Raw genomic sequence first — 56742 nt, 5'->3', positions numbered from 1 at the left:
GCACCTGGTCGGCACCCAGCCCGGGGTGAACGACGACGGCCGCGCGGGGCAGCGTCGCCGCCGTGGCCCGGGAGTTCGCCACGAGCCGCGTCGGCAGCCGCGCCGCCAGCCGGACGAGCCGGACGAGGACGGCGGGCAGGTAGTCGGGGGCGATCCGGTCGTGCACGTGCCAGACGAGGGGTCGGCCGGCCAGGAGGGCCGGGCCGAGCGTCAGCAGGTCCGCCTTGAGCGACGTGGAGTGGACGACGTCGGGACGGCACCGCCGGAGGAGGCCCGTGAGCTCGACGAGGAACCGCAGGACCGCGCCCGACGACGGCACCGTCGCGCGCACCAGCGCCCCGACGCGCGAACGGGAGACCGTGGACAGCCGCGGGACGAGGGGCAGCACCCGGGTCGGCACCCCGGCACGCGTGAGCTCGGCGACCAGCGGCCCGTCGGCGAGCAGCAGGCATCGCACCGACACCTGGGCCGGGTCGAGCTCCCGGCACAGCCGGAGCAGCGCGAGCTCGGCGCCGCCGAGCTGGGCCGTGTGGTCGACGACCAGGACACGGACCGGTCGGACCGGTGCGCTCACCACATCGACGGATGGTCGGACGACATCCGGTCCCGCCCGGGGACCGACGCCGCCCGGGACCGGTCCGGGTCGTCCGCCGACGCGGCACCGCTGTCGGCCGGCTCGTCGCGTGCGGCACCGGAGTCGTCGCCGGACGTGGCCCACGCCCCGCCCTCGTCGCCCCCCGCCGTCTCGTCCGCGCTCTCCGCGGGGCCCTCGGACGGGGAGTCGGCGGCGACCGGGGCGTCGGTCCCGTAGCTGGAGGCGTACCGCATGCGGCGATCGCCCTTGACGCCGCTGAGCGCCAGCCCGACGAGCGGGACGTGGTTGATGCGGAGGCGTCCGGCCGCCTCCTGCAGGACCACGCGGTCCGTGCGCTCGAGGGAGGCGATCAGCACGACGCCGTCGGCGTAGCCGCCGAGGATCGTCGCGTCGGCGGCGGCGAGGACGGGAGGTGCGTCGACGACGATGATGGCCGCCTCCTCGCGCAGCTCCTCGAGCAGGCTGCGCACCTCGGCGGTCGCCAGGTAGTCGGCCGGGTCCATCGCCTCGTTGTGGATGCTGACCAGGCGCAGGTTCGGGATGTGGGTCGGGCGGATCCGCTCCGACGTGTCCGCCGGGTGCTCGCCCTCGCCGACGGTCTCCTCGACCTCGGGCCGTCGCAGGTCCCCGGACAGCAGCAGGGTGGACCGGCCGCTCAGGGCGAACGACGCCGCGAGGTTGGCGGTGATGAACGCCCGCGGCGCGTGCGGGTCGGCCGCCGTGACGACGACGATCGCCTGCCGTACGTCGCCCAGCGACACGCGGACGGCGGTGCGCAGCTCGCGGACCGACTCGGTGAACGGCGACGCGTGCCGGCTCGTGACCGGCAGGTGGCCGGTCCGTCGGAACTCCTTGGCCGTGGCACGGACGTCGTGGAGCCCGGCGAGCACCGGGACCTCGGCGAGGCGGGCGGCCTCCCCCGGGGTGCGGACCCGCAGGTCCAGCCCGCGGCGCGCGAACGCCAGGCCGACCCCTGCCACGAGTCCGACGAGCACCCCCAGGGCCGCGACGAGCGCCGGGGGCAGGCCCTGCGGCACGGCCGAGGTGGCCGGGGCGTCGAGCACGGCGGGCTCGGAGATCGACTGGAAGCTGCTGTGCAGTGCCGAGACGGCCCGGTACTGCTCCACGATGGTGTCCTGCTCGGCGGTGGCCAACGGGTCGTCGGCCGATCCCCTGAGCTCCCGGCGGACCGGCGCCAGCTGCTCGCGCAACGCCTGGCGACGGTCGTCGAGGGCCGCGAGCTGCTCCTCCAGCACGGTCGGCATGAAGGCGACGTAGGCCTCCGCGACCGCGTTCGCCCGGCCGACGGCCTGCTCGGCCGTGCTGCCCTGCGCCGTGACGGACAGGGTCTGGGTCTCGGCGTCGTAGGAGCCGCTCGTGGCGCCCACGAGGACGGTGGGGTCCTCGTCGAGCTGCTCGGCGGCCGCGTCGACCACGGCGGGTTCGTGCACCTGCTCGGGATCGGCGTCGACGCTCACCGAGGTGCCGGTCTCGGCGCCGGGCACCGCGTCCGTGCCGGCGACCGTCACGGTCGCGGTGGACTCGAAGACGGTGTCCTGCCGGTCGAGGTAGAGGAACGTCCCCCCCAGCACGAGCAAGACGGCCGCCACGACGTAGTACTTGCCCGCCCAGACCGTCTGCAGGAACTCTCTGAGCGTCATCGACGACCACCTCCGTGCGCGGCGGAGACAGGGCCGCCCGCGTCCCACACGTCCTCGACCACCTCGCGGAGCCGCCGGACGAACCGTTCCGCGCCGAACGCGGCCACGTGCTGCTTGATCGCGTCGTCGTCCCACGGGTGGGCGGCCGCGGCCTCGATCGCATCGGCCACGAGCGGTGCCGAGGGCGCGTCGAAGAAGATCCCGGTCCGCCCCTCGACCACCGTGTCCAGGTAGCCCCCGTCGCGGAGCACGACGGACGGACGCCCGAACGCACCGGCCTCCAGCGGCGACAACCCGTAGTCCTCGTACGAGGCCGCGACGAGCACGTCCGCGTGCGCGTAGAGCCACCGCAGCCGGGCGTCGTCGACCCGGCCGAGCAGGTGGACGCGCCCGGGGGTCCCGGGACCGCGAACTGTCGTCGCGGCGAGTCGGTCGCGCTCGGGCCCGTCACCGACCACGACCAGCTCACGTCCTGTCGCGAGCGCCGCGGCGACGACCACGTCGACGTTCTTGTACGGCAGCAGCCGCGCCACGCAGAGCAGGAAGCCTGGTTCCACGCCCGGCACGGCCGTCATCTCGCCGTCGGGCAGCATCGCCGGCGGAGGCGGGAGCACCTCGGCCTCGATGCCGTACGCCTCCTGGACCGCTCGCCGGGTCACCGTGGAGTTCGCCAGATACCTGTCGGCCCGGTGGGCGGCCGCGACGTCCCACCGGCGCAGCGCGGGACCGAACGTCGCGACGGCTCCGCGCGCCAGGCCGCGCCGGGCGCGGTGCGCCGCCCGGCCGCCTCCCGGACCCAGGTAGCGGTCGGTCTGGTAGAGCCACCGGGCCGGTGCGTGGCAGTAGACGACGGTGCGGCGTGCACCGCGGTACCCGTGCGCCCAGCCCGTCGACGAGGTCACGAGGACGTCGGCGTCGACCCGCTGCCGGCCGACGGCGGGAGCCAGCAGGGGCAGCGCGAGCCGGTGGTGCCGACGCAGTGCGCCGACCCGGTTCAGCGCCGAGGTGCGCAGGTCGAGGTCCGCGAACCCCGGGAACGTCCCCGCCGGGTCGTAGAGCGTGGTGTGCATCGGTGCGCCCGGGAACGCCTCCGCCAGCAGGAGGGCGACACGCTCCGCACCACCACGCTGCGTCGCGTAGTCGTGCGCGAGCGCCACGGTCGCGGCCACGGTGCTCTCCCCTCGGTCAGGTCACAGCAGCACTGCGTCCTGTCCAGAGTAGGCGCACCGGTTCCGCACGAACGGTCGAAACCGGGCACTCCAGCGGGTGAAAGCCGCCGCCTCAGAGCGGGCTGCGTTGGTGGAACTTCCCCTGCGCGGCCAGCAGACCCTCGGTCGCGACCATCTCGACGGCGTCGGCGGCGTCCTCGAGCACCATCGGCAGGCCCTTGCGCTCGCTGCCCGAGAAGTCCTTGAGCACGTAGTCCGCCGTGTCCATCCGCCCCGGCGGACGCCCGACCCCGACGCGCACCCGCGTGTAGTCGCGGGTCCCGAGTGCCTTGGAGATGTCCCGCAGCCCGTTGTGGCCGCCCTCGCCGCCGCCGGTCTTCAGCTTGAGGGAGTCGAACGGGACGTCCACCTCGTCGTGCACGACGAGCACGCGTTCGGGGTCGATCCCGTAGTACTGCGCCAGCGCCGACGTCGGCCCCCCGGAGGTGTTCATGTACGTCGTGGGCTTGGCGAGCACCACGCGCGGGCCGGGGGCTCCCCCGGGCAGCACGCCGAGACGGGTCTCGGCGACGGCCGCCTGGGCGCGTGCGTGCTTCGCGAAGCGGCTGCCGGTCCGCTCCGCGAGCAGGTCGAGCACCATGTGCCCGACGTTGTGGCGGTTGCCGGCGTAGCGCGGTCCGGGGTTGCCGAGACCCACCACCAGCCACGGGGTGTCAGACATGCGTTCCGTCCTTTCGCCAGGTGCAACCTACCGGGCACGCAGAACGCCCGACGACGGCACGTGGCCGCCGCCGGGCGCATCTGCGTGTGAGGCTTCCCGCGGGAGACAGCTCCCGCAGGAGCCGGGATCACTCGGCGGAGGACTCGCCCTCGGCCGCCTCGGCGGAACCGGCGGCCTCCTCGTCGGCCTCCTCGGCGGACTCCTCGCCGCGCGGCTCGGTGATCGTGACGACCGCGTGCTCCTCGTCGGTCAGCAGCGTGACGCCCGCGGGCATCTCGATGTCGCCGGCGTGGATGTTGTCGCCCGACTCACGGCCCTCGATGGACACGTGGATGTACTCGGGGATCTGGGTGGCGTCGGCCTCGACCGACAGCGTCTGGGACTCGACGAAGTGGATCGTGCCGGGAGCGGACTCGCCCTCGACCTGGACCCAGACGTCGACGGCGATCTTCTCGCCCTTCTTCACGAGCAGCAGGTCGATGTGCTCGATGTCCCAGCGCACCGGGTGGCGCTGGATGTCCTTGACCACGGCGAGCTCGGTGCCGTTGTCGAAGGTGAGCTCGATCAGGGCGTTGGTGTGGCGCACCGCCAGCATGGTGGCGTGGCCCGGCAGCGTGATGTGGACCGGGTCGGTGCCGTGGCCGTACAGGACGGCGGGGATGTTGTTCGCGCGGCGGATGCGGCGGGCGGCGCCCTTGCCGAACTCGGTACGGACCTCGGAGGCGAGCTTGATCTCGGCCATGGGGATCACTCCTGGGAAGGCTGTGCGTGCCGACGGACGGACAGAACCGTCGGCTGCCCGCGACCGAAGCCGGCACGGGCGGGCGGCTGCGTCGGCGTGGGGCACGTGACGGACACGACCGCGGACGCCGCACGGGCGGGCATCAGCACCGCTCCGGCAGCCGCCCAGTCGATCACGGAGGTCCGACGCAGTCCTGCGTCGTGCAGCACGACCCGATCGGATCCGCTGCCCGTCAGACGTCCCTCGCCGAGGCAACCGGTCTACTGTACCCGGTCCGGCCGCCCCGGCGAAACCCTCGGTGCCGTGCCCTGACTCACCGCCCGGCGTCGCGACGCACCGCGTCGATCAGGGGTTGCCGTCGAACAGCGACGTCACCGAGCCGTCGTCGAACACCTCGCGGATCGCCCGGGCGACCAGCGGCGCGATGGACAGCACGGTCAGCCCGTCGAAGCGCTTCTCGGCGGGGATCGGGAGCGTGTCGGTCACCACGACCTCGACGGCGCCGGACTCCGAGAGCCGCTGGGCGGCGGGGTCCGAGAGCACGCCGTGCGTCGCGGCCACGATCACGGACTTCGCGCCCGCCTGCATGCAGACCTTGGCCGCCTCGGAGATCGTGCCGCCGGTGTCGATCAGGTCGTCGACGAGCACGCAGTCGCGCCCCTCGACGTCGCCCACGACCCGGTTGGCCACGGCCTGGTTGGGCCGCGTGACGTCACGCGTCTTGTGCACGAACGCCAGCGGGCCGCCGCCGAGCTTGGCCGCCCACTGCTCGGCCACGCGGATGCGCCCGGCGTCCGGGGAGACCACGGTCACGTTGGAGGTGTCCACCCGCGTGCGCACGTAGTCGGTCAGCACCGGCATCGCCCACAGGTGGTCGACCGGCCCGTCGAAGAAGCCCTGGATCTGGGCGGTGTGCAGGTCCACGCTCATGATCCGGTCGGCACCGGCGGTGTGCAGCATGTCCGCGACGAGACGGGCCGAGATCGGCTCGCGGCCGCGGGACTTCTTGTCCTGGCGCGCGTAGGCGTAGAACGGCGCCACCACCGTGATCGTGCGGGCCGAGGCGCGCTTGGCGGCGTCGACCATGAGCAGGTGCTCCATGAGCCACTGGTTGACCGGCGCCGTGTGGCTCTGCAGCAGGAAGATGTCCGCCCCGCGGACCGACTCGCCGAAGCGGACGTACGTCTCGCTGTTGGCGAAGTCGTAGGCCGAGGTCGGCAGCAGGCTGATGCCCAGTTCCTCGGCGACGTCCTCGGCGAGGGCAGGGTGAGCACGACCGGCCGCGAGGACGAGGGTGCGCTCTCCGGTACCGGGGATGGAGGTGTTCATCAGTGGGAGGTTCCTTCGCTGGGTGCGGCTCGGTCTCAGGCGGACTCGGAGGACTCCGGGTCGGCGGCGTCGCCGGTGCGCGACACCTTCGGGATCGCTCCTGTGAGGGCATTGTGCTCGGCCAGCTCGCGCTTCGCCTGCGGGCCGAGGCCGCCGGCGCCCTCGTCGCCCTCGTCGCGGGAGCGGGCGGCGGCCTCCGCGGCGGGCGTGCCGGCGCGACGCCGCTCCACCCAGCCGTCGATGTTCTTCTGCTGCGGGCGGCTCACGCCGAGCGCGCCGGCGGGGACGTCCCGCGTGACGACGCTGCCGGCGGCCGTGTAGGCGCCGTCGCCGATCGTCACGGGGGCGACGAACATGTTGTCCGCACCGGTGCGCGCGTGGGAGCCGATCACCGTGCGGTGCTTGTGGACGCCGTCGTAGTTGACGGTCACCGAGGCCGCGCCGATGTTGCTCTCGGCGCCGATGGTGGCGTCGCCGACGTACGACAGGTGCGGGATCTTCGAGCCCTCGCCGATCTCGGTGTTCTTCGTCTCGACGAACGTGCCGATCTTCCCGCGAGCGCCGAGCACGGTGTTCGGCCGCAGGTAGGCGAAGGGGCCGACGGTCGCGTCCGCGCCGATCACCGCCAGGGAGCCGTGCGTGCGCACCACGCTCGCCCGCTCGCCCACCTCGACGTCGGTCAGCGTGGTGTCCGGGCCGACCGTCGCGCCCTCGGCGACGGTGGTCGCGCCGTGCAGCTGCGTGCCGGGCAGCAGGGTGACGTCGCGGGCGAGCTCGACGTCGACGTCCACCCAGGTGGTGGCGGGGTCGACGACGGTCACGCCCTCGCGCATCCAGCGCTCCAGGGTGCGACGGTTCAGCTCGGCGCCGAGCGTCGCCAGGGCCTGCCGGTCGTTGACGCCCTCGACGAGCATCGGGTCGTCGGAGAGCACGGCGCGCACCGCACCGCCGTCGGCCCGTGCCGAGGCGATCACGTCGGTGAGGTACACCTCGCCCTGCGCGTTGTCGCTGCCGAGCCCGCCGAGGCCGCGGCGCAGCACGGCGGCGTCGAACACGTAGACCGAGGAGTTGATCTCGCGGATCTCGCGCTGCTCGGCCGTGGCGTCCTTGTGCTCGACGATGGCGGTGACGTCGCCGGTGCCGGGTTCGCGCAGGATCCGGCCGTAGCCGGTGGCGTCGGCGAGCTCGGTGGTCAGCACGGTCACGGCGTTGCCGTCCGCGTGGTGGGCGGCGAGCAGCTCGGCCAGCGTGGCGCCGTCGAGCAGCGGGATGTCGCCGGCCAGCACCACGACGGCACCGTCGAGCCCGTCGCCCAGCGGGTGCGCGCCGTCGGTGTCGTGGACCTCGTCGGCGCTGTGCACCAGGTCGGCGGCACGGGTGGCGTGCGTGCGCACGTCCAGCGCGTCGAGCGCGCACTGCACGGCCCGCCCCGTCCCGGGGATCTCGTCCTGGTCGACGACGAGCGCGGCCTCGTCCAGCTCGCGCGCCGCGGCGGCGACCTGCTCGCGCTCGTGCCGCACCACGACGGCGACGTGCTCCGGCGCCAGCTCGCGGGCGGCGGTCATGGCGTGGCCCAGCATGGTGCGTCCGCCGATGCCGTGCAGGACCTTGGGGACCGCGGACTTCATCCGGGTGCCCTGGCCGGCAGCCAGGACCACGACCGCGGCCGGTCGCGGGTCGGCGTGCACTGCGGACGTCGAGCCGTCCGCCGCCTGCTGGTCGCCCTGGGGGGCCGTGGAAACCACCGCTGCTCCGTCTCTGTCGGGGGTCTGGCGCAAGCTCCGCCCCCAGGATTCGAACCTGGACCAAGGGCACCAAAAACCCTTGTGCTGCCGATTACACCAAGGCGGATCGTGCGCGACGCGTGCCGGACCACGCCCGGCTCCGCCGTCGGGCCGACGACGACCGGGGTCGGGCGTCGCACATCCAGACCTCAGTCTGCCAGGTCGCCACGGGTGGCTCGCACACATCCCGCGCCGCCGCATGCTCCGCGGACGTGGGGCGCACCACACCCGCCGCGGCCGGTCCGGAGCGACCGCCGCCCGTGGACGTCCGCGCCGTCGGCGACCGGTACCGGGCAGAATGGACGTCATGGCTGCTGAACCCCGGGAGACGAAGCGTGCTCCGCGTGCGCGGATGACCGCGAGCCAACGCCGGGAGCAGCTGGTGGCGGTCAGTCGCGGGCTGTTCGCCGCCAAGGGCTTCGAGGGCACGAGCGTCGAGGAGATCGCCAGCACGGCCGAGGTGTCCAAGCCGGTGGTCTACGAGCACTTCGGCGGCAAGGAGGGCATCTACGCCGTCATCGTCGACCGCGAGGTGCAGGCGCTGACCGGCGCCCTCACCGGGGCCCTCGCCGAGGGCGGCCACCCCAAGGTGATGGTCGAGCGCACGGCGCTGGCGCTGCTGGGGTACATCGAGTCCTCCGAGGACGGCTTCCGCATCCTGGTCCGCGACTCCCCCGTCGCGCAGGCCACGGGCACGTTCTCGTCCTTGATCGGCGACGTCGCCTCCCAGGTCGAGCACATCCTGGCCGAGGAGTTCCGCAGCAACGGGCTGGACCCCAAGGTGGCCCCGCTGTACGCGCAGATGCTGGTCGGGATGGTGGCGCTGACCGGGCAGTACTGGCTCGACGCCCGCCGCCCGAAGAAGTCCGACGTCGCCGCGCACCTGGTCAACCTGGCCTGGAACGGGCTGTCCGGCATGGAGCGCAAGCCCGGGCTCATCGGGCGCTGAGCAGCGGACTCAGTACACTCGCACCCGACCGACCGCGGCGCCGCCGCGACCGTCCGCACCGGAGCGGACCGTCGCGGGACCGACGGCGCGCAGCAGGACACGACCAGGACGCCGTCGCACCCCTCAGGGCCGAGCGGACGCGGACGACGCCCCCGGCGAAGGGACGACGCTGCATGATCCGACGACGCACGACGACCGGTCTCGGCGCGCTGCTCGCAGCCGCCACGATCCTCACGGCTTTGCCGGCGGCCTCCGGGGCGCCGACGGACGGCACGGACCACGAGGCCGCCGGTGTCGACGCCTGTCGGCCGGCAGCGGCCGTCGACGGGCTGGGGGCCGGGTTCCCCGTGGACGACCAGGCGATCCCGGCGACGGGCACCGTGCACGCCACGACGGTCTTCGTCGACTTCTCGGACGCACCCGCCGGTGCGGACACCCTGGGCGCGGCCGGGGACAACCTGCGCTCCGGCGTGGACTACCTCGAGGACATCTCCGGCGGCCGGCTCGCGCTGCAGGTGGCGGCGTCGGACTCGTGGGTGCGGATGCCGGAGCCCTCGACCGCGTACCCGTTCGAGCGGGGCCTGACCTACGCCGAGCACGTGCGGTACATCGAGGACGCGGTCGCGGCCGCCGACCCGTCCGTCGACTTCTCGGACACCGACGTCGTCTGGGTCGTGGCGACCGCGGAGGCCGAGGCCATCAGCTACTCGCCCACCACGAACTTCCTCGACGTCACGGTCGACGGCAACCGCCTCACGCACGCCGTCACCATCGGTGCCGACCAGTGGTCCTGGGGCGGTCTCGTCCTGGCGCACGAGTCCGGTCACACCTTCGGACTGCCGGACCTCTACCTGACCGAGGCCCCCGCGGACGACCCGGGGAACCACCACGCGGCCGTGGGCGGCTGGGACCTCATGGGTCTGATCTCCGGGCACGCACCGGAGCTGTTCACGTGGAGCCGCTGGCAGCTCGGCTGGATCGACGACGAACAGGTCGTCTGCGCCGACGGCACGACGCCGTCGTCGGCGGAGCTCGTCCCGGTCCCGGCCACCGCGTCGGCGGACGCGTCGCAGGACGCGATGCTCGTGCTGCCGGTCGGTGCGACGACGGCCGTCGTGGTGGAGAACCGGCAGCGGACCGGCTACGACGACGGCGCGCTCGCGACCGGGGCGCTCGTCTACACGGTCGACACCTCGGTGCGCAGCGGCGACGGGCCGCTCCGCGTCGTCGACGCGACGCCGGGGTCCGCGGCCGGGCTCGACGACGCGCCGTTCGGCCCGGGCGACCGCTGGACGGAACCCACGACGGGCGCGACGCTGACCTTCGCGACCGCGGAGGACCAGGGGTCCGCCGACGGGGCGCCGGTCCTGACCGTGACCGTCGAGCCGGACACCTCCGCGACGCCCCCGCTCGATCTGGACACCGTCGTCCAGCCACGGTGCCTGGGGGGCCGCGGGTTCCTGGCCGTGCGGGTGCAGAACGGCACGGACGTCCCCGTGTCCGTCACGGTGGACACGCCGTACGGGACCCGGACGGTCGAGGACGTCGCACCCGACCGGTACGTCCACCGGACGTTCGGTACGCGGTCCCCGGCGGTGCCCGCCGGTACGGTGTCGGTGACGGGGCACGCCGTGGTCGGCGGCGAGGACGTGACCTCGACCGAGGACGTCCCGTTCGAGGCGTTCACCTGCGACTGACCGCCCCGCCCGCGTCAAGATTCTTGACATCGAGAGACCAGCGTTAGTCTCGGGGCATGGAGAGCACGCACCCCGGTGACGAGGTCGACCGCATCGTCGCCGCCTGGCAGCGCGAGCGCCCCGACCTCGACGTCGAACCCCTGACCGTCTTCTCACGCATCAGTCGGCTGGCCCGTCACCTCGACCGGGCACGGCGCGGCGCGTTCGCCCGGCACGACCTCGAGACCTGGGAGTTCGACGTGCTGTCCGCGCTGCGGCGCGCCGGCGAGCCGTACCGGCTGTCGCCGGGCCGTCTGGTCGCCCAGACCCTGGTCACCAGCGGCACCATGACCAACCGGATCGACCGGCTCGCCGAGCGCGGCCTCGTCGAGCGGCACCGCTCCCCCGAGGACCGTCGGGGCGTGCTCGTGCGGCTGACCGGCGCCGGACGCTCGCGCGTGGACGCGGCCATGAGCGACCTGCTCGACGTCGAGACCCAGGTCCTCGACGCCCTGCCGGCGGAGGAACGCCCCCGGCTCGCCGCCCTGCTGCGCACCCTCGGCGCCCAGTTCGATGAGTAGCCCCGCCGGCGGCACGGGCGACGGCGGCACGGGCGACGGCGGCACGGGCGACGGCGGCACGGACCGGGCGACAGCGTTCGCCGCGGGCGCCGGCGGGCTCGTCCTGGCCGCGCTGCTGCTCGTGGCGCTCAACCTGCGCGCACCGTTGACCGCACTGGCCCCGGTGATCGACCAGGTCGCGGCCGGCCTGGGGATGTCCTCGGCCGGCGTCGCGCTCCTGACGTCGATCCCGGTGCTGACGTTCGCGGTGTGCACCCCGGCGTCCGCGGTGCTGGTGGGCCGCTGGGGCCCGGAACGTGCGCTCGTCGTCGGGCTGCTGGCGATCCTGGTCGGCACCCTGCTGCGCTCGAGCGGCTCCGTCGGGGCGGCCCTGGTCGGCACCGCCGTCCTGGGCATCGGCATCACGCTCGGCAACGTCTCCGTGCCGGTGATCATCACCCGGGACTTCCGGCGCCGTGCGGCCGGCGTGACCGGTGCGTACACCGCCACCATGAACGCCGGGTCCACCCTGACGACGGTGTTCACCGTCCCGCTGGCCGTCGCGTTCGGCTGGCAGTGGGCGCTGGCCGGATGGGGCGTGCTCGCGGCGGTCGCCCTGGTCGCCTGGGTCCCGGCCGGCCGGTCGCTGTCGCGCCGCCACGACGGGGTGCCGACGTCGGACACCCGTGCGCAGGAGCGTCAGCGGGCGACGGCGCAGCGCGGGCTCGCCGTGCTGCTCGCGATCGCCTTCGCCGGGCACACCGCCGGGTACTACGCGATGTCGACGTGGCTGCCGACGATCCTCGCCGACCGGCTCGGCTTCGACGCCGCCACCGCGGGCAGCGGAGCTGCCCCGTTCCAGCTCGCCGCCGTCGTCGGGGCGTTCCTGGTGCCGCTCGGCCTGGCCGGGCGCCTGTCCGAGCGGACCGTGGCGACCGTCCAGTGCGTCCTCTGGCTCACCCTGCCGGTGGCGCTGCTGCTCGTCCCGCAGCTGTGGTGGGTCGGGGTCTGCCTGGCCGGCGCGGCCCAGGGCGGCATCTTCGCGGTGATCTTCACGCTCGTGGCCCGGCGGTCGCCGTCGGTGGCCACGGCCCGCCGCACCTCCGCAGTCGTCCAGACCGGCGGCTACGCGTGCGGCGCGACCGCCCCCATCGCGCTCGGGGCCGTGTACGAGGCGACCGGAGGGTGGACGGCGCCGCTCGCCCTGCTCACCGCGCTGCTGGTGGCGATGACCGTGGCGCTGTGGATGGCTGCGGGACCGCCGCGCGTCGCCACCGCACCGAGCCGGTAGTCACGCCGCCCGCGCGACGGCGAGGTTCGCCTCACCGAGCAGCTCCAGCAGCCGGAGCGCGGCCGGCTCGGCCGTGGGCGCCGAGACCGCCGAGACCACCCATTCCGGGGCCCCGCCGTCCGGCAGGTCGAGGACGGCGAGACCTGCGGCCTGCGGCTTCGCGGCCACGTGCTGGGGCACGACGGCGACCCCGAGGCCGCGCTGGACGAAGTCGAGCAGGGTGTGGACGTCGTCGACGCTCATGCGGACGCGACGCTCGAGGTGCCGGTCGGCGAAGGCGGCGTCGACGAGCTGTCGGATGGCCCACGGCTCGCGGAAGTCGACGAAGTCCCGCACGGCGAGGTCCTCCCACGACACCTGCGCCGCGCGGGCCAGGTCGTCGGTGGGGTGCACGAGACCGACGACGGGACGGCGGCCGAGCTCGAGGCGGCGCAGGGGGCCGAGGTGCTGGGTCGTGGCGAGGAACGCCACGTCGAGGTCGCCGGCACGCACCTGGGTGGCGAGCTCGCGCGAACCCGCCTGCGTGAACTGCACGTCCACCAGCGGGTAGCGCAGCCGGAACCGCTCCAGGAGCGGCCCGACGTCGAGAACACCGAGGCACTGCTCGGACCCGATCCGCAGCCGGCCCGAGAGCTGGTGGCTGGCGCGCACGACGGCGTCGCGGCCGGCCGACGCCTGGGCGAGCATCTGCCGGGCGAACGGCAGCAGGGCCCGGCCGGCGTCGGTGAGGGCGACCTGGCGGGTCGTGCGGTCGAACAGGGACGCGCCGAGCTCCTTCTCGAGGTTCCGGATCGCGGCGGACAGCCCGGACTGGCTCACCCCGCACAGCGCGGCGGCGCGCGTGAAGTGGCCCTCCTCGGCCACCGCCACCAGGTACTCCATCTGCCGCAGCTCCATTGATCACTCCTGGTTCTGAACGGTATGAGTTCAAGTCGTTGGACTCATCATCGCTCACTTCCTATCGTCGTCATCACAGTCGAGACAAGGAGAACCGTGGAATCACGCACCATCGGACACCGCTCCGTCAGCGCGATCGGGCTCGGCGGCATGCCCCTGTCCATCGAGGGACGCCCCGACCGGGACCGGGCGATCGCCACCGTCCATGCGGCGCTCGACGCCGGCGTCACGCTCGTCGACACCGCCGACGCCTACCACCGCGACGCCCACGAGGTCGGGCACAACGAGGAGCTGATCGCCGAGGCGCTGCGCACCTGGGGCGGCGACACCTCCGACGTGCTCGTCGCGACCAAGGGCGGGCACCTGCGCCCGGGCGACGGCACCTGGACCCAGGACGGCCGGCCCGAGTACCTCAAGGCCGCGGCGAAGGCCTCCGCGCAGCGCCTCGGTGTCGAGGCGATCGGCCTGTACCAGTTCCATCGGCCCGACCCGTCGGTGCCCTACGCCGAGTCGATCGGCGCGCTGGTCGATCTCCTCGACGAGGGCGTGATCCAGCAGGCCGGCATCTCCAACGCGAACGTCGCCCAGATCGACGAGGCGAACGAGATCCTCGGCGGACGGCTCGCGTCCGTGCAGAACCAGTTCTCCCCCGCGTTCCGCTCCAGCCTGGGCGAGCTGCAGCACTGCGCCGAGCTCGGGGTCGCCTTCCTGCCCTGGTCGCCGCTCGGCGGCATCGCCCGGGCCGCCGACGTCGGCACGGCGCACGCGGCGTTCGGCCGCGTGGCCGAGCGCCACGGCGTCAGCCCGCAGCAGGTGACGCTCGCCTGGGAGCTGTCCCTCGCCCCGGTCGTGGTGCCGATCCCCGGCGCCTCGCGACCGACCAGCATCCAGGACTCGGCGCGCGCCGTCGACCTCGAGCTGACCGCCGACGAGCTCGCCGAGCTCTCCGACCACTGAACCACCCGGAGGATCCACCCATGAAGACCGTCCCCCTCGGCACCAGCGGCCGCCAGGTCCCCAACGTCGTCCTCGGCCTGATGCGCATCCAGCAGATGGACGACGACGCCGTCCGCGAGCTCGTGCGCACCGCCCGCGACGCCGGCATCGACTTCGTCGACCACGCCGACGTCTACGGCGACGCGCTGCACGGCTGCGAGCGCCGGTTCGCCGAGGCCATGCAGCTCACGCCCTCGCAGCGCGAGGAGCTGACCATCCAGTCCAAGGCCGGCATCGTCCGCGAGGGCCCGTACTTCGACTTCTCCTTCGACCACCTGGTGTCGTCCGTCGAGGAGTCGCTGAAGGCCCTCGACACCGACTACCTGGACGTGCTGCTGCTGCACCGCCCGGACGCCCTCGTGGAGCCCGACGAGGTCGCCCGCGCCTTCGACCACCTGGAGTCGACCGGCAAGGTGCGCTCCTTCGGCGTCTCCAACCACACGCCGGGCCAGATCGAGCTGCTCAAGAAGTCGGTTCGCCAGCCGCTCGTCGCGAACCAGCTCCAGCTCTCGATCACCCACGCACCGCTGGTCGCGCAGGGCGTGGCCGCCAACATGGCCGGACTGGACCAGTCCGCCGGGCGCGACGGCGGGCTCCTCGACTACTGCCGCCTGCACGACATCACCGTGCAGGCCTGGTCGCCGTTCCAGGCCGGGTTCTTCACCGGCGTGTTCCTCGGCTCGGAGAACTACCCCGAGCTGAACGCCGTCATCGACCGGTTGGCCGCGAAGTACGACGTACCGGCCATCGCGATCGCGACGGCCTGGATCACCCGCCACCCGGCCGGGATGCAGGTCGTGCTGGGCACCACGACGCCGGAGCGCGTCGCCGGTGCTGCCCAGGGGTCGGACATCCCGCTCACCCGCGCCGAGTGGTACGAGCTGTTCCGCGCCGCGGGCTACACCGTGCCGTGATCCGCGGCCGGACAGCGGTCTGACGCTCGCGCGTCCCGGTCGTGCGGGTTTCACCTGCCCGATTCCCGCACGACCGGGACAGGCGTCGTCGCGGGGAGGCTCACTCGACGAGCTCGGCGGCCTCCAGCCACTGCATCTCGAGGTCGTCCTTCTCGGCGGCGAGCTCGCGCAGCCGTGCGTCGAGCCGGGCCGTCGCCTCGAAGTCCGTGGGGTCCGCGGCCATCTGCTCGTGCAGGCGCGCCTCCTCCTGCGTCAGCCGGGCGAGCTGCTTCTCCAGGCGCTGCACGGCCTTCTTGGCCTGCCGCTGCTCCGCGGCCGACGGCGCTGCACCACCGTCCGACCCACCGGGCGTGCCGGCTGCGGAAGGAGCACCCGGCGACGAGACGTCGCCCGACGCCCCCGCACCGGCACGTCGCAGCTCCAGGTACTGCTCGACCCCGCCCGGCAGGTCCCGCAGCGCCCCGTCGCCGAGCAGGGCCCACTGCCGGTCGCAGACCCGCTCCAGCAGGTAGCGGTCGTGCGAGACGACGATCAGGGTGCCGGGCCAGCCGTCCAGCAGGTCCTCCACGGCGGCCAGGGTGTCGGTGTCCAGGTCGTTGGTGGGCTCATCGAGCAGCAGCACGTTCGGCTCGGAGACCAGCAGGCGCAGGAGCTGCAGCCGGCGACGTTCCCCGCCGGAGAGGTTGCGCACCACGGTGTGGGCGCGCTCGCGGGTGAACCCGAGCCGTTCGGTGAGCTGGCCGGCGGTGAGCTCCTTGCCGTCCACGACGACGGTGCGCTTCTCCCGGTCGACGACCTGCACCGCGGTCAGGTCACCGACCTGGTCGAGCTCGGTGACCTCCTGGGTCAGCTCGGCGACCTCGACCGTCTTGCCGCGCCGCACCCGGCCGCCCTCGGGGTCGCGGCGTCCGGCCAGCAGGGCGAGCAGCGTCGTCTTGCCGGCTCCGTTGACCCCGACGACGCCGTACCGGTCGCCGGGCCCGAGCCGCCACGTGACGTCGTCGAGCAGGGTGCGCTCCCCGCCGTCGGGCAGCGGGACGCGCACGGTGACGTCCTCGAGGTCGAGGACGTCCTTGCCGAGCCGCTTGGTGGCCATCTGCGTCAGCTCGAGCCGGTCGCGCGGCGGCGGCTCGTCGGCGATGAGGGTCTGGGCCGCCTCGACGCGGAACTTCGGCTTGGACGTGCGCGCCGGTGCACCCCGCTTGAGCCAGGCGAGCTCCTTGCGCAGCAGGTTGTTGCGCTTCTCGGCGGCCGCAGCGGCCTGCCGGGAGCGCTCGGCGCGGGCCAGGATGTAGGCGGCGTAGCCGCCCTCGTAGCCGTCGACGGCGCCGGAACCGTCGCCGCGGACCTCCCACATCCGCGAGCAGACGGCGTCGAGGAACCAGCGGTCGTGGGTGACCACCACGAGCGCGCCCGTCGCACCGGGGCGGCCGTACCGGTTCCTCAGGTGCTCGGCGAGCCAGGCCACGCCCTCGACGTCGAGGTGGTTGGTGGGCTCGTCGAGCAGCAGGACGTCGGGGTCCTCGACGAGCAGGTGCGCCAGGGCCACACGACGGCGCTGGCCGCCGGACAGCGTGGTGGCCGGCTTGTCCAGGTCGAGGTCGGCCAGCAGCCCGGCGTGCACGGCGCGGACACGCGGGTCGGAGGCCCACTCGTGCGTCTCGTCGTCGCCGTGCACGAGGTCGAGCACCGTCGCGCCCTCGGGGACGTCGTCGCGCTGGTCGAGCATGCCGAGCCGCGAGCCGCCCACCCGGGTGATGCGGCCGTCGTCGGGCAGGGCCGTCCCGGCGAGCATCCGCAGCAGGGTGGACTTGCCGGCGCCGTTGGGTCCGACGACGCCGATCCGGTCGCCGTCGTCGAGCCCGAGGGAGACGTCGTCGAGCAGGGTGCGGGTGCCGATGGTCAGCGAGATGCTGTCCGCGCCGAGGAGATGTGCCACCGGAACAGGGTAGTCGCCGCGCGTCGCCCCACCCTCACCGTCGAGCGTCTCTGAATCTCAGGAACGGCGCCGTGATTCCTGAGGAACAGAGACGCTCGACGGGGCCGGGTGGGGCAGGACGACACCGCGGGCCGCTACCCTCGGGGGCGACGCCGCCGTCCGCACCCAGGAGAACCCCCGCATGGCCCAGTTCGACCTGCCTCTGTCCGAGCTCGAGCAGTACCGTCCGACGCTCGACGAGCCCGGCGACTTCGACGCGTTCTGGTCCGGCACGATCGCCGAGGCGCGCGGGTTCGGCGACGACGTGCGCATCGAGCGGGTCGACTCCGGGCTGACCGAGCTCACGGTCGACGACGTCACGTTTCCCGGGTTCGGCGGACACCCGATCAAGGCGTGGCTCGTCCGGCCGGCCCGGGTCGACGGCCCGCTGCCCGCCGTCGTGGAGTTCGTCGGCTACGGCGGGGGCCGCGGGCTGCCGCACGAACAGCTCGGCTTCGCGGCCGCAGGGCTCGCGCATCTGGTCGTGGACACCCGCGGGCAGGGGTCCGGCTGGGGCTCCGGCGGCGACACCCCCGACCCCGTGGGACACGGCCCCGCCTCCCCCGGGTTCATGACCCGCGGCATCCTCGACCCGGCCGAGCACTACTACCGGCGCGTCTTCACCGACGGCGTGCGGGCCGTGGACGCCGTGCGGCAGATCGACGGGATCGACCCGGCGCGAGTGGCCGTGGCCGGGACCAGCCAGGGTGGCGGCATCGCGATCGCCGTGGCAGGCCTGCTGCCCGACGTCGTGGCCGCGGCGCCGAACGTGCCGTTCCTGTGCCACTTCCGGCGCGCCGTCCAGATCACCGACGCCGATCCCTACGCCGAGATCACGCGGTACCTCGCGGTGCACCGGGAGCACGAGGACGCCGCCTGGCGCACGCTGTCGTACCTCGACGGGGTCGCGTTCGCGCGGCGCGCCCGGGCCGCCGGCCTGTTCTCCGTCGCGCTGATGGACACGATCTGCCCGCCGTCGACGGTGTACGCGGCGTTCAACGCGTGGGGCGGCACCGACCGGGAGATCGACGTCTACCCGTACAACGGACACGAGGGCGGTCAGCACTACCGGTTCGCGCCGACCCTGGCGTGGCTGCGCAAGCATGTCTGAGCGGGGCACCCCCGCGTCCCGACCGCGCTTCCCTCTGCCCCACGTACTGATAGCGACCGCCCTGGCCGTGGTGGCCCTCGGCGCCGCGGGCGCCGCGTGGGCCGCGTGGGCCGCGCTCGACGATGACCCCGTGGACCGGCCGGTCACCCTGTCCGAGCTGGAGGGCTACCCGGCCCGCGGCAACCTGGTGGACTCCGGCGACTGGGCCGCCGAGGCCGAGGCCGCCGCCGACGTGTGGCGCGCGGAGCCCACCGGGGGCCGCGAGGAGCCGCCGTCGGACGCGCAGCCGATCTCTCTGCTCTGGGCCGGTGACCTCCCCGCCGGCATGCTGATGGGCCACCTCCGCTACGAGTTCGCGCTCGACGTCCCCGAACGGCCCGACCTCCTCGAGACGGCACGCGCCGTGGTGCTGCGTGCCGGGGACCGCACGGCCCTGCTCATCGCGAAGCTGGAGGACGACGGCGCCCGCGACGACGACTTCACCGTCGTCGGCGACGGGATCGCCCCGTCCCTGGACGGCGCGGCGCTGCACCCCGGCGAGGGCGTCTTCCTGCTCGCCGCGAACAGCGACGGCTCGTCAGGGGCCGGACCGGCAGAGATCGAGGTCGTCTCCGCGTCCACGGGATCGCCCGTGGGGGAACGACCGGTTCACGACGGACTGCTCGTCAGCGCTCCGTTCGACGCCCTGCGGGCCCCTGCCACCGGTGCGACCCCGGAACGGCTGGTGACCTCGACGGGCACGACGATCGAGACCGACGGGACCGGTCTGTGGGAGGCGCTGACGGGTCCGGACGCTCCCTCGACGTGGTCCGCGCTGGCCGACGCCGAGCAGGCGGCGCGCAAACGGGCCCCGGGAACGCCTGTCCGGGCCGAGGTGTGGGGCGCCGAGTCGCTCGACGACGGCCGGTCCGTCGCCGTCGTCGGCGCGCAGGTGCAGCCGGACGACACCGACGACGCCTGGTGGGCCGTGACCGCAGCGGTGCTGGCACCCGGGGACGGCGATCCGTGGGTGGGCGATCCCTGGGTCTACCCGCTGGGGCGCGGCCCCGCCGCGTCGACGGCGGACGGGACGGCCCTTCCGCCGCTGGCCGCGGACTGGGTGGTCCGCGACGCCGAGGAGCTCACCGTCGACCTGATCGTGGCGGCATCGCCGCAGGTCGCGCAGGTCGCCGTGGAGACGCGCGGACGCACGATCGAGCTGGACGCCGGTCTGAGCGTGCTGCCGTCGTGGGAGGACGACGGCGAGTGGCCGGCCCCGAGTCCGGTCGTCCTGGTCGGACGCGCCGCGGACGGGACGCCGCTGGCGCCGCTCCCGCACTGACGTCCGGTCCGGTTCTTCCGCGCCGAGCGCTACCTCGCGAGGAGGTTGCCTACCTCGGCGGAAGGTTGCCTACCTCGGCCTGAGGTTGCCTACCTCGGTGGGAGGTTGCCTACCTCGCGGGGCGGTGTCAGAGGACGCGGGCCCCCGCGGCCGGCGCCGTCGTGCACCACACCGCGTCGGCGGCGTCCTCGGCGGTCCAGGTCGCCGCGATCGCCAGCGCGTGCTGGCGCGACCTGGCCAGCGCGGCGACCGTCGGCCCGGAACCGGACACCATCGCCCCGAGCGCACCGCCGTTGCGGGCGATCTCCAGGGTGCGCTCCAGCTCGGGGCGCAGGTCGAGCGCAGCCGGCTCGAGGTCGTTGTGCAGCGCCGCCCCGAGCGCCGTCGGGTCCCCGGCGCGCAGGGCCTGCATGAGGCCGTTGTCGTCGGCGACGTCGACCGGCGGGGCGGTCGTCCCGTACATCTCGTCGAACCGGCCGTACACCGCCGGGGTCGACAGCCCCTCGTCCCGCGTGGCGAACGCCCAGTGGAACTCGCCGCGGGACATCGCCGGGGTCAGCAGGTGCCCGCGGCCCGTGCCGACGGCGGTGTGCCCCAGCAGCGCGAAGGGCACGTCGGAGCCGAGCCGGGCCGCCAGCCCGGACAGCTCGGCCCGGGACAGCCCGGCCCCCCACAGCGCGTCGCACGCGACGAGGGTGGCGGCGGCGTCGGCGGACCCGCCCGCCATGCCGCCCGCGACGGGGACCCCCTTGGACAGGTGCAGGGCGACGTCCGGCGACGTGCCGACGTGCTCGGCCAGCACCTCGGCCGCCCGCCAGGCGAGGTTCGACGCGTCCAGGGGGACCCGGTCGGCCTGCGGCCCGTCGACCGTCAGCGACAGACCCACGCCGTCGGCGACCTCGGTGGCCGTGACCTCCTCGTGCAGGGCCACCGCCTGGAACACCGTGACCAGCGGATGGTAGCCGTCCTCCTCGACCGGACCGACCCGCAGGGACAGGTTGATCTTCCCCGGCGCTCGGACGCGGACGGACGGCGACGGGGCGGCAGCGAGACTGGTCACCCGTCCACCGTGCCAGCAGCGGCCGGAAGGTGCTCGGCGATCCGGGCGAAATCGGCGATCGAGAGACGTTCCCCACGCAGCCGTGGGTCGACGTCGGCGGCGCGCAGCGCCTCCTCCGCGGTGGCACCGGACCCGAAGATCCCGGACAGGGCGGCACGCAGCGTCTTGCGGCGCTGGGCGAAGGCGGCGTCGACGACGGCGAAGACCTGCTCGCGCGTCGCCGTCGTGACCGGCGGGTCGTGGCGCTCGATCGCCACGAGGGCCGAGTCGACGTTCGGCTCGGGCCAGAAGACGTGCCGCGAGACGTTCAGCGAGCGCCGGGCGGCGCCGTACCAGGCGGCCTTGGCCGACGGCACCCCGTACGTGCGCGACCCGGGGGGTGCGGCGAGCCGGTCGGCGACCTCGGCCTGCACCATCACGAGCACCGACTGCAACGACGCGAAGCGCTGGAGGAAGGTCAGCAGCACCGGCACGGCCACGTTGTAGGGCAGGTTCGCCACGAGGGCCGACGGCGGCGCGCCCGGCAGGTCGGTGACGTCCAGCGCGTCGGCGGTGACCACCTCGAAGTCCGCGTCGGGAGCGTGGCGGTGCACCGTCTCGGCGATCTGGCCGGCGAGCACCGGGTCGATCTCGACGGCGACGACCGAGGCGCCCGCCTCGAGCAGCCCGAGCGTCAGCGACCCCAGCCCGGGCCCGATCTCGACGACCCGGTCGCCGGGCTGCACGCCGGCGGCACGGACGATCTTGCGTACCGTGCCGCCGTCGTGCACGAAGTTCTGCCCGAGCGTCTTCGTGGGGCGGACGCCGAGGCGCCCTGCCAGCTCGCGGATCTCCGCAGGGCCGAGCAGGGCGCCAGGGGTGTTGGTCATGGGCGGCAGTATCGCCCGACCAGGGGTGTGGGTACCAGTCGGCTCAGTACCAGTTGTTCGCCTGCGAGTGGCTCCAGGCACCGCACGGCGTGCCGTAGCGGCCGGCGATGTAGTCCAGGCCCCAGGCGATCTGGGTGGCCGGGTTCGTCTGCCAGTCCCCGCCGTGCGAGGCCATCTTCGACCCCGGCAGCGACTGCGGGATGCCGTAGGCGCCCGAGGACGGGTTGGCGGCGGTGTGCGACCAGTTGGACTCCTTGGTCCACAGCGACTCGAGGCAGGACCACTGCGAGCCGGTCCAGCCGCGGGCGGCGGCCATCTGCTGCCCGATCTGGCGGTTGGAGCCCGAGTAGGACGTGCTCGACCCGGACGACCCCGAGCTCGAGGAGCTGGAGGAGCTGGACGACGTCGCGGGCTCGGGCTCCGGCTCCGGCTCCGGCTCGGGGCGCGGCTTGGTGCCCTCGACCAGCACGCGGGTCCTCGGCTCCTTGGTGACCATCGACGTGATCTTCTCGTTCGAGACCTCCTCGCCGTCGATCGTGGTGATCTCGCGCACGACGGTGCGGGAGCCGTCACGGCCCTTCTTCTTGACCTTCGGGTCGAGGTCCTCGTAGCGGTCGTCGCTCTGCTTGACCTTGACCTCGCGCTCGATCGTCTTGGTCTTGGTGACCCGCTCGACGTCGACGCGCTGGACGACGGCGGCGACGGCCGGCATCTCGGCGTCCTCGGGGAGCTCCTTGGCCGTGACGTCGGCGGTCGCGGCGTCGGTGACGGTGACGATGTCGTCGGCGTCGATCTCGACGTCCGCGGCACCGAGCACGGCGTTCAGGTCCTCGGAGCCGTCGACGACCTCGATCTCGTCGTCGGCGACGACGGCGACGTCCTGGCCGTCGTGGACGTCCAGCGGCAGCGCCGCACGGTCCTCGGAGCGCGACGCGACGAGGTGGACCTCGCTGCCGCGCTGGCTGAGCAGGTTCAGCGCCTCGTTGGCGTCGGCGGCGTTGATCCAGGTGGACGACTCCTCGCCGTCGACCTGGATGGCCACCTGCTTGCCGGTGCGCACGACGACGTCGCTCCCGTCGTGCAGGGAGGTCGCGGCGGCCGGGGCGACGACGTCGCGGTCCCCGACCTCGACGCCCTGCTCGGCGAGCAGGCCCTCGATGTCGCCGGCGAAGGTGCCGACCGACCGGGTCTCGCCGTCGACGTCGAGCGTCACGGTCTTGTGGGCCTGGGAGACACCCACCGCGGACCCGACACCGAGGGCGAGGGCGCCGACGGTGAAGGAGGCGATGAGGGTCCGCCGACGACGGACCCGGTGCGTGCGGGTGACGGCTCGGGTCTCGGCCGTGGTCGGCTGCGGCTCGAGGTTCTCGGGCACGGAGGTCATACAGCTCCAAGTTCGTGCGTGGGGCCGGCCCCCTGCGGGCCGCGCTGTACAGCAGGACTCATCGTTCGTCATGCAACGACGCTCGACCGTAACCATTCCGTGATCCGTGGCAAGAGGGTCTACGTCACATCCGGGGCAGGGGTCACCGCTCTTTCACAGGCCCTGCACACCCCGGTTCCGTCACCGTCAGATCCACCGCCCCGCCCCTCTCGGGTGACGCGGCAGCCCGGGGACGAGGAACCGACAGGCTCGGTCGACGAGGGCCGGCCGGCGTCGTCATCCCCGAAGTGGAGCGCCCCCTGGGGCGCGTGAACGCGACGCCGACCGGCCCTCGTCGACCGAGCCTCGAGTCGGATCAGAGCAGCCCGAGCTTCGCGGCGCAGTGCGGCCACTGGCCCCACCCGGCCCGCGACTGCAGGATCTGCGCGCGCTTCGTCTGCTCGGCGGCCGAGGCGTCGGACGGCAGCCCGGTCCCGCCGACCGCCTGCCAGGTCGACAGCGAGAACTGGTACATGCCGTAGTACCCGTTGCCGGTGTTGGTCGTGGGGTCGCCGCCGGACTCGCACTGCGCCAGCGCGGCCCAGACCGAGCCGGACGGCGCGGAGCCGCCGGACGAGGAGCTCGAGCCGGACGACCCGGAGGAGGAGGACGACGAGCTGCCGGTGTCGGCGGGCTGCGGAGCCGGCTCGGGCTCCGGCTCGGGACGCTCCTTGGTGCCCTCGACCACGACTTTGTCGACCGGCTTCGTCGTGACCTTGCTGGAGAGCTTCTCGCGGTTCGTCACCTCGCCGTCGACCCGGGTGACCTCCCAGGTGATGGTCCGCTCGCCTTTCGAGCCCTTCGTCGCGACGTAGGACCCCTCGTCGACGTAGCGGTCCGGGTCGGTCTTCGTCACGGTGTCGAAGTCGACCTTCTTGGTCTTGTCGACCTTCTTCACGTCGACGACCTGGACGACGACCCGCACCGAGGGCTCGGACCCGTCGGCGGGCTCGACCTGCTCGACGTGGACGCGGTCGTCCGCGTCGAGCTCGACGCCCTCGGCGGCGAGCAGCTCCTCGAGGGTGACGGCGCCGTCGTCGACGACCGTCTCCTCGCCGCCCACGACGAGCGTGACCGGCTGGTCGGCGTCGAGGCGGATCGGCAGCGTGGCCCGCTCGGCGGACCGCGACGGCAGCAGCCGCACCTGGTCGGCGCGCTCGGCGAAGTCGGCGAGCGCCTCGTCGGCGTCGAGCGCCGCGACCCACACGTCCCGCTGCTCGCCGTCGGTCTCGACGGTGAGCTGGCGGCCGTAGCGCACCTGGACGACGGCCCCGTCGCGCAGCTCGCCGTCGACGGCGGGCGTGACCTCGTCGTTGTCGCCGACGCGGACGCCTTCCTCGGCGAGCACGTCGTCGACGGTGTCGGCGTACGTGGTCACCGTGGTCAGGCGGCCGTCGACGTCGAGGGTGACGTCCTTGCGCAGCTGCTCGACGACGGCGGCGGAGACGCCGCCCGCCACGACGAGGCTGAGCGCGGCCACGGCGGTCACGAGCGGCCAGCGGCGTCGGCGACGGCGCGTCGGGGTGGCGTCGCCCGTCGCGTCACCCGGCGTCCCGGCACCACCGGCGGCGGTGCCGGCCGAGGCGCCGACGGTGGGGTCGTCGCTCACGTGGGCGAAAACGGGAACCGGCTCGGTCGAGGGAGCCACGTTGTCGAAAGGCCAGTCCTTCATGGCGGTCCAGACGTCGTGCGGTCCGGGTTCGACGGCGGAGGCCCCGGCGCACGGTCGGGTCCGGGTCGGTCCGGCGATCCCGTCGACCGTAACCGCATCGTGATGTTCAACCAAGCGCGACTATGGTAAGAATGCGCGGTTGCGGGCGCCTATGCCCGAAAAGTTCCACCCGCGGATGTCGCCGACGTCACACCGGTCAGTACCAACCGACCGACATCGAGTGGTTCCAGGCCCCGCACGGCGAGCCGTACCGCCCGCTGATGTAGTCCAGCCCCCACCGGATCTGGGTGGTGGGGTTCGTCCGCCAGTCGGAGCCGGCCGTGGCCATCTTCGACCCCGGCAGCGCCTGCGGGATGCCGTAGGCCCCGCTGGACGGGTTCTCGGCGTTCCAGCGCCAGTTCGACTCCTTGGTCCACAGCTTGTCCAGGCAGACGAACTGATCGCTGCCCCAGCCGCGCTCGGCCGCCAGCGACCGCGCGACGGCCTTGGCCGACCCCGGGTCGACCTGGATGTCGGAGACGTCCAGCGTGCCGACCAGGACGACCTCCGTGACCGGCTCCGTCGTGACCGTGCGGTCGACCACGGTGCGCTCCACCTCGGCACCGTCGATGGTGCGCACCTCGTAGGTCGTCACCCGCTCGCCCGGCACGCCGCGGGTCTGCACCACCTCGTGCCCTCGCGGCAGGTCGTCGGACTCGACCGTCTCGGTCTCGAACGGCACCACCTCGGTGACCAGGTCGGAACCCGTCTGCCCGCGGTGGACCACGACGACCATGCCGTCGACCGCGGCCGCCCCCAGCGGGACCGAGGTGCCGTCCTGCGCCGCGAGGGTGATCCCGACCTCGGCGAGCACCTCGCGCACCGTGGCCTGCGTGGTGCGCAGCGGGAGGACGGACCCGTCCACCGAGACGTGGACGGTCTTGAGCGTCGAGACCCGGACCGGCGACCGCCCCAGCGGCTCGCTGCGCGACGCCGTGGTGACCGCTCCCTCGCCCCGCGGCCCGAGCGCCGCCAGCAGCTCGCCCACGGTGTGCGCCGTCGTCGGGAAGGTGACGGTCTCGCCGTCGATCTCCATCGTGACGTCCTTGCTGGTGCGGACCACGACCTCGCCGTCGTCCGGCGCCGACGCCGTCAGCGCGGGCTGGACCAGGTCGTCCGGTCCCGGCCTGACGCCGTGGAAGGCCAGCACGTCGGCGACCGTGTCGCCGTAGCCGTCGACGGTGCGCACCTCGCCGTCGACGTCCAGGGTGATCTCGGCGTGGGCGTCCACGACACCGGCGGCGCCGACGGCGACCGCCGCCACCACGGCGGTGCGGGCCACGAACCGGGTCGCGGCCGGGAGCGGTCCGCGCCGGCCCACGAACGGTGCCGGGGCACGCCGACGACGGGGTACGGCCCGTCGGTTCGCCCTGGTCGTCGTCACTGCCACCGCAGAGTAGTGGAGCGTCCCCGCACCGCGGAAGCCGTCACCACGTTCCGTAGACCGTCTCGGAGGTCGTCGACACCGCGGTGCACAGGTCCGTCAGCGGGAGCTCGAGCACCTCCGCCATCGCCCGGACGGTGTGCCCGGCGACGTAGGGCGCGTTGGGCCGGCCCCGGTACGGATGCGGGGGCAGGTAGGGGGCGTCGGTCTCGACCAGGACCAGCTCGAGCGGCACGGTGCGCAGCGCGCCGCGCAGGTGGTCGTTCTTCGGGTAGGTGACCGGCCCGGCGAACGACAGGTACCAGCCGTGCTCGGCCGCCAGCGCCGCCATCTGCTCGTCGCCGGAGTAGCAGTGGAAGACCGTGCGCTCCGGCGCGCCGTCGGCGAGCAGGACCTCGATCACCTGCTCGTGCGCGTCGCGGTCGTGGATCTGCAGCGCCAGCCCGAGCTCCTTGGCCAGCGCCATGTGCGCCCGGAACGACTCGCGCTGGGCGACCTCACCCTGCGGGCCGGTGCGGAACAGGTCCATCCCCGTCTCGCCGATCGCCCGGACGCGCGGGTTGTCCCGGGCGACGTCGGCCACCCGGGCGATCGCGTCGTCGAGCGAGGTCGCGTGGTGCGCCTGCGGCGACGGCTCCAGACCGTCGGGCCCCACCTCGCGGACGCCCGCGTGCAGCACCGCCTCGTTCGGGTGGATCGCCACGGCGCCCAGGAGGCGACCGTCGGACGCGGGCTCGCGCAGGAGCGCGTCCGTCCACTCGACGGACGGCAGCTCGCAGCCCACCTGGACCAACCGGTCCACCCCGACCGCGGCGGCCCGCTCGAGATGGTCGGCGACGGTCGGGACCGGAGCGCCCTGCAGCGCCCGCTCGTCGAGCACGTCGGCGATGGCGTCCAGGTGGGTGTGGTTGTCCACGACCGGGACCGGCAGGGCCTCCGGGTCCGGAGGGAATCCCCGCTCGCGCTTCGAGCGTCCCATCAGGCCTTCTCGCGCAGGCGTTCCAGCTCCTCCTCGACGATCGAGTCGTCGAGCTTGGTGAACACCGGCGTCGGCTTGGCGATCGGGGTACCAGGGGTCACGGGGCGCGACTCCCACGACGGGAACTCGTAGCCGCCGTCGTGCCCGCCGGTGATGACCGGGTAGTGGCGCGAGTCGTCGTCGAGGTCGGTGACCTCCTCGATCACCGGCTGCGGGGCGAACTCGCCGGTCCCGCCGAGCACCTCGTGCACTGACTGGGCCGAGTGGGGCAGGAACGGGGCGAGCAGCGTGTTGCAGTCGCTGACCGCCTGGGTCGTGGTGTGCAGCACGGTGGCGAGCCGGTCCGGGTCGGTCTTGAGCTTCCACGGCTGGGTCTCGGAGACGTAGCGGTTGACCTCGCCGACCACCCGCATCGCCTCGGCGACCGCGGCCCGCTGCCGGTTGGACTCGATGAGCGAGCCGATCTTGCCGAACGCCTCGCCGGTGGTCGCCAGCACCTCGCGGTCGACGTCGGCCTGCTCGCCCGCGGTGGGGATCTCGCCGAAGTTCTTGTGCACCATCGAGGCCGTGCGGTTGACCAGGTTGCCCCAGCCGGCGACGAGCTCGTCGTTGGTGCGCCGCAGGAAGCTCTCCCAGGTGAAGTCGACGTCCTGGTTCTCCGGCCCGGCCGCGGCCACGTAGTAGCGGAACGCGTCCGGCTGGTAGCGGGCCAGCATGTCGCGCACGTAGATGACCACGCCGCGCGAGGAGGAGAACTTCTGGCCCTCGACGTTGAGGAACTCGCTGGAGACGACCTCCGTCGGGAGCTGGAGCGACCCGTACGGGCCGGGCCGGCCGCCGTGCGAGCCGCCGCCGTCGTAGGCGAGCAGCTCGGCCGGCCAGATCTGGGAGTGGAAGGTGATGTTGTCCTTGCCCATGAAGTAGAACGAGCGGGCATCAGGGTTGGTCCACCAGTCGCGCCAGGCCTCGGGGGTGCCGCGGCGCCGCGCCCACTCGATGGAGCTGGACAGGTAGCCGATGACGGCGTCGAACCAGACGTACAGGCGCTTGTTCGGGTTCTCGGCCCAGCCGTCGAGGGGCACCGGGATGCCCCAGTCGATGTCGCGCGTCATGGCGCGCGGGCGGACGTCGTCCAGCAGGTTGCGGCTGAAGTTCAGCACGTTCTGGCGCCAGCCGGTGCGCGTCTCGAGCCAGGAGGCGAGCGCGTCGACGAAGGCCGGCAGATCGAGGAAGAAGTGGTTCGACTCGACGAACTTCGGCGTCTCGCCGTTGATGCGGCTGCGCGGGTTCTTCAGGTCGATCGGGTCGAGCTGGTTGCCGCAGTTGTCGCACTGGTCGCCCCGCGCGCCGTCGTAGCCGCAGATGGGGCAGGTGCCCTCGATGAAGCGGTCCGGCAGCGTGCGACCGGTCGACGGCGAGATGGCGCCCATAGTCGACTTCTCGACCATGTAGCCGTTCTGGTGGACCGTGCGGAACATCTCCTGCACGACGGCGTAGTGGTTGCGCGTCGTGGTGCGGGTGAACAGGTCGTAGCTGAGGCCCAGGGAGGTGAGGTCCTCGACGATCACGCGGTTGTAGCGGTCGGCGAGCTCCTGGGGCGTCACGCCCTCCTGCTCGGCCTGGACCAGGATGGGCGTGCCGTGCTCGTCGGTGCCCGAGACCATCAGCACGTCGTGACCCGCCATCCGCATGTGACGGCTGAAGACGTCGGAGGGAACGCCGAAGCCGGCGACGTGGCCGATGTGCCGCGGGCCGTTGGCATAAGGCCATGCCACGGCCGAGAGGATGTGGGTCATGGCCCGAATCCTACTGGTCCGGGCTACCGGGAGGCCGGGTCGTCTCACCCGCGCTCCCTCCCGCCGAGATCGACTCACCCGTACCGAGATCGACGCACGGTGCCTCGATCTCGGTACGGGTGAGTCGATCTCGACACGTGGGGGGCGGATGGTGGCACAGTGGAGACATGAGTACGCGAGCACTCCTCGTCGTCGACGTCCAACCGACGTTCTGCGAGGGTGGCGAGCTCCCCGTGGAGGGGGGCCACCGCGTCGCGCAGGACGTGGCCGACTACGTCGCCGCCCACCGCGAGCGCTACGGCCTGGTCGTCACGACCCAGGACTGGCACATCGACCCGGGCGAGCACTTCAGCGACGACCCGGACTTCGTCAACTCCTGGCCGGTGCACGGCGTGGCCGAGTCCCCGAACGCCCGGCTCCACCCGGCCCTGGCCGACCTGGACGCCGACGTGGCGGTCACCAAGGGCCAGTACGACCACGGGTACTCCGGGTTCGACGGGGCCGACGCCGTCGGGCGATCGCTCGACCAGGTCTTGCGCGAGGCCGACGTCCGCGCCGTGGACGTGGTCGGTCTCGCCGAGTCGCACTGCGTGAAGTTCACGGCGCTGGACGCCGAGCGGCACGGGTTCGAGACCCGGGTCCTGACGGACCTCACCGCCCCCGTCTCGGCGGAGCAGGGCGAGCAGGCCCACCGCGAGCTGACCGAGGCCGGCGTCGAGCTGGCGACCTCCGCGAGGTAGGCAACCCCTCGGCGAGATAGGCAACTCCCCCGCGAGGTAGGCAAGTTCTCGATGAGGTAGGCAACCCCTCGGCGAGGTAGGCAACTCCCCTCGCGGGGCGACCGCGGACGGTCCCCGTGCAGCGGCCCGCGCCCCGCGCTACGTTGCAGGCAGGTCGACCCGGAGGTCCCGATGCCGCTGCCCCCGCCCCCCGCCGGCTGGTCCCGGTACGTCCTCAAGAGCACGTTCGGCATGGGCCGCGACTTCGCCGTCCTCCACCCGGACACGGGCGACCAGTCGTGGTTCGTGGACGGCAAGGTCGGCATGCGCCCCAAGGCGGACGTCAAGGACCGGGACGGCGAGGTCGTCTACACGGTCACCGGCAAGATGTTCGGGATCCCGAAGCAGATGACGATCGCCGACGCCGACGGCACGGAGATCGCCGCGCTGCGCGCCAAGATGTTCTCCCCCGTCAAGGACCGCATGTCCATGGAGGTTCCCGGCGGTGAGCCGTGGAGTCTGGAGGGGTCGTTCATCGAGAAGGACTACGCGGTCACGGTCGGTGGACGGCACGTCGTCCAGATCACCCAGAAGTGGGTGACCATCCGAGACGCGTACACGCTCGACGTCGCCGACGGGGTGGACGTGGGTCTGGCGCTGGCGGTCGTGTGGGCGATCGACCGCTGGGTCGAGCGCGACTGACGCCGGCCTACCTCACGGCAGAGTCGCCTACCTCGCGGAAGAGTTGCCTACCTCGCGGAGAGGTTGCCTACCTCGCGGAAGGGGCCTGGCGCGCGGCCAGCACGGCCTCGTACAGCTCGCGCTTCGACACACCCGACGCCGCCGCGACCTCCCCCGCGACCACCTTGAGCCGCTCGCCCGCCTCGACGCGGGCGGCGACCTGCGGCACGAGCGCCTCCACGCTCGGCGCCTCCGGTGCCGGCGCCCCGCCGACGACGACGCAGATCTCGCCCCGCAGCGCCTGGCCGGTCTCTGCCCGCTCGCCCGCGAGCGCCGCCAGCTCCCCGAGCGACCCGCGCAGGACCTCCTCGTACACCTTCGTCAGCTCGCGGCAGACGGCGGCGGGCCGTTCGGGACCGAACGCCTCGGCCATGGCGGCCAGGGTGTCGACGATCCGGTGCGGCGCCTCGAAGAACACCATGGTGCGGGGCTCGTCGGCGAGGCCACCGAGCCACCGCGACCGGTCCCCGGCCTTGCGGGGCACGAACCCGTCGAAGGTGAAGCGGTCGGTCGGCAGACCGGACAGCGCCAGCGCGGTCAGGACGGCGGAGGCGCCGGGCGCCGAGGTCACGGGCAGCCCGCGCTCGACAGCACGGGCGACGAGCCGGAACCCGGGGTCGGACACCGCCGGCATCCCGGCGTCGGTGACGACGAGAACGGTGCCGCCGCCGTCGACGACGTCGAGCAGGTCGTCCGCCCGGTCGCGCTCGTTGTGCTCGTGGTACGACACGATCCGCCCGCCGACCTCCACGCCGAGCCGGGACGCGAGCGCGTGCAGCCGGCGGGTGTCCTCGGCCGCCACGACGTCGGCGTCGGCGAGCAGGCGCAGGAGTCGTGGAGAGGCGTCCTCGACGTTGCCGATCGGGGTGGCGGCCAGCACGACGGACCCGGCCTCGGGGACACGACTCATGGGGACAACTGTCCCACGCGGCCCCGTCGACCCCCTAGAGTGACCGAGGTGAGCGCCCACGATCCCGACGCCCCCGACACCGGAGAGCAGTCCGAGGTCGACACCGCACCGCCGAGTCGGCAGTACCCGTCCCGCCGCGAGATCCACGGTCACGAGCGCCGCACGAACACCCGCGGCATCCCCGTGGTGACCGGGGCGATCCGCGCGCTGACCGGGTCGACCCCGACGGTCGGCACGGGTCCCGCGAGCAACGACGCGGCCCCGGCGGAGGACGCCCCGACGGCGTCGCCGGCCGACGCCCCGGACCCACGACCGACCACCGGGACCACGCCGACCGCGCACCCCGGGACCGGCCCGACGCCGGGCGCCCTGGAGAGCGCGCCGGTCCCGGTCGCGGCGGGCGGCACCGCGACGGCGACCGCCGAGCGCCCATCCGCGCGGGACGACGACGGCTCGCACGACTCGCCGTCGGACACCGCGCCGGACGAGGGGGTCGGCACCGAGCGGTCGCTGCTGGTGCGCCTGCTGGGCGAACGGCGCCTGGCGCTGGGGGCGACGTGGCAGGCCCGCACGCTCGGGTGGGTCGGCGCCGCCGTCGTCACCCTGATCGCCGCCGTGGCCCGGCTGTGGGAGCTCGGCCGCCCCGGGTCGCTGGTCTTCGACGAGACGTACTACGTCAAGGACGCGTACACGCTCGGCAGCACCGGCGCCGAGCGTCAGTGGCCCGAGGACCCGAACCCCGCCTTCGAGGCCGGTGACGTCGACACCTACCTGGACCAGGCGGCGTACGTCGTCCATCCCCCGGTGGGCAAGTGGATGATGTGGCTCGGCATGGAGGCCGGGGGCGGCGCGACGAACCCGTTCGCGTGGCGGCTGGCCTCCGCCGTCGTCGGCATCCTCGCCGTCCTGCTGCTGGTCCGGATCGCGCGACGGCTGTTCGCCTCCACGACGATGGGGCTGGTCGCCGGCTTCCTGCTGGCGATCGACGGGCAGGCGATCGTGCACTCGCGCACCGCGCTGCTGGACCAGTTCCTCATGTTCTGGGTGCTGGTCGCGTTCGGCTGCCTGCTCCTGGACCGGGAGTGGGCGCGACGACGACTCGCCACCCGGGTCGCGGCCGTCCTGGACGCCGGTGGCACCGTGGACAAGTACGGGCCCCGGCTCGGGATGCGGTGGTGGCGTCTCGCCGCGGGCGTCTCCCTGGGCCTGGCGTGCGGCGTCAAGTGGTCGGCGCTCTGGTTCGTCGCCGCGTTCGGCCTGCTCACCGTGCTGTGGGACGTCACCGCGCGGCGCCGCGCCGGGATCGGCCGCTGGTTCGAGGACGCCGTGCTGGCCGACGGCGTGCCGGCGTTCCTGCAGATCGTCCCGGTCGCGCTGCTCACCTACGTCGCCTCCTGGTGGCGCTGGATCGCGGGGTCGGAGGGCTACTACCGGGACTGGGCGTCGCAGAACCCGGAGCAGGCGGTGTCCTGGCTGCCCGACTGGCTGGCCAGCCTGTGGCACTACCACCAGCAGGTGTACCAGTTCCACACCGGCCTCGAGGCGGAGCACGCCTACGCGGCGGGCCCGCTCGGCTGGATGGTGCAGTGGCGGCCGACGTCGTTCTTCTGGGAGCGCCTGGATGCCGGCGACGGCGCCTGCCCCGCGGACACCGACGGCGGCTGCGCCGTCGCCGTCACGGCCCTGGGCAACCCGCTGTTGTGGTACCTGGCGGCGATCGCCCTGGTCGTCACCGTGCTCCTCGGGATCTGGCTGCGGGACTGGCGGGCGCTGGCCGTCGTCTCCGGCACGGTCGCCGGCTGGCTGCCGTGGTTCCTGTACACGGACCGCACGATCTTCACCTTCTACACGATCGCGTTCACGCCGTTCGTCGTCATGACGCTGGTCTACCCGATGGTCGTGGCGCTGGAACGCACCCGATGGCGCCAGGGCAAGGGCGGTACCGCCGCGGTGATCGCCGTCGTCGTGGTGCTCATCGCGCTGGTGTCGGCGGCATTCTACCCGTTCTGGTCGGCGATGGCGGTGCCGTACGACTACTGGCGCGAGGTCATCCGCTTCCAGAACTGGATCTGAGACCCGGCCGAGGACGCGCGGCCCCGTGGACGACCGCGTTCACGGGCGCTGCGCGCCCTCCACGTCGGGGTGGACCGCCGTCCACGGGGCCGTGCGTCGTCGGCGTCCCTCGGCTCCTGTCAGCTCACTCCGGCCAGGCGACCTGCGGCGTGGGGTGGAACGCCCAGCCGCTGGCGCGCCAGGCCGGTGCCGACGCGGCGGTGCGGGCGGCGAAGGACTCCCAGTCCTTGCGCTCGGCCGCCGTCCAGGCCACCTCGGCGACGGCCCCGAGCCGCGGCAGCAGCATCGAGAACAGCTCGTCACGCGTCGTGAGGGTCTCGGTCCAGATCGCGGCGGAGACACCCTCGACCGAGGACGTCGGCAGGCCGTCGATCACGGTGGTCGGCTCCCAGTCGTAGGAGTCGCGCAGCTCGACGTGGCCGGCCCACTCCAGCCCCAGCGGGTGCTCGGGGGTGTACTTCATGTCGAGGTAGGCGTGGTTGCCGGGCGACATGATGAACCGCGCGCCGGCGTCGGCCGCGGCGACGAACCGGTCGAACTCCTCGCCCTTGGGCTCCCAGTACTGCAGCAGCGTGCCCGGCTCGACGGGCCCGCGCGAGCCTTCCTGCCAGAAGATCGGCGTCTTGCCGTGCTCGCGCACGATCCGCTGGGCCAGCTCGACGAACCGCGCGAACTCCTCGCGCTCCATCGTCAGCACCTCGTCACCCCCGACGTGCACCCACGGCCCGCGGGTCGTGCGGGCCAGGTCGCCGATGACGTCGCGCAGGAACGGCTCGGTGGCCGGGTTGTCGAACCACAGCCGCGAGAACCCGACCTCGATGCCGTCGTAGGCGTCGGTGGCGACGCCGTCGGACGTCAGCGCGCCGTAGACGTGGGTGGCGGCGTTGACGTGCCCGGGCATGTCGAACTCGGGCACGATCGTGACGTACCGCTGCGCGGCGTAGTCCTGCAGCGCCGTGTAGTCCTCGACGGTGAGGTAGCCGGCCGAGCCGCCGCCGACCTGGTTGTCGGACGCCTTCTCCAGCTCGGGACGGGAAGGGATCTCGATGCGCCAGCCCTGGTCGTCGGTCAGGTGCAGGTGCAGCACGCGCAGCTTGAACGACGCGGCCAGGTCGACCACGGCCCGCAGGTCCTCGGGACCGAACCAGTGCCGCACGACGTCGAGGCTCAGGCCGCGCCAGGCGTAGCGGGGCGCGTCGTGCACGACGACGGCCGGCACGGCGGCCGCGGCGCCATCGGTGCCGGGCACCACGAGCTGGCGCAGCGTACGGGCGGCGTGCAGCAGCCCGACGGGTGCCGCGGCGGTGGCGAGGATCTCGCCGTCGGCCACCCGCAAGGTGTACCGCTCGTCGGTCTCCGCGCCCGCGGACCCGGCGGCGGGGTCGAGGCGCAGCGTGACCGTCACGGCACGAGCGTCGGTGACGTCGTCGGACACCGGGACGCCGGCGGCCTCGACCTGCTCGGCGACGAGCCGGGCGAGGGCCGGGTCCGGCGCGTCGACACGGACCGCGGGCACGACGACGGCGGGGGCGTCGGTCGCGGTGACCTCGGTGGGCCACGGGATGAGGGGCAGCATGAGTCTCCTGTCAGGCCGGGCCGGTCAGGACCCGGTCACGAGCAACGGCGCGGGGTCCGTCGGCACGAGGTCGGTGGACCGGTAGTACTCCGGTTCCGGCCCCGCCCAGCCGGCGTGCACTCCGTCGGGCAGTTCGTCGGTCACTCGCCCCCACACCCACTCGGTCGTGGTCAGTCCGCCGGTCCGGTCGGCGACGAGCACGAGCTCGACGGCGTCGGTCCGGGCGGCCGTCCGGCCGAGCTGGTCACGGTCGACGACGGACTCCGGTCGCGTCTGGTGCAGGACCACCATCGTCGGGGGCAGACCGTGATTAGTTACCACCCCTTCAATATAGGTGATCACGTCCCGCACCTCGGCCGCCGACACCTGCCCCGGGGGCATCTCCCCGTCCGACCGCCGGTCCTCCGGGTGCAGCGCCACCCCCACCCCGGGCTGCGCGAGCAGGTCCTCCAGCGCCTCGACCTCCTCCCGCAGGGTCGACACCCCGGCCCCGACGTCCAGCAGCACGTACTGCCCGGCCTCGCGGGCCGCCCGCACCAGCGGCCCCAGCTCGGCCGGCGGCTCCTCGGCGACCCAGTCGCCGTCCTCGCCCGGGTGCCCGGCCGCGGCGCTGGCCTGCACGACGACGGTGGGCACCACCGGCCCGCCGGCGAGCCCGTCGTAGGAGTCGGCCGCGGCCCGTGCCCGCTCGACCACGACGGCGGGGTCGTCGCGCCGACCGCCGGTCACCGTGACGTACCGCGCCGGCACCAGCTGCTGGGTACCCGTGGGCAGCAGGTCGCCGCGCTCGGCGGCGGCCACGCGCCACGCGAGCTCCTCGGCGCTGCCGAAGCTCGGCCCGACGCCGATCACGGCCAGCGCCTGCGCGGTGTCCACGTGCTCGACGACCTCCGGAGCGCCCGCGATGTCCCCGCCCGGCACCTCGAGGTCGACCGCACCCGCGGCCCGCAGCGTCGCGATCGCCGCCTCCTGCCCGGGTCGCGGGTCGGTCAGCGCCAGGACCTCACGCAGGTGCGAGGGCGCCGACGACGGCGACGAGGCTCCCGCGCCCAGGGCGACGTCGACGCGGTCCTGCAGCCGCCGTGCGTCGTCCTCGGGCAACGGGTCGACGTCCGGGTCGCTGCCGGGCAGCGGGGTCGGAGCCTCGAGATCGACGACGGCGACGCCCGCCGCGGCCGCGGCCTCCACGGCACCCGCGGCGGGGTCCGAGGCCTGCTCGTCCGGCGAGCCGGCGGCTCGGACGACGACGGCGACGCGCGCGCCCAGGCGCTCGAGCTCGTCCCCGATCCCCCCGGGCGACACCCCGCCGCCGACGAGCAGCGCCGGCGCCCCCAGACTCTCGGCCGCCGCTGCGTGCAGGGCTCGCACGACCCCGTCCGGCAGCTCGACGGTGGTCCCCGCCAGCACGGCGACGGGCGTGCGCTCGAAGACCTGCTGGCTCGCCGTCAGCGCCAGCTCGGCCGGGTCCGGCGACCCGAGCAGCACGGTGGACGCCGGTGCACGGACGACCGGGTGCACCGCCGGGCCACGGGTCGGCTGCGGACCTCCCTGGTCTCCGCAGCCTCCGACGAGGAGGACGACGAGCAGGGTCGACAGGACGAATGGGACGTTCCGTGCAGGCACCCCGACATCTTGGCCCATCCAGGGCGGTCGGGTCGACAGCGCCCGACCGACCGTCTCAGCCGAGCCGGCGGGCCGGCAGGTTCGCCACCCCACCCCGGCCGCCGCGTCGCGGCAGCGCGGGGGACGCCGCCGAGGCTGCCGACGTCGGCGGCACCCCGGGCACCGGGGCGGCAGGCGACGACTCGGCGGGGGCCGGGCCCGTCGCCGACGTCGTCGTGGCCACCTCGAGGGGCGCCCCGGCGTCCCGGGCGAGCCGCGCCTCGGCCTCGGCGACGAGCTCGTCGGGCGACGCCGCTCCGGCGACGGACCACACCACCGACGAGCGCAGGTCGGGCCAGACCAGCTCGTCCAGGCCGCCCGAGGGCTCGGCCAACCGCCCCAGGACGTGCCGCCGGAGCTGGTCCGCGGAGGCCGCGGCATGGATGTCGTCCATGGCCGGCAGGGTGGCCAGCACGGCGAACCGGTCCCCGCCGACCCGGCCGGGCTCGCACCCGCGCGGCAGCCCGGTGCGCAGCCGGTGGGCGATCTCGACGAGCACGACGTCCCCGGTCTCCAGTCCGTGCCGGGCGTTGAGAGCGGACATCCCGCGCACGTCGAGGAGCACCAGGACGACCCGCGTCGCCGATCCGCGCACGAGCCCGCAGCGCCGCGACAACGAGTGGTAGGTCGTCGCGCGGGTGGGCAGACGCGTGTGCGGGTCCTGCGTCGACCGCTCCGCCAGCGCGGCCACGAGGGCCCGCATGAGGTCCGCCGTCGCGGCCGTGCCCCAGTGTCTCCCGGCCACCAGGACGTCGTCGTAGCGGTGCGCCTCGGTACGCTCCATGGCTCGGGTGGCGACGGTGGAGACGGCGTCGTCCGGCGAGACCGTCATGGGCGCCCAGTCCGTGACGGACGAGACCGGCTTGCGCTCCAGCACGGCGCGGCCGTAGCCCAGGCGCCCCGTCAGCGCGGCGGTCAGCCCGGCGCGCATCACCATGCCGGTGCGGGCCCCGCCCTCGTCGTCCTGCACGGCGACGCACGTCACCTCGGGACTGCGGAACATGACCTCGAGCTGCCCGACGGGCATCGAGGACCCGACCACGGTGATGGGGCGGGCGAGGTCGGCGACGGTGCCGGCCAGCCGGGCACCGCCCCGGACCTGTCGGTGTCGGGCAACCTCGGAGATCTCGTCATGCACGGTGGTGAGTATCGCGGTGGACCGACCCGACATGTCGGACCATTCGGACGCCGTCGCCGAGTGTTCCGGCAACGTTCACCTCGTTCACCGGACGGACGCCGAGCGATGTCGGGACGGACCGGAGCACCGATCGCACCGGCCCGTCCCGGCTGTCAGGCCAGCGTGAGGAAGAGCTTCTCGAGCTCCTCGGCGGTGAGCCCGTCCTCCGCCTCCGCGGTGCCGTCCGGGTCCGTCAGGCACTCCCGCATCGCCGTGGAGACGATGACGTACCCGGCCCGGTCGAGCGCCGTGGACACGGCCGAGAGCTGGGTGACCACGTCGCGGCAGCTGCCGCCGGACTCGACGGCGGAGATGACGCCGTCGAGCTGCCCGCGGGCACGCTTGAGCCGGTTGAGGATGCGGCGCTGGGTCTCGGGGTCGGCATTTCTCATCGGGGGTTCGCTCCTGGTCGACGGGGAGCCGCGGGACGACGCACGCCCCGGGGCGGACGTCAGGATACGTCCGCCCCGGGGCGTGCCGGGGTGCGCCGTCCCGGGCGGGTCCGGGACGGCGCCGTCGTCAGCGGGCGGCGAGGCGCCCCCGCAGGGGGCAGGCCGCGCCGACCAGACGGCAGGTGACGGCGGCGACCGCCACCAGGGAGGCGACGACGGCGACCACGAGGCCGCCGACGCCCGGCAGCTCCTGCACCAGGACGACCACGCCCATGACCAGGACGAACCAGCCGAACCCGCGGCGCAGCGCCGCCTCGGGGACCCGGGTCGTCAGCCGGGCCCCGATGAGGGACCCGACGACGGCCGCCGCCGTGACCGCGGCGACGAGGCCCCAGTCCAGGGACACCGAGGTGAGATAGCCCGCCAGGCCGGCGAACGACTTCATCCCGATGACCAGCAGGGACGTACCCACCGCCACCGACATCGGCAGACCGCCGAGCAGGACCAGCGCGGGGACGACCAGGAAGCCTCCGCCGGCACCCACGAGTCCCGTCACGAGGCCCACGACCAGGCCGTCCAGGATGGTCCGACCCACCCGGAGGCCGCCGTCGTGCGTGGGCGTCCGGCCGCCGCGGCGACCGCGGATCATGGCTGCCGCCGTCGCGATCATCATGACCGCGAAGGCGATCATGAGGATCGTGCCCGGGATGTGCCCGCCGACGAGACCGCCTGCGAAGGCGCCGGCCATGCCGGCCGCCCCGAAGACCAGCCCCGTCCGCCACTGCACGTTGCCGCGGCGGGCGTGGGCCAGCATGCTCGTCACCGACGTCACGCCGACCACCAGCAGCGAGGCAGCGATCGCCTCCTTGGGGGCGAAGCCGGCCACGTAGGTGAGCAGCGGCACTGTGAGGATGGACCCTCCCCCGCCGAGCAGGCCGAGGGAGATGCCCACCACCACCGCGAGCAGCAGCACCGCGATCGTCGTGATGTCCACGGTCGTCCCCCGCCGCTCAGGCGGCCCGCGCCGTGACGGCCTGCGGCGCTACCGGGATGGACCGGATGGTGTTCTCGTAGGTCGGGCTGACCTCCGTGCGGTTCCACGGCATCTTGGACAGCGCCGCCGCCATGGCGCACGAGTTCGACAGGGCCGAGTAGGTCAGCCCGGCGCCGATCGCCCCGGCGAGGAGCCCCACGCGCGGGTGGATCACCTTGCTGCCGACGAACCCGGCGAGCACGAGCGAGCCGGCGACCATCCGGACCTGCCGGTCCATGGCCCAGCGCTGCGCGCCGCGCACGACGGTCCCGCCCGCGGACTCGAAGGCGGAGATCCCGCCGGCGAGCACCTCGGCGCTGGAGACGCCGACGGACGACAGCCGGTCCTGCGCCTGCCCCGCACGGACGCCGGACTGGCACACCAGCACGACGCGGCCTCCGAGCCGGTCGGCGAGGTCGTGGGTGTGCTCGGACAGCAGCGGCAGGGGCACGTTGTACGAGCCACGGATGTGGACGGACTCGAACTCGGCGGGAGTACGGACGTCGATGATCGTCAGCTCGTCGTCGGCCAGGCGCTGCTTCAGCTCGCCGGGCTCGATGGTCGTGACGGTGGCGGTGTGGGCCATGGGTGAGGGGGTGCCTTTCGTCGGGCGGGTGGGGCGGGCGGTCACGCGGGGACGGCGACGGGCCGGGACTGGGTCCAGGCGGTCCAGCCGGCGTAGCTGCCGTCGAGCTCGACGACGTCGTAGCCGGCACGGCGCAGGGCGCTGGCGGCCACCGCGTTGCGCACGCCGGACTGGCAGTACGTGACGATGGTGCCGTCGTCGGGCAGCTGGTCGAGGTGCCACAGCACGCGGCCGCCGCTGAGCTGCGTCGAGCCCGGGATGTGGCCGTCGGCGTGCTCGGTCTTGTTGCGGACGTCGAGCACCAGGGTGGCGTCGAAGGACTCCAGCTCCGCCGGGGAGATCATCGGCGGCGTGGTCATCGGCAGGCCGTCGAGCTCGGGGGTGAACCCGGCCACGGTGTCGATGCCGACACGGACCAGGTGGTCACGCATCTCCTCGGCGTACGCCTGGTCCTCGGCCAGCAGGATCAGCGGCCGGTTCTCCGTCTCCGGGTCGTAGACCCAGGCGCCGTAGCTGGCCGCCTTGGCGATCCCGGGGACGTTCAGGCTGCGGGCCACGGTCCCGGCGTGCACGGCGTGCTGGTCGCGGGTGTCGACGAAGATCACCTCGTCCGCCTCGAGGCGGCGGGCCAGGTCGTCGTTCGCCATCCGGCCGAGCGGGGACAGGGGGCCGAGCAGCGCCGGGCCGTCCTTGTTCTCGCGCTTCATCCGCGCGAAGTAGGCGTGGGCGTCCGGCTGCCCGTCCAGCAGCTCGTCGATGAAGCCCTGCTCGTCGCCGTCGCGCAGGTACGGGGCCCACCAGGCGTTCAGGCGCTCGTAGCCGACCGTGGTGGAGGGCAGCGCACCGAGCGCCTTGCCGCAGGCGCTGCCGGCACCGTGGGCCGGGAAGACCTGGACGTGGTCGCCCAGGGTGAGGAACTCGTCGCGCAGGGAGGCGAAGAGCTGGCGGGCACCTTCGAAACGGGTGTCCACGCCGCCGGCGGCCTCGTCGAGCAGGTCGGGGCGGCCGAGGTCGCCCGCGAAGACGAAGTCGCCGGTGAGCGCGTAGCCGGGCGCGTCGCTGAACGCGCCGTCCGTCACGAGCATCGCGAGGTGCTCAGGGGTGTGCCCCGGGGTGTGGCGGGCCTCGATGGTGATGTTGCCGATCGAGATGGTGTCGCCGTGGTACAGGCGGTGGGCCTCGAAGCCGTACTGCCAGTCCTGGCCGCCCTCGCCGGAGACGTAGACGTCGGCGCCGGTGGTCGCGGCGAGCTCGCGCGTCCCGGAGAGGTAGTCGGCGTGGATGTGGGTCTCGGTGACGGCCACGATGCGCATGCCGTGGCGCTGGGCGAGGTCGAGGTACTCGGCGACGTCGCGCCGGGCGTCGACGACGACGGCCTCACCCTTGGCCTGGCAGCCGATGAAGTAGCTCGCCTGGGCGAGGTCTTCGTCGTAGATCCGTTCGAGCAGCATGGGGGGTCTCTCCTTGAGGTCGGTTCCGCGATGCGGTGACCCCAGTCTGACGCATACCCCCTAGGGTATTCAAGTCACACCCCCCAGGGTATGCGCGGAACGCCCCCGAGCGTCCGGTGACAGGCAGGTCAGGGCGCTGCTGCCGGGATCGCCCCCGAACGCACGCAGGGGCCCCTCCGAGAGCTCGGAGGGGCCCCTGCGGGACCGTGCTGCCGGCCGGCTCGCGCTGCCGCGCGGGCCGGCCGGTCGGCCGGATCAGTTGCCGGCGTAGACCGGGAAGACGCTGTTCTCGCCGTAGTCGCGGAAGTGCACACCGCGCAGCGCGTCCATGTCCTCGTCCGAGATCTCGAAGTCGACCTCGGCGTTGCTGCGCATGTGCGCGGGGTTGGCCGTCTTCGGCACGGGGACCGTACCGAGCTGCAGCGTGTAGCGGATGCACAGCTGCGGGACCGTCACGCCGTACTTCTCCGCCATCGCCGCGACGTTCGAGTCCTTGAGGATCTCGCCGTGCGCGATGGGCGAGTAGGCCTCGACGAGGATGCCGTGGCTCTCGCAGAAGTCGAGCAGCTCGAACGGGGTGTTGCCCACGTGCACGAGCAGCTGGTTCACGTGCGGCGTGACCGTGCTGCCCTCCAGCAGGTTCTCCAGGTCCTTCTGCTCGAAGTTCGACACGCCGATCGAGCGCAGCTTGCCGGCCTTGTAGGCGTCCTCGAGGGCCCGCCAGGCCTCCCGGTTGCCGTCGGCGTAGTCGCCGCCGCGGAAGTCGTCCCAGGGCTGCGGGCTGTGGATCAGCATCAGGTCGATGTAGTCCAGACCCATGGTCGCCAGCGACTCGTCGATCGACGCGGTCGCCTCGTCGTAGGACTTGACCTCAGCGGCCAGCTTGGTCGACACGAAGAGGTCCTCACGGGCGACGCCGGAGGTGCGGATGCCCTCGCCGACGCCACGCTCGTTGCCGTAGGCCTGCGCGGTGTCGATGTTGCGGTAGCCGATCTCGACGGCGGCGCGGACGGCCTCGGCCACCGAGTCGTCGTCGATGAACCAGGTGCCCAGGCCCATGCGGGGGACGGCCACGTCGTTCGACAGGGTGTAGTTCTCGTTCAGCATCATGGTGGATCGCTCCTTCAGTTCGTGCGACGCAGTCCACGCTAGATCGGGCCGGGAGAAGCTGCGAGGCACCACTGGTACACCCCTCGGGCGCACACCCCACGGCGGCGGGCGGACCCGCGCACGCCGACGCACGGCCCGCGAGCGTCCGCGCACGTCGATGTGCGGGAACGGGGCCGGAGCACGACGAAGGCCCGGAACCGTGAACGGTTCCGGGCCTTCGCACCGGGTGGAGCTAGGGGGATTCGAACCCCCGACCTTCTCATTGCGAACGAGACGCGCTACCAACTGCGCCATAGCCCCGTGAAGCGGTAGTCAGATTAGCACCCGGCCACCGCTTCCGGCCAAATCGGATCGGCTCCGACGACGTGACGTGCGTCGCACCCGCTCCCGCAGCACGCGCGGGGCGGGCTCAGCCCGCCGCGCGACGCCGGGCCAGGATCTGCTCCAGCGGGAGCCCCAGCGTCTCGGACCGGGGCCGCGGCTCGTCTCCGACCGCGGGCTCCGGCGCGTCGCTCGGCGCCGCGTGCACGGCGTCCTGCGGCTCGGCCCGGTCCTCGACCGTCCACCGACCGCCTTCCTGGGGTGCCGCCGTGCCACCCGTGCGGGGCGTCGTCGAGGCGTCGTCGGCCCCGGCGCGCGGGGCTTCCGGCTTGGTCACGTAGGTCGGCAGGGGCACCGGGACCGGGTCCCACGGCTCCCCGCCGACGTGCCGGGAGTAGCCCGGCGCGGACTCGGCCGCCTGCTCGGGCGACCCGCCGTCAGCACGCTGACCGGACCGGCCGTGACCGTCCGACGGCGCGGAGGAGCTCTCGGACGGCGGTGCCGGCGCCCTGCGTTCGGGCTCGCCGTCGTCGGCCCGGTCCTCGGCACGCCCGGTGGCCCGGTCGGACGGCGCGGTCGTCGGCTCACGCCGCTCCCCCGTCGCCGCGGCGGTCCCCTGCTGCACGCGCGGGATCATCTGCGTGTGCGTGTCGGAGGGGTGCACGGCGTAGCCGGTGACGCGCGCCCGGTTGCGCGGGGCGTACGGACCACCGTGCGCGAGCGTGCGGCGCTGCGTGGCCCGCTGCTGCTCGGCGCGACGCTCCGACCGCCACCGGGCGTCGGACCGGCGCGCCGTCAGCACGGCCAGCCGGCCGAGCACCAGCACCACGAGCAGCAGCCCGGACGGCACGGCCGCCACGGGCCACGGCACGTACCCCAGGCCGACGACCGTCCACGCAGCGGCCGTCAGCAGCGTCAGCAGGACCGTCAGCGTGAGTCGGCGACGTGCACGGGCGGCGCGGCGCTCGAGCACCGCCAGCCGCGAGGCGCGCACCTGCGGCGTCATGCCCGACGCCGGCCCGGCGGCCGGCGCGGTCACCCGCGGCGTGCTGCCGGTCGGCGGCGAGTGACCCGCCGCACGGTTCGTGGGCATCGGTCGCCCCTTCCCTGCTCCGTCCGCCACCGTCAGCATGCGCAGGCCGCCGGAGAACCGGTCGTCCACCCGGGCCGCCGCGAGCTCCGTGCGTCGCCGCAGCTGCAGCGGGACCCAGTAGCCGAGCCACAGCACGAACAGCGCGAGGGCTGCGAGTCCTGCCGGCGACGTGTCCATTCCCCGACGGTAGGCGAGCCGGGGCGGGGCGGGCCGCACCACCGGGCGGCGTGTCCGCTACCTGGACAGGTTCGGGACCGTCACGCCCCGTCGCGAGCCCGCTGCCAACGGGCGAGCAACCCGCCCGGGACGTCCTCGGTCGTCAGCGCGAACGTGCGGTGGTCACGCCAGTCGCCCTGGATGTGCAGGTACCGTTCGCGGACCCCCTCGTCACGGAACCCGAGCTTCTCCACGACCCGCAGGCTCGCGGTGTTCTCAGGCCGGATGTTGATCTCCACGCGGTGCAGCCCGACCACCTGGAAGCAGTAGTCGGTCGCCATCGCCACCGCCGTGGGGATGACGCCCTGCCCGGCGTGCTCGCGCGCGATCCAGTAGCCGACGCTCCCCGAGCACAGCGAGCCGTACTGGATCGAGGAGACCGTGAGCTGGCCGGCCAGGGCGCCGTCCAGGTCGACGACGAACGGCAACGACGTGCCCGCCCGCGCCTGCGCGCTCAGTGCCCGGACGTACTCGCCGAACGAGGACGCGCTCGGCCGCTCGCCCGGCGTCGTCGCCTCCCAGCGGTCCAGCCAGTCCGCGTTCGAGCGGCGCAGCTCCATCCAGGCGGTCCCGTCGCGCCGACGCAACGGGCGCAGCACGACAGCGCCCGACGACGTGTCCTCACGCAGCGTCACCGGCCACGGCTTGGTCACCGCCCACCTCTTCGTGTCGCTCATCCGACCCCCCGTCCACGCCCGGCATACCGGGTCCCTCGACTCCCGGACCCTGCCACAATGAGGGCATGCACGGCGACCGCAGGCCCCCGACCGCCCCACAGCCGTACCCGGTCGTCGCCGGGATGGAGACGGGGGACGCCAAGGACGAGCTGCGCCGGGCGATCCGCCACCAGCGCCAGGACCGGTCCGCGCGCCTGCGCGAGCAGGCCGCCGCCGCGTTCGCCGAGGTGCTGGCCACGGTGCCGGCCGTGTCCTCCGCGGCCACCGTGGCGACCTACGCCGCCCGGCCGACCGAACCCGGCACCGGCGCCCTGCTGGACCAGCTCGCCGCACGGGGCGCCCGTGTCCTGCTGCCGGTGCTCGGCGCCGGGCTGGCCCGGGACTGGGCCGAGTACACCGGCCCGGACGACCTGCTCGAACGCGCCCCCGGCCGGCCGCCGGAACCGGGCGGCCGCACGTTGGGCGGGCGGGCCATCGCCGAGGCCGACGTCGTCATCGCCCCGGCGCTCGCCGTCGACAGCCTCGGCGTCCGCCTCGGGCAGGGCGGCGGCTGGTACGACCGCTCGCTGAAGCAGGCCCGCCCCGGCGTGCAGGTGGTCGCCATGGTGTTCCCGGAGGAGTTCTACGACGCCTCCGAGCGGCCGCTGCCCGTGGAGGACCACGACGTGCCGGTGCACGCGGTGGCGACCCCGGACGGCTGGCAGCCGCTGCCGGTGTCCTGAGCGGCCGGGCCCGCCGCCGGGGCTGACCGGACCCGACCGCGCGGGCTCACGGCACGAGCGTGGCGGTGTCCTCCGCGTCCTCCTCGACGGCGTCGCGCGTGAACGGCCACGTGAACGTGTCCCCCGCCGCCCAGGAGGACAGCTGGTCGTCGTAGTGGGGCGAGGCCGGGTGCCCGGACGTGCCGGTGACCGTCACCCAGGTCGAGGCGTCCAGGTCGCCGAGGTCGACGACCATCCGCATCGACGGTCCCGTCGTCACCGCGAAGCTGCCCGTGGAGGCGTCCCAGCCGGTGGCGTTGACGATCGAGCTGCCGCCGGGCATCTGCACGGGGTGCGGGTTGACGTAGTCGCGCACGAGGCCCGGCACGTCGGGACCACCCAGCACGGGGTGCTGCAGCGACAGCTCGTGCAGGGCGCCCCAGCTCCAGTCGCCCGGGTCCTTGGACAGCTCGACCGTCAGGTCGTGGCGGGCCGTGACCAGGGCACGCGTGAGGATCTCGTCCCGCGTCTCGACGACGTTCAGCGTGGAGCGGTCGTCCCAGAACGGGTCGTCGGGACGCTCCAGCATGTCGCGGACGACGACCAGCCAGCGCGAGCCGCCCGAGGGCAGGGCGTCGGCGGGCAGGTCGTCCCAGAAGGTCGCCGAGAGCAGGTTGCGCCACACCGCGTTGAAGTAGGCGGCGGCCGCGGAGTCCGCGCCGGTCCGGTAGTCCCACCCAGCCAGGAGCTCCTGGCCGGCGGCGTCGTAGGAGTCCTCGATCTCCATCTCGAGCAGCACCGGGACCAGGACGGCCGCGAACGGCGACCAGTCGTCGACCTGCAGGTCGTTCATGTCGGCGACGGTGAACGGCCGGCCCGCGCTGACCTGCTCGGTCAGCAGCGTGCGGATCCGTTCGGAACGGAACCCCTGGTCCCAGTCCTGGGACAGCTCGGGCCCGACACCGTCGGGCAGCACGGCCTGGTTCGCCGCGACGACGAACCCCTCCTCGGGGTCGAGGGCGCGCGGCATCTCGGCGGGGTCGACGTACCCCTGCCAGTCGAACCGCGGGTCCCAGCCGGGTCGCGGCCAGGTGCCGTCCGAGGGCACGGGGCCCTCGACGTCACGGCGCTGGGGGACCTTGCCCGGTGCCTGGTAGCCGATGTGCCCGTCCGTCGTGGCGAACACGATGTTCTGCGCCGGGACGTCGAACAGCTCGGCCGCCGCGGCGATCTCGTCGGCGTCGCTCGCGGACGCCATCGCGAACACGGCGTCGGCGGTGCGGCCCGGCTCGAGAGCGGTCCAGGCCAGCGAGACCGCGTACTCGCCGAACACGGTGCCGGTCTCCGTGGGGGCCCCGACGACGGCACCGACGTCGAGCACGTCGGAGACCACCGGCCCGTGGTCGGTGGACCGCACCCGCAGCTCGACCGGGGTGCCGCCGTTGACGCGGATCGTCTCGGTGCGGGTCTCCATGTCGACCCACTCCTCGGCGTCGGCGTCGCGCAGCCACGTGTCGTTGCGGACACGCTCGACGAAGAAGTCGGTGACGTCGGCGTTCATGTTCGTCAGCCCCCACGCCAGGTCGGCGTTGTGACCGATGATCACGCCGGGGAAGCCCGCGAACGAGAACCCGCTGACGTCGAACGGGCAGGAGTCGTCGACCTGGTCGCAGTGCAGGGAGACCTGGGACCACAGCCCGGGGGCCGCCAGGGAGAGGTGCGGGTCGTTGGCGAGGATCGGCGCCCCGGTGGCCGTCAGGTCGCCGGAGACGGCCCAGGAGTTCGACCCGGCGCCGTCGCCGCGCCCGACGAGGACCGGCACCGACTCCAGGGCCGTGGTGGCCGACTCGATCGCCGCGTCCAGCGCCGAGGTGCCCCACGGCAGCTCGGTCGACGTGCGGGCGACGGTGCGGGCGTCGACCGGCTCGAGGTCCTCCTCGGTGAGGATCGGTGTGTTCCCGCCGTCGGCGAAGGTGGGGAAGATCTCGTCGACCAGGTCGACGTCCTCCAGCGTGCTGTAGGCCTTGGCACGGTCGAGCTCGGTGTCGTAGTTGCCGCGCAGGTCCCAGGCCATCGCCTTGAGCCAGGCCAGCGAGTCGACCGGGTCCCACGGGTCGGGGTCGGCGACGTCGACGGTCGCCCCCAGCACGGTGTACTCGACGGCGAGGTCCTCCGGGGCACGGTCGGCCAGGTAGGCGTTGACGCCCTGGGCGTAGGCCTGCAGGTAGGAGCGCGACTCCGGGGACACGAGGTTCCACTCCTCCTCGGCGACCTCGCGCCAGCCGAAGGTGCGGATCACCTTGTCGGCGTCGATCGCGGCAGGGACGTCCCCGACGAGCTCGGCGAGCCGGCCGGCGGTGACGTGGCGGCGGTAGTCCATCTCGAAGAACCGGTCCTGGGCGTGCAGGTACCCCTGGGCGGCGAAGAGGTCCTCGGCCGTGCCGGCGTAGACGTGGGGCACGCCCTGGGCGTCGCGCTGGACCGTGACCTCGCCGCTCAGGCCGGGCACCTGCTCGGTCGAGGAGTGGTCGGGCAGCGGCCGGCGCGCGGTGACCACGGTGAACGTGATCGTCGCGACGAGCGCCAGCACGACGAGCACGGCGATCCCGACGGCGGTCCGGCGCAGGCGGGACCGCGCCGGCGGAGCGGCGTCCTCCTCGGGGGGTTCGTCGCCCTCGCGGGGCTGGTCGGGCTCGTGCGTGACGGGGTCGGTGCTCGCTGACACGCAGGCGAGACTACCGCCCGAGTATGATTGGCACTCGCATGATTCGAGTGCCAGCCATCTGAGGAGACACCGTGCCCACGTACGCCTACCGGTGCGCCGACTGCGGCCACGCCTTCGACATCCGTCAGGCGTTCACCGACGACGCGCTCACCGTCTGCCCCGAGTGCGCCGGACGGCTGCGCAAGCAGTACGGCTCCGTCGGTGTGTCGTTCAAGGGGTCCGGCTTCTACCGGAACGACTCGCGGGCGGGTTCCGGCTCGTCCAGCGGCTCCTCGTCGAGCGGCTCGTCGTCCAGCGGCTCGTCGTCGAGCGGTTCGTCGTCGGGCGGCTCGAGCTCGTCGACGGGGTCTTCCCAGGCCGCCTCGGCCTGAGCACCGGGGTAGGTCCCCACCCACCGCGGGCGCCGTCCACAGCCCCCGCGATCCCGGGGCCGGACCGTCCGGAGTGCCCGCCCGGCCCGGCCTAGCGTGCCGGCCATGGACCTCTCCGTGCACGGCCGGATCCGCGACCGGCTCCGCCTCGCCGCCTGGCGGTCCCGGTTCGTCGTGGCCGCCGTCTGCTGCGGCCTCGCCGCCTGGACCACGGTCGACGCCGTCCGCCCCGCCCCACCGGTGATCCGCGAGGTCCTGGTCACCGCACGTGCTCTGGACGGCGGCCAGCCCCTCGGGGCCGACGACGTCACCACGGTGCGCGTCGACGCCGGCCTGGCACCGGGTGCCCTGCTGGACGGTGCCGCCGACGTCGCCGGCAGCACCGCGGCCGTGGACCTGCCGGCCGGCACGCCGCTCTCCCCCGCGCTGCTCCGCCGCGGCGGTCCGGCCGCCGCCGCCCCGCCGGGGAGCGTCGTGGTGGCCGTGCGCCTGACCGAGTCCGACTGGCTGCGCCCCGGCGACCGGGTCGACCTCGTCGCCACCGACGACGACGGCACGCGGCTGGCACGTCGCGCCGAGGTCCTGCCGCCGCCCGACGAGGGGGCGGGAGCCGACGACGAGGCCGGCGGCGGGCTGCTCGGCTCGGCCACGGGCGGCGCCGCGGACCCGGTCACGCTGCTCGCCGTCTCTCCCCAGGAGGCCGCGGCCGTGTCGGCCGCCTCCGGATGGGGAGCGGTCGCCCCGGTCCTGGTGCCGTGACCGGTGTTGCGGTCCCGGGAGACGCTGCCGAGAATCGTCGCGGCCACCACACCCCACCACGAAGGGACGCCGTCACATCATGCTCACGGGTTTCAAGCAGTTCATCATGCGAGGCAACGTCATCGACCTCGCGGTCGGCATCGTCATCGGCGGCGCGTTCGCCACGGTGATCGCCGGGCTGAACGACGGCATCCTCCTGCCGCTCATCGCCGCGGTCTTCGGGGAGCCGGACCTGACCCAGGTCGGCACCTTCATGATCAACGGCGCGCAGTTCAGCATCGGCCTCTTCCTCGACGCCGTGCTGAACTTCCTCGTGGTGGCGGCCGGTCTGTACTTCTTCGTCGTGATGCCGATGAACAAGCTCGCCGAGCGCCGGGCCCGCGGGCAGGAGCCGGAGCCCGCGCCGGTGCCGGACCCGGACATCGTGCTGCTCACCGAGATCCGCGACCTGCTCTCCGCACGCCGGCACTGAGGCCAGCGGCGGCGCAGGCACCGAGGCCGGCGTCGGCGCCGCCGGTCACCAGTGCGGAGGGACGTCCCCGCGCAGGCGCTCGTCGTTGGAGCCGTGCCCGCCGGACTCGTCGGCGCTGACCCCCCAGTGGGTCTCGCGCTCGGTCCCGCGGCGCACGGCCCGACGGGGACCCCGGCGCCGCGGGGCGTCGGCGTCGGACGCGGGACGCTGCGGGTCCGGGTCGTCCGGGTCGGGGGCCGGGGTGGCGGCGTGCGGGCTCACCCCACCATTCTGCCCGGCGGTCAGTCCGCCGACGACGCGTCCTGGTCCGCGGTGTCCGGGCCCGGCGCGGACGCCGCGGTGTCCGGGTCGCCGTCCTCGTCCAGCACCGGGACCACGACCCGCGGCGGCACGGGCACGCCACCCGGGGTGCCGACGCGGTCGTCGCGCACCCGCTGCACGAGTCGCCGCACCCGGTCGGCCTCGCCGTCGGGGTCGAGGAACACCGCCGCGGACCAGACCTGCGTGACGGTCCAGCCGAGACGCTCGAGGCGCTGCGCGAGCTGGCGGTCGCGCACGCGCACCGACGGCTCGGCGACGTAGTCCTCGTCGTCGGTGAGCACCGCGACCAGCATCTCCCCGGGCAGGTCGGGGTGCCCCACGACCAGCGGGACGTGCTCGCCGTCGACGGTGCCGTAGTCGGTCTCGACCAGGTAGCCGAGCCGCCACAGCCGCTCGCCGAGGTCGGTCACCAGCCGGTCCGGGACGCGCCCCACGTCGACGCCGTTCCCGAGCTCGACCTGGTCGGCCACCCCCGAGCGCCGCTCGGCCATCTCCAGCACCTCGCGCAGCAGCCGCGGTCCGGCACCCCGCAGGCGGTCGGGATCGAGCGCCGTGGCGTCGAAGCAGCTCACCACGTGCAGCCGACGGCGGGTCGCGCCGAGCGCGCCCAGCAGCATCGCCTCGCCGCCGTCGTCGCCCAGCACGCCGAACCGGTGCAGCACCCGGCCGTGCGGCGTCCGGCCGAAACCGACGGACAGCAGGATGGTGTCCCGGGAGAGCCCGGCGACGCCGGTGATGTCGGCGACCACCACCGGTTCGGGCCGACGACCGGAGAAGAACGGCGCCAGCGCCGGGTTGGCACGGACCTCGGCCAGCAGCGCCTCGCGGATCCGGTCGGCGTGCGCGGCGGTGACGGTGACGATGCCGAGCGTCTCCTCGGGCCTCGTCATCGCGTGGTCGATGGAGGCCTCGATCACCCGGTCGACCTCGGCGCGGGTGCTCTGCACGGCGCCGGTGGACTGGTCGGGCATCCCGCTGCCGTCGACGAGGTCGAAGCGGACCAGCTCCTCCGCGCGCGGCACGGGGGCGGGGCGCAGCAGGCCGTCGTAGCCGTGGGTCGCGAGCAGCCGGGTCAGCGCGGGGTCGCGGCGGTTCTCCCGCGGCTGCAGGGTGAGGGTGGGCAGCAGCTCCGACAGCTCGGCCACGCTGGTGCCCGAGGCCGAGCGCGGGTCGCCGACCACGACGACCTGCCGGCCGCGGGCGAGCGCCGGCAGGACCACCTCGGTGGGCACGTGCTGGACGGCGTCCACCACGACGAGGTCCGCCGTGCGGTGGGCCGGCAGCAGGTGCGGCACCAGCGTGGGGGTGGCCAGGACGACCGGGCGCAGCCGCCGTGCCAGGTCGCCGTACCGGTCGACCAGGTCCCGCAGCGAGCTCATCCGCCCGCCGATGAGCTCGGCGAACAGGTCCTCGGCACCCTGGCGGTCCTCGCGCATCGCCGTGCCGAGGTGCGCCCGGGCAGCGACCCGCGCCGGCTGGGAGAGCGCGGCCAGGTGCCGGACGTCCAGGTCGCGGAAGCGGCGGGCCAGGGCGTCGAGACCGGCCCCGTCCTGCCCGGCCAGCACCGGGTCCTCGACGAGGATCTGCTCGAACACCGTCGACCACCAGGACAGGTCCAGCTCGGCCGCGACCCGCTCCCCCGCCACGCGCCGGGTGGTCAGGTCGTCGACGAGCTCGCCGACGCCGGCCTCCCGGGCCCGCCGCAGCAGCGCCGTGCGCTCCGGCAGGGTCTCCAGGGCCTCCGGGTCACCGACGAGCTGGTGCAGGCGCTCGGCGAGGGCGTCCAGGTCGAGGTCGAGCAGGCGTCCGCCCTGCGTGGTCGGCGCGAGCACCGGCTCGAGCTCGGTGAGGTCGATGCGCACCGCCTCGTAGGTGTCCTCGATCGTCGCCAGCCCCTCGGGCAGGGTCGGCCAGCCGCCGCGGGCGGAGTGCTCGGCCCACAGCTCGCGCTGCGCGGCGACCTCCTCGAGCGCGGCGTGCAGGTCGGTGACGCGCACCCCCGGGCGGACCATGTCGCGGGCGCGCTTGCGCAGCCGGCGCCGGGTGAACCAGCCCATCTCGATGCCGTGCTCGCGTCGCCACGCCCGCGGCGCCGTGGCCTGCACCAGGTCCGTGGCGGTGCGCTCGAACACCATCGGGTGGAAGACGTCCAGCGTGCTGCGCATCCCGGCGAGCATGCGCAGCTGGTCGCCCCACGCGCGGATCGTGCGCGGCACCTCCAGCCCGGTGACCTCGCCGGTGTAGGCGATCTGCCGGCGCAGCTGCGGCAGGGTCGCGTCCTTCAGCCGCCGGGCCCGCGCCAGGGCGTCGCGCGCGGCATCCATGGTCAGCAGGTCCGCGCCGAACCAGGGCGTCCCGGACGGCCGCAGCGTGAAGGCGCCCAGCGCCGCCGCGCGCTCCAGGTCGGCCGCGAGCCGCCGTCGTCGGGCCTCGTCCAGGCTCAGCGCCGTGCGCGCGTCGAGACGTACCCGGGTCGACGGCGAGGGCCGCTCCGAGGTCAGGCGAGCCAGCTCCTGCAGCGCGTCGTAGGCGGACACGCCCCAGGGCGCGCGCCGGGCGTGCAGCGCGTCGATGTAGCCGGTGAGCTGCGCCCGCGCACCGATCAGCGCGTCCCGGACCCCGGCGGGGCCGGCGGTGTCGACGTCCTCGGGCTCGCTGGCCATCGCGCTGAGCAGCCGCTGGGCCATGTCGTCGCGCCAGGTGGGCCGCGGGGTGACGTCCAGCGAGAGGTTGCCCAGCCCGAGGTCCTCGAGCCGCTGGGCGAGGCTGTCGGCGGCGCGCCGGTGTCCGGTGACGTACAGCACCGACCGCCCGGCGGCGGCCGCCTCGGCGACGACCGCGGCCAGGGTCCCGGCGACGTCGGAGCCCACCGGGGCGTCGACGAACAGGTGGTGGCCCGTCGCGGCGGCCTCGACCACGTGGCGCTGGTCGGGGTCGAGGTCGCCGACGCCGCGCTCGCGCACCGGGTCGGCGTCCGTGCGCCGCGGCGCGGGCAGCTCGACGCCCGCCACCCGGCGGCGGGCCGGGTCGGCGCCGGCCAGGGCGGCCACCAGCTCGTGGCGGCCCAGGCCCGGGGCGAGCTCGTCGAGGTCGTCCACGAGCGCCTGCGCCGGGTGGACGAACGTGCCCGCGAGCACGCGGTGCTCCCAGGAGAAGTCGTCGAGGTGCTCCGCGGCGACCGTCGCGATCCGGTCCAGGACGTCGTCGGGGTCGAACCCCGCCGCCGTGAACGTCGCGTCCGCCAGCGCGGCCGCGTCCAGCCGGGCCCCGCGTGCCCGCAGGGTGCGCACGAGCTGCGGGTTCACCTCGACCGTCGGTTCCAGGGTCAGCTCGTAGTCGGTCTCGCCCTCGCCGCGCGGGGCGAGCATGACCGGGCGCAGCAGCACCGGGGCGTGCACGGTGCGGCTGCCCCCGCCCGCCTCGTCCGGGGCCGGGGCGCGCCGGGCGTCGGCCTCGCGCGCCGCGACGCTGACCACGGGGATGGAGGTCGTCACGGCCTCCGGGGGCGAGGAGACGCTCGCCGCGGACGCCGCGCTGGCGCCCGACGCCGCGACGTCCGCGAGCGCCGTCAGCTTCCCGCGGCGCTCGGCGGTGGGCTCGCCGTCGGCGTCGACCGCCTCGGTCCAGGTGGCCACGCCGATCGCCAGGTAGGTGGGCGCCATGCCGTACCGGGCGGCGTGCTCGGCCGACCGGACCATCACGGCCCGGGCCCGACGGCGGGCGGTGGGGAACGCGGCGCCCTCGCGCACGAGGTTGGACAGGCGTGTGGCCCGGCCGGCGAAGAGCTGGGCGACGCCGGAGGGGTGGGCGGCGGAGAGGTCGACGACGGCCTCGCCGAGCAGCCCGACGTCGGCGACCCCGGCACCACCGGCGGTCTCCACGAGGCCGGCGCGCCAGCGGCGCACGGCGTCGACGAGCGGCGTCGTGGTGGTGGGACCGGCCGATGGCGCGCTGCGGGAGCTCGCGCCGTCGGTCTGCTCGTGGTCGACCGGCCGGTCCTCGGCCTGCTCGTCGGCGACGGGCTCCCGGGGGGAGCCGGCGTCCGCCGATCGGTCCGTCGGTCCGGTGGCGTCCTGCGGCGCGGCCGCGGACGAGGCCACGGTCGCGGCGGTGGATCGGCGCAACACTCTCACGCCAGCACGGTAGTCCGCCGTCGGCTCTCGCCCGTGGCGGGCACGCCGAACCGACGGGGAATCACGAACGCCCCCTCGGTGGGGGTCCGAGGAGGCGCCGCCCGGCTCGGGAGCCGGGGAAGGACAGCGCGCACCGCGCAGGGGGCGGGCGGTGCGCGCTGCCATCGGAGAGTTTGCCGGTGGTGCGCTAACACGTCAATACACCTCGCGCACGTCGAAACGATTCGCGCAGGTCAGCAGCCCGACCCCCGGGTGCAGGTGAGGGGACGAAAACCACCTGGCGCACGGCCGGCGCGACGACCTACCATCCGCAGGTGCGCCGGATGCTCGAGGCGATCGTCCCCGCCCGGATGGGACGCTCCTTCCGCTGGCTCATCGCCGCCAGCTGGACCAGCAACATCGGCGACGGCATCGCGCTGGCCGCCGGGCCGCTGCTCGTGGCCTCCCAGACCGACTCGGCGTTCCTGGTGGCGCTCGCCGCACTCCTGCAGCGTCTGCCGTGGGTGGTCCTCGGCCTGTGGGCCGGCGCCCTGGCCGACCGCCTCGACCGCCGTCGTCTGGTCATCGTGGCCAACGTGCTGCGGACCGTCGTCGTGGCCGTGCTGTGCGCGTTCATCGTCACGGGGAACGTGAACGTCACGGTCGTGCTGGTGGCGATGCTGCTCATGGGTGTCGCCGAGGTCTTCGCCGACACCACCGCGCAGACCCTGCTGCCGATGCTGGTCGCCTCGCGCGACCTCGGCACGGGCAACGCGAGGCTGCAGGCCGGGTTCCTCACCGGCAACCAGCTCGTGGGGCCGCCCGTCGGCGCCGCGCTGTTCGCCGCCGGTGCCGCCTGGCCGTTCCTGGTGCAGGTCCTCTGCCTGGCGCTGGCGATCATGCTGGTGAGCCGGATCGCGCTGCCTGCCGTGCCGCGCGCGACGACGGCGGGCACACGCGGCGAGATCCGCGACGGTCTGCGGTGGCTGTGGCACCACCCGCCGGTGCGGACGCTGGCGCTGGTGATCTTCACGTTCAACCTCACGTGGGCCGCGCCGTGGGGCGTGCTGGTGCTGTACTCCCTCGAGCGCGTCCAGATGGGCCCGGTCGGCTACGGCCTGCTCATCACGTCCTCGGCGGTCGGCGGCATCCTCGCCACGCTGGTCTACGGACGCCTGGAACGCCGGTTCGCGCTGGCGACGCTGATGAAGGTCTGCCTGTCCGCCGAGGTCGCCTTCCACCTGGTGCTCGCCCTGACCACGACCGGCTGGGTCGCCATGCTCGCGCTGTTCGCGTTCGGGCTGTACACGTTCGTCTGGGGCACGGTGTCGAACACGGTGCGCCAGCGGGCCGTGCCGACCGAGTACCAGGGCCGCGTCGGGTCGGTGTACCTGCTGGGGCTCTTCGGCGGGATCGTCGTCGGCAACTTCATCGGCGGACTGCTCGCCGAGTGGTGGGGCATCACGGCGCCGTTCTGGTTCGCGTTCGTCGGCGCCGGGCTGACGCTGGTCCTGGTGTGGCGCCAGCTCGCGCACATCGCGCACACCGAGGCCGCCTGACCCCCTTCTCGCTGTGGGCATGAAATCTGCAGCCTCGCTGCGCTGCGGACCTGCAGATTTCATGCCCACACCGAGTGGTGGCTCGCGAGCGGGAGCCGGTGTCAGGTGCGGGGCGCTCCCGTCCGCGGGCTACTCGCCGAGAGCGCCGTCGGCCAGCTCCCGCGCGACGTCGAGGTGCCCGGCATGGCGGGCGTACTCCTGGAGCACGTGGAAGCAGATCCAAAGCAGGGTCGGCGGTTCCGCGGCGAAGCGTCCGCCGACGGCGGCTCTCTCGGCGAGGCCGTGCCCGGCCAGCACAGTGCGGGTCCGCTGGCCCCCGGCGCGAAGGGCGTCGAGCAGCGAGACCACGGTGACGCCGCCGGGCACCTGCCAGGGGCCCTCGGGGTCGCCGCCGGCGTGGTCCCCCCACGGGTCGTCGACCTGCTCGCCGAGAAACCCCCACACGAACCAGCGCCGCTCCATGTGGACCAGGTGGATCAGCAGCTCGGCGGGCGTCCAGCCGGACGGCAGGGTGCTGGTGGCGAGCTGGACATCGGTGAGCCCGTCGAGCTTCCGCGCCACGACGGCCCGGTAGTAGTCGAGGTAGGCCGCGAACTGGGCGGACGGGTCGGTGGAGTCGAGGCGGGGTTCGACGTCGGAGAGCGGCATGCGGGCAGGGTACGACGCGGCCACCACACCAGCTTTGCAGCATGCCTGCGGTCGGCAGAGCACCGCCCTTCTCGGGCGTCCGGAGCTCAGGCGGGGGCCCGAGCCCCGGTTCCCACGTCCTCCGGGTCCGTTTCGCCGCCGCGGAGGCGGCGGCCAGAGCGTTCCCGTCGGTGGGCGTTGATGACCGGGCCCTCTGCTGGAAGGTCCCGGGCCCAGACGTCTGCACCGTGGTGCAGCTCGGCCCAGGCGGCGAGGTTGGCCGCGGCGTTGAGGTCGCGGCCCAGGGACAGACCGCACGTGCGGCAGTCGAACCGGCGCACGGCCACCCCGCCCATGTCCTGCACGGACCGGCAGGCCGAGCACGTCTGCGACGACCGGAACCACCGGTCGGCCCGGACCAGCTCGCCACCGCGCCACGCCA

48 protein-coding genes and 2 tRNA genes (2 of these 50 cut by a window edge) are annotated in these 56742 nt (G+C 73.9%); 16 read left to right on the top strand and 34 right to left on the bottom strand.

The genetic code is table 11. The annotated features are described in order from the left end of the window. The 8 genes from V5O49_RS04670 to V5O49_RS04635 all read right to left on the bottom strand — a co-directional run. On the bottom strand, positions 1-574 hold the 5' portion of the coding sequence (locus tag V5O49_RS04670; RefSeq protein ID WP_332901210.1) for a glycosyltransferase. It extends 635 nt beyond the left edge of the window; the window shows 574 of its 1209 coding nt (coding positions 1-574); its start codon is at positions 572-574; its stop codon lies off the left edge, out of view. Continuing rightward, the gene (locus tag V5O49_RS04665) at positions 571-2256 is read right to left on the bottom strand and encodes a tyrosine-protein kinase domain-containing protein (RefSeq protein ID WP_332901209.1); all 1686 of its coding nucleotides are present in this window, start codon (positions 2254-2256) and stop codon (positions 571-573) included. The genes V5O49_RS04670 and V5O49_RS04665 overlap by 4 nt, the downstream gene beginning before the upstream one ends. Next, positions 2253-3425, bottom strand: a complete 1173-nt coding sequence (locus V5O49_RS04660; RefSeq protein ID WP_332901208.1) for a glycosyltransferase — start codon at positions 3423-3425, stop codon at positions 2253-2255. Before V5O49_RS04660 ends, V5O49_RS04665 begins: the two co-directional genes overlap by 4 nt. Before the next feature lie 112 nt (positions 3426-3537). Further along, the gene (gene pth, locus V5O49_RS04655; RefSeq protein WP_332901207.1) at positions 3538-4146 is read right to left on the bottom strand and encodes an aminoacyl-tRNA hydrolase; all 609 of its coding nucleotides are present in this window, start codon (positions 4144-4146) and stop codon (positions 3538-3540) included. A 127-nt stretch (positions 4147-4273) separates the two neighbouring features. Beyond that, positions 4274-4888, bottom strand: coding sequence for a 50S ribosomal protein L25/general stress protein Ctc (locus tag V5O49_RS04650; RefSeq protein WP_332901206.1), 615 nt, complete (start codon positions 4886-4888; stop codon positions 4274-4276). A 345-nt stretch (positions 4889-5233) separates the two neighbouring features. Then, positions 5234-6217: a ribose-phosphate diphosphokinase gene (locus tag V5O49_RS04645; RefSeq protein ID WP_278235268.1), complete on the bottom strand. Its 984-nt coding sequence runs from the start codon at positions 6215-6217 to the stop codon at positions 5234-5236. 35 nt (positions 6218-6252) lie between these two features. Continuing rightward, positions 6253-7845 carry a bifunctional UDP-N-acetylglucosamine diphosphorylase/glucosamine-1-phosphate N-acetyltransferase GlmU gene (gene glmU, locus V5O49_RS04640; protein ID WP_405001142.1) on the bottom strand — a complete coding sequence of 531 codons (1593 nt, stop codon included), beginning with the start codon at positions 7843-7845 and terminating at the stop codon, positions 6253-6255. A 151-nt stretch (positions 7846-7996) separates the two neighbouring features. Continuing rightward, positions 7997-8068 (bottom strand) — tRNA-Gln (locus V5O49_RS04635). A 285-nt stretch (positions 8069-8353) separates the two neighbouring features. On the opposite strand from V5O49_RS04635, the gene V5O49_RS04630 reads away from it, so the two are divergent. The 4 genes from V5O49_RS04630 to V5O49_RS04615 all read left to right on the top strand — a co-directional run bounded on the left by V5O49_RS04630 (position 8354) and on the right by V5O49_RS04615 (position 12477). Next, positions 8354-8950 (top strand): TetR/AcrR family transcriptional regulator, encoded by a 597-nt coding sequence (locus V5O49_RS04630; RefSeq protein WP_278237538.1) that lies wholly within the window; start codon positions 8354-8356, stop codon positions 8948-8950. Between the two features lie 173 nt (positions 8951-9123). After that, on the top strand, positions 9124-10647 hold the full coding sequence (locus tag V5O49_RS04625) for a M6 family metalloprotease domain-containing protein (RefSeq protein WP_332901205.1): 1524 nt from the start codon (positions 9124-9126) through the stop codon (positions 10645-10647). A gap of 56 nt (positions 10648-10703) precedes the next feature. After that, positions 10704-11207: a MarR family winged helix-turn-helix transcriptional regulator gene (locus V5O49_RS04620; protein ID WP_332901204.1), complete on the top strand. Its 504-nt coding sequence runs from the start codon at positions 10704-10706 to the stop codon at positions 11205-11207. Beyond that, on the top strand, positions 11200-12477 hold the full coding sequence (locus V5O49_RS04615; RefSeq protein WP_332901203.1) for an MFS transporter: 1278 nt from the start codon (positions 11200-11202) through the stop codon (positions 12475-12477). Before V5O49_RS04620 ends, V5O49_RS04615 begins: the two co-directional genes overlap by 8 nt. On the opposite strand, the gene V5O49_RS04610 is transcribed toward V5O49_RS04615, so the two are convergent. After that, on the bottom strand, positions 12478-13374 hold the full coding sequence (locus V5O49_RS04610; protein WP_332901202.1) for a LysR family transcriptional regulator: 897 nt from the start codon (positions 13372-13374) through the stop codon (positions 12478-12480). Positions 13375-13470: 96 nt separating this feature from the next. Here V5O49_RS04610 and V5O49_RS04605 point away from each other — a divergent pair, with 96 nt between their 5' ends. Next, positions 13471-14331: an aldo/keto reductase gene (locus tag V5O49_RS04605; RefSeq protein ID WP_332901201.1), complete on the top strand. Its 861-nt coding sequence runs from the start codon at positions 13471-13473 to the stop codon at positions 14329-14331. Between the two features lie 20 nt (positions 14332-14351). Continuing rightward, entirely contained in the window at positions 14352-15284 is a 933-nt protein-coding gene (locus V5O49_RS04600; protein ID WP_332901200.1) for an aldo/keto reductase, read from the top strand. A 100-nt stretch (positions 15285-15384) separates the two neighbouring features. On the opposite strand, the gene V5O49_RS04595 is transcribed toward V5O49_RS04600, so the two are convergent. Further along, positions 15385-17223 carry an ABC-F family ATP-binding cassette domain-containing protein gene (locus V5O49_RS04595; protein WP_332901199.1) on the bottom strand — a complete coding sequence of 613 codons (1839 nt, stop codon included), beginning with the start codon at positions 17221-17223 and terminating at the stop codon, positions 15385-15387. Between the two features lie 181 nt (positions 17224-17404). On the opposite strand from V5O49_RS04595, the gene V5O49_RS04590 reads away from it, so the two are divergent. Both V5O49_RS04590 and V5O49_RS04585 read left to right on the top strand, forming a co-directional pair. Further along, entirely contained in the window at positions 17405-18373 is a 969-nt protein-coding gene (locus tag V5O49_RS04590; RefSeq protein WP_332901198.1) for an acetylxylan esterase, read from the top strand. 130 nt (positions 18374-18503) lie between these two features. After that, entirely contained in the window at positions 18504-19694 is a 1191-nt protein-coding gene (locus V5O49_RS04585; protein WP_332901197.1) for a serine/threonine-protein kinase, read from the top strand. A 127-nt stretch (positions 19695-19821) separates the two neighbouring features. Here the strand turns inward: V5O49_RS04585 and V5O49_RS04580 are convergent, their stop codons facing one another. The 7 genes from V5O49_RS04580 to metG all read right to left on the bottom strand — a co-directional run bounded on the left by V5O49_RS04580 (position 19822) and on the right by metG (position 28916). Then, entirely contained in the window at positions 19822-20754 is a 933-nt protein-coding gene (locus tag V5O49_RS04580) for a 4-(cytidine 5'-diphospho)-2-C-methyl-D-erythritol kinase (RefSeq protein WP_332901196.1), read from the bottom strand. Further along, positions 20751-21623: a 16S rRNA (adenine(1518)-N(6)/adenine(1519)-N(6))-dimethyltransferase RsmA gene (gene rsmA, locus V5O49_RS04575; protein WP_332901195.1), complete on the bottom strand. Its 873-nt coding sequence runs from the start codon at positions 21621-21623 to the stop codon at positions 20751-20753. The genes V5O49_RS04580 and rsmA overlap by 4 nt, the downstream gene beginning before the upstream one ends. Before the next feature lie 43 nt (positions 21624-21666). Beyond that, complete coding sequence (locus tag V5O49_RS04570) at positions 21667-23007, bottom strand: aggregation-promoting factor C-terminal-like domain-containing protein (RefSeq protein ID WP_332901194.1); 1341 nt, start codon at positions 23005-23007, stop codon at positions 21667-21669. Between the two features lie 355 nt (positions 23008-23362). Then, positions 23363-24655: a transglycosylase family protein gene (locus V5O49_RS04565; RefSeq protein WP_332901193.1), complete on the bottom strand. Its 1293-nt coding sequence runs from the start codon at positions 24653-24655 to the stop codon at positions 23363-23365. 259 nt (positions 24656-24914) lie between these two features. Next, on the bottom strand, positions 24915-26141 hold the full coding sequence (locus V5O49_RS04560) for an aggregation-promoting factor C-terminal-like domain-containing protein (protein ID WP_332901192.1): 1227 nt from the start codon (positions 26139-26141) through the stop codon (positions 24915-24917). Positions 26142-26184: 43 nt separating this feature from the next. Beyond that, positions 26185-27120 carry a TatD family hydrolase gene (locus tag V5O49_RS04555; protein ID WP_332901191.1) on the bottom strand — a complete coding sequence of 312 codons (936 nt, stop codon included), beginning with the start codon at positions 27118-27120 and terminating at the stop codon, positions 26185-26187. Beyond that, complete coding sequence (gene metG / locus V5O49_RS04550; RefSeq protein WP_332901190.1) at positions 27120-28916, bottom strand: methionine--tRNA ligase; 1797 nt, start codon at positions 28914-28916, stop codon at positions 27120-27122. The genes V5O49_RS04555 and metG overlap by 1 nt, the downstream gene beginning before the upstream one ends. Before the next feature lie 167 nt (positions 28917-29083). On the opposite strand from metG, the gene V5O49_RS04545 reads away from it, so the two are divergent. Next, positions 29084-29656, top strand: a complete 573-nt coding sequence (locus V5O49_RS04545; protein ID WP_332901189.1) for an isochorismatase family protein — start codon at positions 29084-29086, stop codon at positions 29654-29656. A gap of 171 nt (positions 29657-29827) precedes the next feature. Next, a complete protein-coding gene (locus V5O49_RS04540) occupies positions 29828-30337 on the top strand; it encodes an LURP-one-related/scramblase family protein (protein WP_332901188.1) in 510 nt (169 codons plus the stop codon). Between the two features lie 67 nt (positions 30338-30404). Here V5O49_RS04540 and rsmI read toward each other — a convergent pair whose 3' ends face one another. Beyond that, entirely contained in the window at positions 30405-31286 is an 882-nt protein-coding gene (rsmI, locus tag V5O49_RS04535; RefSeq protein ID WP_278235286.1) for a 16S rRNA (cytidine(1402)-2'-O)-methyltransferase, read from the bottom strand. A 48-nt stretch (positions 31287-31334) separates the two neighbouring features. On the opposite strand from rsmI, the gene V5O49_RS04530 reads away from it, so the two are divergent. Then, entirely contained in the window at positions 31335-33359 is a 2025-nt protein-coding gene (locus V5O49_RS04530) for a dolichyl-phosphate-mannose--protein mannosyltransferase (RefSeq protein ID WP_332901187.1), read from the top strand. Between the two features lie 124 nt (positions 33360-33483). On the opposite strand, the gene V5O49_RS04525 is transcribed toward V5O49_RS04530, so the two are convergent. The 11 genes from V5O49_RS04525 to V5O49_RS04475 form a co-directional block, all read right to left on the bottom strand. Next, entirely contained in the window at positions 33484-34935 is a 1452-nt protein-coding gene (locus V5O49_RS04525) for a family 20 glycosylhydrolase (RefSeq protein WP_332901186.1), read from the bottom strand. A gap of 24 nt (positions 34936-34959) precedes the next feature. Then, a complete protein-coding gene (locus tag V5O49_RS04520; protein ID WP_332901185.1) occupies positions 34960-36558 on the bottom strand; it encodes a hypothetical protein in 1599 nt (532 codons plus the stop codon). A gap of 55 nt (positions 36559-36613) precedes the next feature. Next, positions 36614-37735, bottom strand: a complete 1122-nt coding sequence (locus V5O49_RS04515) for a GGDEF domain-containing protein (protein ID WP_332901184.1) — start codon at positions 37733-37735, stop codon at positions 36614-36616. 152 nt (positions 37736-37887) lie between these two features. After that, a complete protein-coding gene (locus tag V5O49_RS04510) occupies positions 37888-38166 on the bottom strand; it encodes a metal-sensitive transcriptional regulator (RefSeq protein ID WP_278235291.1) in 279 nt (92 codons plus the stop codon). A 127-nt stretch (positions 38167-38293) separates the two neighbouring features. After that, positions 38294-39160, bottom strand: coding sequence for a sulfite exporter TauE/SafE family protein (locus V5O49_RS04505; protein ID WP_332901183.1), 867 nt, complete (start codon positions 39158-39160; stop codon positions 38294-38296). Between the two features lie 16 nt (positions 39161-39176). After that, positions 39177-39785: a rhodanese-like domain-containing protein gene (locus tag V5O49_RS04500; protein WP_332901182.1), complete on the bottom strand. Its 609-nt coding sequence runs from the start codon at positions 39783-39785 to the stop codon at positions 39177-39179. A 41-nt stretch (positions 39786-39826) separates the two neighbouring features. Continuing rightward, on the bottom strand, positions 39827-41236 hold the full coding sequence (locus V5O49_RS04495) for an MBL fold metallo-hydrolase (RefSeq protein WP_332901181.1): 1410 nt from the start codon (positions 41234-41236) through the stop codon (positions 39827-39829). A gap of 255 nt (positions 41237-41491) precedes the next feature. Further along, positions 41492-42346: an aldo/keto reductase gene (locus V5O49_RS04490; protein ID WP_332901180.1), complete on the bottom strand. Its 855-nt coding sequence runs from the start codon at positions 42344-42346 to the stop codon at positions 41492-41494. Between the two features lie 227 nt (positions 42347-42573). Beyond that, a tRNA-Ala gene (locus tag V5O49_RS04485) sits at positions 42574-42646 on the bottom strand. A 109-nt stretch (positions 42647-42755) separates the two neighbouring features. Further along, positions 42756-43937: a DUF4231 domain-containing protein gene (locus tag V5O49_RS04480; protein WP_332901179.1), complete on the bottom strand. Its 1182-nt coding sequence runs from the start codon at positions 43935-43937 to the stop codon at positions 42756-42758. Positions 43938-44017: 80 nt separating this feature from the next. After that, the gene (locus V5O49_RS04475) at positions 44018-44653 is read right to left on the bottom strand and encodes a GNAT family N-acetyltransferase (RefSeq protein WP_332901178.1); all 636 of its coding nucleotides are present in this window, start codon (positions 44651-44653) and stop codon (positions 44018-44020) included. Between the two features lie 65 nt (positions 44654-44718). On the opposite strand from V5O49_RS04475, the gene V5O49_RS04470 reads away from it, so the two are divergent. Continuing rightward, entirely contained in the window at positions 44719-45375 is a 657-nt protein-coding gene (locus V5O49_RS04470; protein WP_332901177.1) for a 5-formyltetrahydrofolate cyclo-ligase, read from the top strand. 46 nt (positions 45376-45421) lie between these two features. On the opposite strand, the gene V5O49_RS04465 is transcribed toward V5O49_RS04470, so the two are convergent. Next, complete coding sequence (locus tag V5O49_RS04465; protein WP_332901176.1) at positions 45422-48079, bottom strand: penicillin acylase family protein; 2658 nt, start codon at positions 48077-48079, stop codon at positions 45422-45424. 71 nt (positions 48080-48150) lie between these two features. Between V5O49_RS04465 and V5O49_RS04460 the strand changes: the two genes are divergently transcribed. The 3 genes from V5O49_RS04460 to mscL all read left to right on the top strand — a co-directional run bounded on the left by V5O49_RS04460 (position 48151) and on the right by mscL (position 49681). Continuing rightward, positions 48151-48450, top strand: a complete 300-nt coding sequence (locus V5O49_RS04460; protein WP_332901175.1) for an FmdB family zinc ribbon protein — start codon at positions 48151-48153, stop codon at positions 48448-48450. Between the two features lie 105 nt (positions 48451-48555). Next, entirely contained in the window at positions 48556-49209 is a 654-nt protein-coding gene (locus V5O49_RS04455; RefSeq protein WP_332901174.1) for an SAF domain-containing protein, read from the top strand. 79 nt (positions 49210-49288) lie between these two features. Beyond that, the gene (gene mscL / locus V5O49_RS04450) at positions 49289-49681 is read left to right on the top strand and encodes a large conductance mechanosensitive channel protein MscL (RefSeq protein WP_332901173.1); all 393 of its coding nucleotides are present in this window, start codon (positions 49289-49291) and stop codon (positions 49679-49681) included. A gap of 45 nt (positions 49682-49726) precedes the next feature. Here mscL and V5O49_RS04445 read toward each other — a convergent pair whose 3' ends face one another. Together V5O49_RS04445 and V5O49_RS04440 are read right to left on the bottom strand one after the other, a co-directional pair. Continuing rightward, positions 49727-49942: a hypothetical protein gene (locus tag V5O49_RS04445; protein ID WP_332901172.1), complete on the bottom strand. Its 216-nt coding sequence runs from the start codon at positions 49940-49942 to the stop codon at positions 49727-49729. Positions 49943-49962: 20 nt separating this feature from the next. Continuing rightward, positions 49963-54135 carry a hypothetical protein gene (locus tag V5O49_RS04440; RefSeq protein WP_332901171.1) on the bottom strand — a complete coding sequence of 1391 codons (4173 nt, stop codon included), beginning with the start codon at positions 54133-54135 and terminating at the stop codon, positions 49963-49965. A 323-nt stretch (positions 54136-54458) separates the two neighbouring features. On the opposite strand from V5O49_RS04440, the gene V5O49_RS04435 reads away from it, so the two are divergent. Then, positions 54459-55673 carry an MFS transporter gene (locus tag V5O49_RS04435; RefSeq protein ID WP_278237540.1) on the top strand — a complete coding sequence of 405 codons (1215 nt, stop codon included), beginning with the start codon at positions 54459-54461 and terminating at the stop codon, positions 55671-55673. Positions 55674-55802: 129 nt separating this feature from the next. Here the strand turns inward: V5O49_RS04435 and V5O49_RS04430 are convergent, their stop codons facing one another. Continuing rightward, entirely contained in the window at positions 55803-56321 is a 519-nt protein-coding gene (locus tag V5O49_RS04430; RefSeq protein WP_332901170.1) for a DinB family protein, read from the bottom strand. Positions 56322-56407: 86 nt separating this feature from the next. Continuing rightward, positions 56408-56742, bottom strand: the end of a protein-coding gene (locus tag V5O49_RS04425; RefSeq protein WP_332901169.1) for an RNA-guided endonuclease InsQ/TnpB family protein. 1105 nt of this gene lie beyond the right edge of the window; only the last 335 of its 1440 coding nucleotides appear in the window; the start codon falls outside the window, past its right edge; its stop codon occupies positions 56408-56410.

It is taken from the genome of Isoptericola haloaureus, from assembly GCF_036689775.1.
GTDB lineage: Bacteria > Actinomycetota > Actinomycetes > Actinomycetales > Cellulomonadaceae > Isoptericola > Isoptericola haloaureus.
Note: the sequence above shows the minus strand (reverse complement) of the source record. Positions and strands in the feature narration are given on the sequence as shown.

What these genes read in the sequence shown, in the direction of transcription:
- V5O49_RS04625 (WP_332901205.1), top strand. Translation starts at nt 9,124, where the DNA reads ATGATCCGACGACGCACGACGACCGGTCTCGGCGCGCTGCTCGCAGCC.
- rsmI (WP_278235286.1), bottom strand. Translation starts at nt 31,286, where the DNA reads ATGAGTCGTGTCCCCGAGGCCGGGTCCGTCGTGCTGGCCGCCACCCCG.
- V5O49_RS04540 (WP_332901188.1), top strand. Translation starts at nt 29,828, where the DNA reads ATGCCGCTGCCCCCGCCCCCCGCCGGCTGGTCCCGGTACGTCCTCAAG.
- V5O49_RS04500 (WP_332901182.1), bottom strand. Translation starts at nt 39,785, where the DNA reads ATGGCCCACACCGCCACCGTCACGACCATCGAGCCCGGCGAGCTGAAG.
- V5O49_RS04600 (WP_332901200.1), top strand. Translation starts at nt 14,352, where the DNA reads ATGAAGACCGTCCCCCTCGGCACCAGCGGCCGCCAGGTCCCCAACGTC.
- V5O49_RS04665 (WP_332901209.1), bottom strand. Translation starts at nt 2,256, where the DNA reads ATGACGCTCAGAGAGTTCCTGCAGACGGTCTGGGCGGGCAAGTACTAC.
- V5O49_RS04430 (WP_332901170.1), bottom strand. Translation starts at nt 56,321, where the DNA reads ATGCCGCTCTCCGACGTCGAACCCCGCCTCGACTCCACCGACCCGTCC.
- V5O49_RS04455 (WP_332901174.1), top strand. Translation starts at nt 48,556, where the DNA reads ATGGACCTCTCCGTGCACGGCCGGATCCGCGACCGGCTCCGCCTCGCC.
- V5O49_RS04650 (WP_332901206.1), bottom strand. Translation starts at nt 4,888, where the DNA reads ATGGCCGAGATCAAGCTCGCCTCCGAGGTCCGTACCGAGTTCGGCAAG.
- V5O49_RS04645 (WP_278235268.1), bottom strand. Translation starts at nt 6,217, where the DNA reads ATGAACACCTCCATCCCCGGTACCGGAGAGCGCACCCTCGTCCTCGCG.
- V5O49_RS04480 (WP_332901179.1), bottom strand. Translation starts at nt 43,937, where the DNA reads ATGGACACGTCGCCGGCAGGACTCGCAGCCCTCGCGCTGTTCGTGCTG.
- V5O49_RS04475 (WP_332901178.1), bottom strand. Translation starts at nt 44,653, where the DNA reads ATGAGCGACACGAAGAGGTGGGCGGTGACCAAGCCGTGGCCGGTGACG.
- V5O49_RS04630 (WP_278237538.1), top strand. Translation starts at nt 8,354, where the DNA reads ATGACCGCGAGCCAACGCCGGGAGCAGCTGGTGGCGGTCAGTCGCGGG.
- glmU (WP_405001142.1), bottom strand. Translation starts at nt 7,845, where the DNA reads ATGAAGTCCGCGGTCCCCAAGGTCCTGCACGGCATCGGCGGACGCACC.
- V5O49_RS04590 (WP_332901198.1), top strand. Translation starts at nt 17,405, where the DNA reads ATGGCCCAGTTCGACCTGCCTCTGTCCGAGCTCGAGCAGTACCGTCCG.
- V5O49_RS04555 (WP_332901191.1), bottom strand. Translation starts at nt 27,120, where the DNA reads ATGGGACGCTCGAAGCGCGAGCGGGGATTCCCTCCGGACCCGGAGGCC.
- V5O49_RS04545 (WP_332901189.1), top strand. Translation starts at nt 29,084, where the DNA reads ATGAGTACGCGAGCACTCCTCGTCGTCGACGTCCAACCGACGTTCTGC.
- V5O49_RS04610 (WP_332901202.1), bottom strand. Translation starts at nt 13,374, where the DNA reads ATGGAGCTGCGGCAGATGGAGTACCTGGTGGCGGTGGCCGAGGAGGGC.
- mscL (WP_332901173.1), top strand. Translation starts at nt 49,289, where the DNA reads ATGCTCACGGGTTTCAAGCAGTTCATCATGCGAGGCAACGTCATCGAC.
- V5O49_RS04620 (WP_332901204.1), top strand. Translation starts at nt 10,704, where the DNA reads ATGGAGAGCACGCACCCCGGTGACGAGGTCGACCGCATCGTCGCCGCC.
- V5O49_RS04510 (WP_278235291.1), bottom strand. Translation starts at nt 38,166, where the DNA reads ATGAGAAATGCCGACCCCGAGACCCAGCGCCGCATCCTCAACCGGCTC.
- rsmA (WP_332901195.1), bottom strand. Translation starts at nt 21,623, where the DNA reads ATGACCAACACCCCTGGCGCCCTGCTCGGCCCTGCGGAGATCCGCGAG.
- V5O49_RS04435 (WP_278237540.1), top strand. Translation starts at nt 54,459, where the DNA reads ATGCTCGAGGCGATCGTCCCCGCCCGGATGGGACGCTCCTTCCGCTGG.
- V5O49_RS04495 (WP_332901181.1), bottom strand. Translation starts at nt 41,236, where the DNA reads ATGCTGCTCGAACGGATCTACGACGAAGACCTCGCCCAGGCGAGCTAC.
- V5O49_RS04570 (WP_332901194.1), bottom strand. Translation starts at nt 23,007, where the DNA reads ATGACCTCCGTGCCCGAGAACCTCGAGCCGCAGCCGACCACGGCCGAG.
- metG (WP_332901190.1), bottom strand. Translation starts at nt 28,916, where the DNA reads ATGACCCACATCCTCTCGGCCGTGGCATGGCCTTATGCCAACGGCCCG.
- V5O49_RS04615 (WP_332901203.1), top strand. Translation starts at nt 11,200, where the DNA reads ATGAGTAGCCCCGCCGGCGGCACGGGCGACGGCGGCACGGGCGACGGC.
- V5O49_RS04490 (WP_332901180.1), bottom strand. Translation starts at nt 42,346, where the DNA reads ATGATGCTGAACGAGAACTACACCCTGTCGAACGACGTGGCCGTCCCC.
- V5O49_RS04470 (WP_332901177.1), top strand. Translation starts at nt 44,719, where the DNA reads ATGCACGGCGACCGCAGGCCCCCGACCGCCCCACAGCCGTACCCGGTC.
- pth (WP_332901207.1), bottom strand. Translation starts at nt 4,146, where the DNA reads ATGTCTGACACCCCGTGGCTGGTGGTGGGTCTCGGCAACCCCGGACCG.
- V5O49_RS04525 (WP_332901186.1), bottom strand. Translation starts at nt 34,935, where the DNA reads ATGCTGCCCCTCATCCCGTGGCCCACCGAGGTCACCGCGACCGACGCC.